48 protein-coding genes (2 of these 48 cut by a window edge) are annotated in these 57,671 nt (G+C 69.0%); 29 read left to right on the top strand and 19 right to left on the bottom strand.

The features are described 5' to 3' along the window. Positions 1–59 carry the beginning of a hotdog fold thioesterase gene (locus ACIQCY_RS12155; protein ID WP_400484143.1) on the bottom strand. It extends 430 nt beyond the left edge of the window, so only the first 59 of its 489 coding nucleotides appear in the window; the start codon lies at positions 57–59; its stop codon lies beyond the left edge, outside the window. A gap of 19 nt (positions 60–78) precedes the next feature. Here ACIQCY_RS12155 and polA point away from each other — a divergent pair, with 19 nt between their 5' ends. After that, positions 79–2,892, top strand: coding sequence for a DNA polymerase I (gene polA / locus ACIQCY_RS12150; RefSeq protein WP_400484142.1), 2,814 nt, complete (start codon positions 79–81; stop codon positions 2,890–2,892). Here the strand turns inward: polA and ACIQCY_RS12145 are convergent. Next, on the bottom strand, positions 2,889–4,682 hold the full coding sequence (locus ACIQCY_RS12145) for a DUF222 domain-containing protein (RefSeq protein WP_400484141.1): 1,794 nt from the start codon (positions 4,680–4,682) through the stop codon (positions 2,889–2,891). The genes polA and ACIQCY_RS12145 overlap by 4 nt on opposite strands. 190 nt (positions 4,683–4,872) lie before the next feature. Between ACIQCY_RS12145 and ACIQCY_RS12140 the strand changes: the two genes are divergently transcribed. Together ACIQCY_RS12140 and rpsA are read left to right on the top strand one after the other, a co-directional pair. Then, the gene (locus ACIQCY_RS12140; protein WP_400484140.1) at positions 4,873–6,174 is read left to right on the top strand and encodes a GNAT family N-acetyltransferase; all 1,302 of its coding nucleotides are present in this window, start codon (positions 4,873–4,875) and stop codon (positions 6,172–6,174) included. A gap of 260 nt (positions 6,175–6,434) precedes the next feature. Beyond that, complete coding sequence (gene rpsA, locus ACIQCY_RS12135; protein ID WP_400484139.1) at positions 6,435–7,907, top strand: 30S ribosomal protein S1; 1,473 nt, start codon at positions 6,435–6,437, stop codon at positions 7,905–7,907. A gap of 150 nt (positions 7,908–8,057) precedes the next feature. Here rpsA and ACIQCY_RS12130 read toward each other — a convergent pair whose 3' ends face one another. From ACIQCY_RS12130 to ACIQCY_RS12120, 3 genes are read right to left on the bottom strand one after another with little or no spacing between them, the layout of a single operon-like run. Next, complete coding sequence (locus ACIQCY_RS12130; protein ID WP_400484138.1) at positions 8,058–9,197, bottom strand: class I SAM-dependent methyltransferase; 1,140 nt, start codon at positions 9,195–9,197, stop codon at positions 8,058–8,060. A gap of 37 nt (positions 9,198–9,234) precedes the next feature. Further along, positions 9,235–9,645, bottom strand: a complete 411-nt coding sequence (locus ACIQCY_RS12125; protein WP_400484137.1) for a hypothetical protein — start codon at positions 9,643–9,645, stop codon at positions 9,235–9,237. A gap of 10 nt (positions 9,646–9,655) precedes the next feature. Then, the gene (locus ACIQCY_RS12120; protein ID WP_400484136.1) at positions 9,656–10,357 is read right to left on the bottom strand and encodes a GAF and ANTAR domain-containing protein; all 702 of its coding nucleotides are present in this window, start codon (positions 10,355–10,357) and stop codon (positions 9,656–9,658) included. Positions 10,358–10,598: 241 nt separating this feature from the next. On the opposite strand from ACIQCY_RS12120, the gene ACIQCY_RS12115 reads away from it, so the two are divergent. Next, positions 10,599–10,937: a hypothetical protein gene (locus ACIQCY_RS12115; RefSeq protein WP_400484135.1), complete on the top strand. Its 339-nt coding sequence runs from the start codon at positions 10,599–10,601 to the stop codon at positions 10,935–10,937. Positions 10,938–10,992: 55 nt separating this feature from the next. On the opposite strand, the gene ACIQCY_RS12110 is transcribed toward ACIQCY_RS12115, so the two are convergent. Beyond that, a complete protein-coding gene (locus tag ACIQCY_RS12110; protein WP_400484134.1) occupies positions 10,993–12,660 on the bottom strand; it encodes a RecQ family ATP-dependent DNA helicase in 1,668 nt (555 codons plus the stop codon). A 123-nt stretch (positions 12,661–12,783) separates the two neighbouring features. Between ACIQCY_RS12110 and coaE the strand changes: the two genes are divergently transcribed. The 5 genes from coaE (at position 12,784) to ACIQCY_RS12085 (ending at position 19,822) form a co-directional block, all read left to right on the top strand. Next, positions 12,784–13,776 (top strand): dephospho-CoA kinase, encoded by a 993-nt coding sequence (gene coaE, locus ACIQCY_RS12105; RefSeq protein WP_400484133.1) that lies wholly within the window; start codon positions 12,784–12,786, stop codon positions 13,774–13,776. Between the two features lie 81 nt (positions 13,777–13,857). Further along, the gene (gene uvrB / locus ACIQCY_RS12100; RefSeq protein ID WP_400484132.1) at positions 13,858–15,933 is read left to right on the top strand and encodes an excinuclease ABC subunit UvrB; all 2,076 of its coding nucleotides are present in this window, start codon (positions 13,858–13,860) and stop codon (positions 15,931–15,933) included. 455 nt (positions 15,934–16,388) lie between these two features. Continuing rightward, positions 16,389–17,471 carry a TerC family protein gene (locus tag ACIQCY_RS12095; protein ID WP_400484131.1) on the top strand — a complete coding sequence of 361 codons (1,083 nt, stop codon included), beginning with the start codon at positions 16,389–16,391 and terminating at the stop codon, positions 17,469–17,471. A 171-nt stretch (positions 17,472–17,642) separates the two neighbouring features. After that, positions 17,643–18,125 (top strand): hypothetical protein, encoded by a 483-nt coding sequence (locus ACIQCY_RS12090; protein WP_400484130.1) that lies wholly within the window; start codon positions 17,643–17,645, stop codon positions 18,123–18,125. Further along, entirely contained in the window at positions 18,122–19,822 is a 1,701-nt protein-coding gene (locus tag ACIQCY_RS12085; RefSeq protein ID WP_400484129.1) for a DUF5671 domain-containing protein, read from the top strand. Before ACIQCY_RS12090 ends, ACIQCY_RS12085 begins: the two co-directional genes overlap by 4 nt. A gap of 31 nt (positions 19,823–19,853) precedes the next feature. On the opposite strand, the gene ACIQCY_RS12080 is transcribed toward ACIQCY_RS12085, so the two are convergent. From ACIQCY_RS12080 to ACIQCY_RS12065, 4 genes are all read right to left on the bottom strand, one after another. After that, on the bottom strand, positions 19,854–21,131 hold the full coding sequence (locus tag ACIQCY_RS12080) for an alpha/beta fold hydrolase (RefSeq protein WP_400484196.1): 1,278 nt from the start codon (positions 21,129–21,131) through the stop codon (positions 19,854–19,856). Between the two features lie 95 nt (positions 21,132–21,226). Then, positions 21,227–21,703 carry a GNAT family N-acetyltransferase gene (locus ACIQCY_RS12075; RefSeq protein ID WP_400484128.1) on the bottom strand — a complete coding sequence of 159 codons (477 nt, stop codon included), beginning with the start codon at positions 21,701–21,703 and terminating at the stop codon, positions 21,227–21,229. Positions 21,704–21,770: 67 nt separating this feature from the next. Then, positions 21,771–24,314: a DEAD/DEAH box helicase gene (locus tag ACIQCY_RS12070; protein WP_400484127.1), complete on the bottom strand. Its 2,544-nt coding sequence runs from the start codon at positions 24,312–24,314 to the stop codon at positions 21,771–21,773. Between the two features lie 47 nt (positions 24,315–24,361). After that, positions 24,362–25,006: an MBL fold metallo-hydrolase gene (locus tag ACIQCY_RS12065; RefSeq protein ID WP_400484126.1), complete on the bottom strand. Its 645-nt coding sequence runs from the start codon at positions 25,004–25,006 to the stop codon at positions 24,362–24,364. A gap of 303 nt (positions 25,007–25,309) precedes the next feature. On the opposite strand from ACIQCY_RS12065, the gene ACIQCY_RS12060 reads away from it, so the two are divergent. From ACIQCY_RS12060 to secG, 15 genes are all read left to right on the top strand, one after another. Further along, entirely contained in the window at positions 25,310–26,443 is a 1,134-nt protein-coding gene (locus tag ACIQCY_RS12060; protein ID WP_400484125.1) for a glutamate--cysteine ligase, read from the top strand. A gap of 42 nt (positions 26,444–26,485) precedes the next feature. Continuing rightward, positions 26,486–26,614 carry a hypothetical protein gene (locus tag ACIQCY_RS12055; RefSeq protein WP_400484124.1) on the top strand — a complete coding sequence of 43 codons (129 nt, stop codon included), beginning with the start codon at positions 26,486–26,488 and terminating at the stop codon, positions 26,612–26,614. Between the two features lie 195 nt (positions 26,615–26,809). Beyond that, on the top strand, positions 26,810–27,187 hold the full coding sequence (locus tag ACIQCY_RS12050; protein WP_400484123.1) for a GntR family transcriptional regulator: 378 nt from the start codon (positions 26,810–26,812) through the stop codon (positions 27,185–27,187). A gap of 85 nt (positions 27,188–27,272) precedes the next feature. Next, the gene (gene uvrA, locus ACIQCY_RS12045; RefSeq protein WP_400484122.1) at positions 27,273–30,185 is read left to right on the top strand and encodes an excinuclease ABC subunit UvrA; all 2,913 of its coding nucleotides are present in this window, start codon (positions 27,273–27,275) and stop codon (positions 30,183–30,185) included. 108 nt (positions 30,186–30,293) lie between these two features. Continuing rightward, positions 30,294–30,950, top strand: a complete 657-nt coding sequence (locus ACIQCY_RS12040; protein ID WP_400484195.1) for an HAD hydrolase-like protein — start codon at positions 30,294–30,296, stop codon at positions 30,948–30,950. Next, positions 30,937–31,605, top strand: coding sequence for a lysophospholipid acyltransferase family protein (locus ACIQCY_RS12035; RefSeq protein ID WP_400484121.1), 669 nt, complete (start codon positions 30,937–30,939; stop codon positions 31,603–31,605). Before ACIQCY_RS12040 ends, ACIQCY_RS12035 begins: the two co-directional genes overlap by 14 nt. Positions 31,606–31,714: 109 nt before the next feature. After that, positions 31,715–33,757 (top strand): excinuclease ABC subunit UvrC, encoded by a 2,043-nt coding sequence (gene uvrC, locus ACIQCY_RS12030; protein WP_400484120.1) that lies wholly within the window; start codon positions 31,715–31,717, stop codon positions 33,755–33,757. A 100-nt stretch (positions 33,758–33,857) separates the two neighbouring features. Continuing rightward, on the top strand, positions 33,858–34,757 hold the full coding sequence (rapZ, locus tag ACIQCY_RS12025) for an RNase adapter RapZ (RefSeq protein WP_400484119.1): 900 nt from the start codon (positions 33,858–33,860) through the stop codon (positions 34,755–34,757). Next, the gene (gene yvcK / locus ACIQCY_RS12020) at positions 34,757–35,782 is read left to right on the top strand and encodes a uridine diphosphate-N-acetylglucosamine-binding protein YvcK (RefSeq protein ID WP_400484118.1); all 1,026 of its coding nucleotides are present in this window, start codon (positions 34,757–34,759) and stop codon (positions 35,780–35,782) included. The genes rapZ and yvcK overlap by 1 nt, the downstream gene beginning before the upstream one ends. 10 nt (positions 35,783–35,792) lie before the next feature. Then, the gene (whiA, locus tag ACIQCY_RS12015; RefSeq protein ID WP_400484117.1) at positions 35,793–36,773 is read left to right on the top strand and encodes a DNA-binding protein WhiA; all 981 of its coding nucleotides are present in this window, start codon (positions 35,793–35,795) and stop codon (positions 36,771–36,773) included. Between the two features lie 118 nt (positions 36,774–36,891). Then, positions 36,892–37,521: a superoxide dismutase gene (locus tag ACIQCY_RS12010; protein ID WP_400484116.1), complete on the top strand. Its 630-nt coding sequence runs from the start codon at positions 36,892–36,894 to the stop codon at positions 37,519–37,521. A gap of 341 nt (positions 37,522–37,862) precedes the next feature. Continuing rightward, a complete protein-coding gene (gene gap / locus ACIQCY_RS12005) occupies positions 37,863–38,873 on the top strand; it encodes a type I glyceraldehyde-3-phosphate dehydrogenase (RefSeq protein WP_400484115.1) in 1,011 nt (336 codons plus the stop codon). 10 nt (positions 38,874–38,883) lie between these two features. Continuing rightward, positions 38,884–40,134: a phosphoglycerate kinase gene (locus tag ACIQCY_RS12000; protein ID WP_400484114.1), complete on the top strand. Its 1,251-nt coding sequence runs from the start codon at positions 38,884–38,886 to the stop codon at positions 40,132–40,134. Positions 40,135–40,251: 117 nt separating this feature from the next. Continuing rightward, positions 40,252–41,067: a triose-phosphate isomerase gene (gene tpiA / locus ACIQCY_RS11995; protein ID WP_400484113.1), complete on the top strand. Its 816-nt coding sequence runs from the start codon at positions 40,252–40,254 to the stop codon at positions 41,065–41,067. A gap of 52 nt (positions 41,068–41,119) precedes the next feature. Next, positions 41,120–41,371 (top strand): preprotein translocase subunit SecG, encoded by a 252-nt coding sequence (gene secG / locus ACIQCY_RS11990; RefSeq protein WP_400484112.1) that lies wholly within the window; start codon positions 41,120–41,122, stop codon positions 41,369–41,371. A gap of 85 nt (positions 41,372–41,456) precedes the next feature. On the opposite strand, the gene pgl is transcribed toward secG, so the two are convergent. The 6 genes from pgl to tkt form a co-directional block, all read right to left on the bottom strand. Further along, complete coding sequence (pgl, locus tag ACIQCY_RS11985) at positions 41,457–42,272, bottom strand: 6-phosphogluconolactonase (RefSeq protein ID WP_400484111.1); 816 nt, start codon at positions 42,270–42,272, stop codon at positions 41,457–41,459. Continuing rightward, the gene (locus ACIQCY_RS11980) at positions 42,262–43,206 is read right to left on the bottom strand and encodes a glucose-6-phosphate dehydrogenase assembly protein OpcA (protein WP_400484110.1); all 945 of its coding nucleotides are present in this window, start codon (positions 43,204–43,206) and stop codon (positions 42,262–42,264) included. The genes pgl and ACIQCY_RS11980 overlap by 11 nt, the downstream gene beginning before the upstream one ends. Continuing rightward, positions 43,203–44,747, bottom strand: coding sequence for a glucose-6-phosphate dehydrogenase (gene zwf / locus ACIQCY_RS11975; RefSeq protein WP_400484109.1), 1,545 nt, complete (start codon positions 44,745–44,747; stop codon positions 43,203–43,205). Before zwf ends, ACIQCY_RS11980 begins: the two co-directional genes overlap by 4 nt. Positions 44,748–44,749: 2 nt before the next feature. Continuing rightward, complete coding sequence (locus ACIQCY_RS11970; RefSeq protein ID WP_400484108.1) at positions 44,750–46,399, bottom strand: glucose-6-phosphate isomerase; 1,650 nt, start codon at positions 46,397–46,399, stop codon at positions 44,750–44,752. 5 nt (positions 46,400–46,404) lie between these two features. Next, on the bottom strand, positions 46,405–47,514 hold the full coding sequence (tal, locus tag ACIQCY_RS11965) for a transaldolase (RefSeq protein WP_400484107.1): 1,110 nt from the start codon (positions 47,512–47,514) through the stop codon (positions 46,405–46,407). Between the two features lie 71 nt (positions 47,515–47,585). After that, on the bottom strand, positions 47,586–49,805 hold the full coding sequence (gene tkt, locus ACIQCY_RS11960; RefSeq protein WP_400484194.1) for a transketolase: 2,220 nt from the start codon (positions 49,803–49,805) through the stop codon (positions 47,586–47,588). 380 nt (positions 49,806–50,185) lie between these two features. Between tkt and ACIQCY_RS11955 the strand changes: the two genes are divergently transcribed. After that, on the top strand, positions 50,186–51,130 hold the full coding sequence (locus ACIQCY_RS11955; protein ID WP_400484106.1) for a heme o synthase: 945 nt from the start codon (positions 50,186–50,188) through the stop codon (positions 51,128–51,130). A 92-nt stretch (positions 51,131–51,222) separates the two neighbouring features. After that, positions 51,223–52,122, top strand: a complete 900-nt coding sequence (locus ACIQCY_RS11950; RefSeq protein ID WP_400484105.1) for a dihydrodipicolinate synthase family protein — start codon at positions 51,223–51,225, stop codon at positions 52,120–52,122. A 63-nt stretch (positions 52,123–52,185) separates the two neighbouring features. Here the strand turns inward: ACIQCY_RS11950 and ACIQCY_RS11945 are convergent, their stop codons facing one another. From ACIQCY_RS11945 to ACIQCY_RS11935, 3 genes are read right to left on the bottom strand one after another with little or no spacing between them, the layout of a single operon-like run. Continuing rightward, positions 52,186–53,157 carry a heme A synthase gene (locus ACIQCY_RS11945; RefSeq protein WP_400484104.1) on the bottom strand — a complete coding sequence of 324 codons (972 nt, stop codon included), beginning with the start codon at positions 53,155–53,157 and terminating at the stop codon, positions 52,186–52,188. Between the two features lie 5 nt (positions 53,158–53,162). Beyond that, positions 53,163–53,966, bottom strand: coding sequence for an ABC transporter permease (locus ACIQCY_RS11940; protein ID WP_400484103.1), 804 nt, complete (start codon positions 53,964–53,966; stop codon positions 53,163–53,165). Then, positions 53,963–54,913: an ABC transporter ATP-binding protein gene (locus tag ACIQCY_RS11935; RefSeq protein WP_400484102.1), complete on the bottom strand. Its 951-nt coding sequence runs from the start codon at positions 54,911–54,913 to the stop codon at positions 53,963–53,965. The genes ACIQCY_RS11940 and ACIQCY_RS11935 overlap by 4 nt, the downstream gene beginning before the upstream one ends. 128 nt (positions 54,914–55,041) lie before the next feature. Here ACIQCY_RS11935 and ACIQCY_RS11930 point away from each other — a divergent pair, with 128 nt between their 5' ends. The 3 genes in view from ACIQCY_RS11930 to sufD are tightly spaced (at most 26 nt apart) and all read left to right on the top strand, a layout consistent with a single transcriptional unit that may run on beyond the window. Next, entirely contained in the window at positions 55,042–55,974 is a 933-nt protein-coding gene (locus ACIQCY_RS11930; protein WP_400484101.1) for a helix-turn-helix transcriptional regulator, read from the top strand. Further along, positions 55,974–57,446, top strand: a complete 1,473-nt coding sequence (gene sufB / locus ACIQCY_RS11925; RefSeq protein ID WP_400484100.1) for a Fe-S cluster assembly protein SufB — start codon at positions 55,974–55,976, stop codon at positions 57,444–57,446. Before ACIQCY_RS11930 ends, sufB begins: the two co-directional genes overlap by 1 nt. A 26-nt stretch (positions 57,447–57,472) precedes the next feature. Continuing rightward, a protein-coding gene (sufD, locus tag ACIQCY_RS11920; RefSeq protein WP_400484193.1) for a Fe-S cluster assembly protein SufD crosses the window boundary here: on the top strand, positions 57,473–57,671 show its beginning. Its footprint extends 1,094 nt past the window's final position; the window shows 199 of its 1,293 coding nt (coding positions 1–199); it begins with the start codon at positions 57,473–57,475; the stop codon falls past the right edge of the window.

The raw sequence follows: 57,671 nt of genomic DNA, 5'->3' as shown, positions 1-57,671 counted from the left end.
GCGAGCCGCTCCTCGGAGGGTTCCTGGACGGCGTCGGGCTGGGTGCGGTTGTCTGTCATGGCAACTAGGCTGGCACCTGTGAGTGAAACAACCAAACCTGCTGCAACCCTGACCATGGCGCCGCCCGCCGAGAGCACCGCCGACGGCACCGCCGAGGGCGCCGAGGCCCCCGCCGGGGGACAGGCACCGGCCCGCCGCAGTGACGGCTCACGCAACAGGCTCCTCGTCATCGACGGGCATTCGATGGCCTTCCGGGCCTTCTACGCGCTGCCCCCCGAGAACTTCTCCACCGATACCGGCCAGCACACCAACGCGGTCTACGGCTTCACCGCGATGCTCATCAACCTCATCAAGGACCAGAAGCCGAGCCACGTCGCGGTGGCCTTCGACCTCGACACCCCCACCTTCCGCTCCGAGGAGTACACGGAGTACAAGGGCGGCCGTTCCAAGACACCCGAGGAGTTCCACGGCCAGGTGGACCTGATCATCAAGGTCATGGAGGCCATGCGCATCCCCACCATCTCGCTGGACGGCTACGAGGCGGACGACATCCTGGCCACGCTCGCGTACCAGGCGGCGGCGTCGGACTGGGACGTGCAGGTGGTCAGTGGCGACCGCGACGCCTTCCAGCTCGTGAACGATCGCGTGACCGTGCTGTATCCGAAGCAGGGCGTGACCAACATCCCGCAGATGGATGCGCAGGCCATCGAGGAGAAGTACTTCGTCCCGCCACACCAGTACTCGGACCTCGCGGCGCTCGTCGGCGAGAGTGCCGACAACCTGCCGGGCGTCCCGGGCGTAGGCCCGAAGACGGCGGCGAAGTGGATCAAGCAGTACGGCGGCCTCGAGGGCATCCTGGAGAACCTCGACAAGATCGGCGGCAAGGTCGGTGACTCCCTTCGGGCCCACATCGAGGACGTGAAGCGGAACCGTCGGCTGAATCGCCTCCTCACCGATCTGGACCTCCCGGTGGACCTCGACGCGATGGTCTCCCAGCACCCGGACCGCCCGGCCGTCGAGGACCTCTTCGACTCGCTGCAGTTCAACACTCTGCGCAAGCGACTGTTCGATCTCTTCGGCGAGGAGGAGACCGAGGACGAGGGCGATGAGCAGAGTGCACCGTCGCACGTCGTGCTCGAGGACGCGGCCGCGCTCACGCGGTGGTTCAGGGCGACGAACCAGGCGCAGGCGTCGGTGGCCCTGGCTACCGAGACGACGGCGGGAGCCACCGATGTCGTCGGGATCGCCGTCGTCACCAGCCTCCACGCGGCGTTCATCGAGCTCGAGCCCCTCGACGCGGAGGCCGAGAAGGTCCTCGGGGACTGGCTGGCGGATACCGACGCGCCGAAGATCGTCCACGACTTCAAGGCGGTGTTCAAACTCCTGTCCGCCCGGGGCTTCCTGCTGGCCGGCGAGATCGATGACACCGCCATCTCGGGCTACCTCATCCAGCCCGACCGCCGCAGCTATGACCTCGCCGACCTCGCCCAGTACCACCTGCGCCTGTCCATCACGGCGTCCGCCAATGATTCGTCCGGGCAGCAGGCACTCGACCTCGGCGGCAACGATGTGGCATCGCCCGCCGTCGTGGCGGCCTACGCGGCACTGCGCCTCAGCGAGCACTTCGCCGGCCAGCTCGTGGAGCGGGGCGCCAACCAGTTGCTCGGGGGGCTGGAACTGCCGCTCGCCGAAGTGCTCGCCCGCATGGAGCTCACGGGCGTGGCCGTCTCGGTGGACGGCCTGGACAGGCTCCTCGACGACTTCTCGAAGACGATCAGCACGGCCGGGTCCGAGGCGTACCGGATCATCGGCAAGGAGATCAACCTCGGCTCGCCCAAGCAGTTGCAGACCGTGCTGTTCGACGAACTCGAACTGCCGAAGACGAAGAAGATCAAGACGGGCTATTCCACCGACGCGGATGCGCTCACCGACCTCATCACCAAGACCGGACACCCCTTCCTCGAGCAACTCCTCGCATACCGCGATGCCACCAAGCTGCGCCAGACCGTCGAGGGGCTCCGGAAGGCCGTCGGCGACGACGGACGCATCCACACGACGTACCTGCAGACGGTCGCCGCGACCGGCCGCCTGTCCTCGACGAACCCGAACCTGCAGAACATCCCCGTCCGCTCGGACGAGGGCAGGCGCATCCGCGAGGTGTTCGTCGTCGGACAGGGCCGGAACGGCGAGAAGTACGAGAGCTTGATGACCGCCGACTACTCCCAGATCGAGATGCGCATCATGGCGCACCTGTCCGGCGACGAAGGGCTCATCTCGGCGTTCCAGGAGGGCGAGGACCTCCACCGCTTCGTCGGCTCGCACATCTTCGGTGTCGCGCCGGAAGAAGTCACGAACGCGATGCGCTCGAAGGTCAAGGCGATGTCCTACGGGCTGGTCTACGGCCTCAGCTCGTTCGGGCTCTCGAAGCAGCTCAACATCTCGGTCGATGAGGCACGCACCCTCATGCGCGACTATTTCGAGCGTTTCGGGGCCGTCCGCGACTACCTGCGCGGGATCGTGGAGCAAGCCCGGAAAGACGGCTTCACCTCGACCATCGAGGGGCGACGGCGCTACCTGCCGGACCTCTCCAGCGACAACCGGCAGCTGCGGGAGATGGCCGAGCGGGCTGCCCTCAACGCACCGATCCAGGGCTCGGCTGCGGACATCATCAAGAAGGCGATGCTCGGCGTCGACGATGCGCTCACGCGTCGCGGACTGGCATCGCGCATGCTGCTGCAGGTTCACGACGAACTGGTCCTCGAAGTGGCCGAGGGCGAATCCGACGAGGTCGAGGCCCTGGTCCGGGAGCAGATGGGCAGTGCGGCCGATCTCTCGGTGCCGCTTGATGTCTCGGTCGGTACGGGAGCCAGCTGGCACGACGCCGCCCACTAAGGGTGCCGCCGTTGTGCGGAGTGTGTTCCGGTGAAGGTTGGTGTCGGTGGTCGGGGCCGGTTGTGGGGTGCTTCGTTGTGGGCTGGTTGGTCGTGGGGTGGTTGGTTGTGGGGTAGTTGGTTGTGGATGGTTCGTCCGGTCTGCCAGTAGGTGTTGGTTCGGGTGGTGCCGGCCCGGCCGGGGTGTCCGGGTGCGTGGAACCAGGGGATGCCTTGTCGGGGTTCGACGGTCCAGGTGCCCTGGTGGATGAGGTGGTGGTGTCGTGAGCACAGCAGGACGCCGTTGCCGATGCTGGTCGAGCCGCCCCGGGACCAGGGGTCCGTGTGGTGGGCTTCGCACCAGCTGGCCGGGATGGAGCAGTCCGGGAAGGCACACCCCTTGTCCCTGGCTACCAGTGCCCGGCGCAGGTGCGCCGGGAAGAGGCGTTGGGCGCGTCCGACGTCGAGGACCTGCCCGGCACCGCCCAGGACCACCGGGATGATGTCCGCGTCGCAGGCCAGTTTCCGGATGGTCCTGGCGCTGGGTTGTTCGGAGAAGACGGCGTGTCCTGGCCGGTGGGTGTCCCCGGCGAGGTCCTTGTAGTCGATCGTCACCATCACCTGGGGTCGGTGGCCGCCGGTGGCGGGAAGAGCCGCCGAGGACAGGGCGATCCGGCAGGCCGCGACGAGTCCCTCGAGCAGCGCCTGCGCCCTCGTGGCCCCGCCCGAACCGCTCAGAAGACCCGCACCCACACCCGGACCCGCGCCGGATGCTGATGCTGATGCTGATGCTGATGCTGATGCTGATTCTGATTCTTCGACTGTCGCTGGTCCCGTCCGGGCAGCACCGGTGGCGCCGGGGCTTGTGGCAGCGTTGGGCGCACCGGTGGCGCCGGTCTGGTTGGGGGTGGCGCCGGTTTGGTTGGGGTTGACGCGGGGGTTGGCGGTGGTGTTCATGACGGTGGCGAGGTGTTCGAACTGTTCGTCGGTCGCGCCGATCTCCAGGACGTGCAGTCCGTGGCGGCGGCCCTTGAGGAAGACTCCCTGCCGTGCGCGGAGCACGGTGTCCGTGGGTTCCTGCCCGTCCTGATCGAGCACTGCTTCCCAGCGGTGCGCCAGGACCCGCAGGATGTCCTCGTCGGACTCCACGGCCTGCCGGGTGAGGTGGCCCTCCATCGATTCGGCCTGCTCCGGGGTCGCGAAGGAATGCACCCGCTGCAGGGCCTGGGAGATGATCGTCGCGGCCCGACCGCTGACCAGGCACGCCTCCATGGCCGCCCCCAGGGTCCCGAGCCGGGCAGGGATGACGGCGCCGGTCGGGGACATCCCGGGGAGCAGCACCTCGGCAAGACCCAGCCGCCGTCTGGCCTCGGTACGACTGATACCCAGGGTCGCGCGCAGAAAGTCCGCGCAATCCCTGGCCCCACCCCCTGCCCGCCCAGCCACCACCGCCCCAGCCACCGCCGACCCAGCCACCGGGGACCCGTCCGACGCCGACCCCCCAGGACCCGGGGACATAGCACCGGTGCCCGAAGAAACGTCCGAGGGAACGTCGTCCGAGGACGCGGTGGCACGGGATGCATGATCTTCGGCCGCCAGGTCGTGTTCCTGGGCCAGGCGGGCGGCCAGGACCTGCAGACGGTCCACGATCCGGGAGGCCCGCTCGACCTCAACGATGACCTGCACCGCTTCCTGCCTCGACAGCACCCGGTGGTGGCCGCCCACGTCCCGGGCACACTCGGCCAGGGCAGCGCACGCCGCGTCCACCGCACGGGGTGCCGGTGCGAAGCGCTCGATCGGGGCGATGGCCATACCCCGATTTTATCGAACACGTGTACTAACCACGAGGGAGACAGGGCATTGTGGAGGACAAGACGACCCCCGTCGTCCACATACGAACCCGGCAGGAAACCACCCGAAGCGCCGGCGTCGCGCCCCTCCGGCGGCCGCGCCCTGATGGCGACCCTGGTCCCCGCCGGACAGCCCCGGCTAGTGTGGTGAGGTGAGCGACAACACCGCACCGGACCTGCACACCGAGATCTTCACCCCTGGCGTCGACGAGGACGCCACGGCGGACGGCCGCTTCACGAAGTGGCTCGATGCCGAGGGCATCGGATTCCACGAGGGGACGTTCGATCCCGAGGACATCCCGAAGTTCCTCGAGGCGTACCAGACGGACCAGCGCGTCCTGTGGGGCGTCCACGACCGCGCCCAGCCCGCCGAAGCCCTCGGCGCAGACCACCCGGTGGCCACCTACGGCACCATGGTGCATCCGCTCAACGTCGGGGCCGGGCAGATCGACGCCCACCAGATCACGGCGGTCACCGTACGGTCGAGCCACCGGCGCAACGGCATCCTGCGCTCCATGATGACGAGGGATCTCGCCGAGGCCGCGGCACGAGGGCTTCCGCTGGCCATCCTGACTGCGTCGGAGGCCACGATCTACGGGCGCTTCGGGTTCGGCTGCGCCACGTTCACGCAGGCCATCGAGGTGGATGTCAGGGAGCGGTTCGAGGTGACGGCACCGAGAACGGGAACCACGACCCTCGTCGCCCGGGAGCACGCCGTGCGCCTCGCCCAGGAGATCTTCGCCGGTTTCCACGCCGTGACCTTCGGCTCGGTCGACCGGCAGTACGCCTACCCGCGCCGCGCTTCGGGCGAGTGGGGCAGGGAACGCCCTGTCGAGGACCGCGGAGTGCGGATGGCGGTGCACTACGACGCCGCAGGAACACCGGCGGGGTATGTGTCCTACCGCTTCGCGGGCTGGGAGACCACGCCCTACACCATGAAGATCGTGGACCTCGTGGCGACCACACCCTCTGCCTACCTCGAACTCTGGCGCTACCTCGGATCGCTCGACCTCGTGCAGGTGGTCACCTGGGACGAGGCGCGGCGGGACGATGCACTGCCCTGGTCGCTCCGCGACCGGCGCTGCTACAGCGTCAAGGGCACCGACGACGTCCTCTGGGTCCGCCTGCTCGACGTGCCGGCCGCGCTCCGTCGACGGTCCTACCGGGGCAGCGGGAGCATCGTCCTGGAAGTGCTGGACACCCTCGGGATCGCAGGCGGCTCCTACGCCCTGACCGTCGTCGACGGCGTGGCGCAGGTCGAGCACGTGGACGCTGCGGCCGCACCGGACGTGACGCTCACCGTGAACTCGCTCGGGTCGCTCTACCTCGGGGGAGTCCAGGCTTCCACGCTCGCCGCGGCCGGTGGACTGACGGCCCACGCGGACGACGCCGTCGAGCTGCTCGACACGCTGTTCGGGCTCCCGCGGGAACCGTACTGCATCACGCATTTCTGAGCGCCACGGACCATGTTACGAGGGGACCACCTGCTTTGACGGTGTTGGACCCCGGGGCTAGACTAGACAGGCGCGTAGTGCGCTTTGGGGGGTTCCGGTGCAGACCGGCGGCCCCCAGGGTGCGGTACCACTCCTGAATCTTCCGAGGTTCTTTCCATTTCGTCCACATCCGGACATCGGAAACCGCTCCCGGCCCAGCTGGAATCGCGGTGTCCGTCATGACCGGAGCAAGTAATCATCCACAACGGAGCCCCAACTACATGACCATCACCACCACCGAGAAGCAAGGTGCCCCCGTCGTCGCCATCAACGACATCGGCACCGCTGAGGACTTCCTCGCAGCGATCGACGCCACCATCAAGTACTTCAACGACGGAGATCTCGTCGAGGGTACGGTCGTCAAGGTCGACCGCGACGAGGTCCTGCTCGACATCGGTTACAAGACCGAGGGTGTCATTCCTTCCCGCGAGCTTTCCATCAAGCACGACGTCGATCCCGGAGACGTCGTCTCCGTGGGCGATCAGGTCGAGGCTCTGGTTCTCACCAAGGAAGACAAAGAAGGCCGACTGATCCTCTCCAAGAAGCGTGCTCAGTACGAGCGCGCCTGGGGCGACATCGAGAAGGTCAAGGAAGAAGACGGCGTCGTCACCGGTACCGTCATCGAGGTCGTCAAGGGTGGCCTCATCCTGGACATCGGCCTGCGCGGGTTCCTGCCTGCGTCCCTCGTCGAGATGCGTCGCGTCCGCGACCTGGCTCCGTACATCGGCCAGCAGATCGAAGCGAAGATCATCGAGCTCGACAAGAACCGCAACAACGTCGTGCTGTCGCGTCGTGCGTGGCTCGAGCAGACCCAGTCCGAGGTGCGCTCCACGTTCCTCAACAAGCTCGAGAAGGGCCAGGTCCGTCCGGGCGTCGTCTCCTCGATCGTCAACTTCGGTGCGTTCGTGGACCTCGGCGGCGTCGACGGCCTCGTGCACGTCTCGGAGCTCTCCTGGAAGCACATCGACCACCCCTCCGAGGTCGTCGAGGTCGGACAGGAAGTCACCGTGGAGGTCCTCGAGGTCGATCTCGACCGCGAGCGTGTCTCCCTGTCGCTGAAGGCCACCCAGGAAGATCCCTGGCAGACCTTCGCCCGTACGCACGCCCTGGGCCAGGTTGTCCCCGGCAAGGTCACGAAGCTCGTTCCCTTCGGCGCGTTCGTCCGCGTCGAGGACGGCATCGAAGGCCTCGTGCACATCTCGGAGCTCGCTGTCCGCCACGTGGAACTGGCCGAGCAGGTCGTCTCCGTGGGTGACGAGCTCTTCGTCAAGGTCATCGACATCGACCTCGAGCGCCGTCGCATCTCCCTCAGCCTCAAGCAGGCCAACGAGGGCGTCGACGCCGACAGCACCGAGTTCGATCCGGCTCTGTACGGTATGGCTGCCGAGTACGACGAAGAGGGCAACTACAAGTACCCCGAGGGCTTCGACCCCGAGTCGAACGAATGGCTCGAGGGCTACGAGACGCAGCGCGCTGCGTGGGAGGCCCAGTACGCGGAGGCCCAGTCCCGCTGGGAGTCCCACAAGAAGCAGGTCGTGCAGCACGCGTCCGACGACGCCGCGGCAGCGAACGAGCCCGTCGAGTCGAACTCCACGAGCTACTCCTCGGAGCCCGTCGCCGCCGATACCGGATCCGGCACGCTTGCCTCCGATGAGGCACTCGCAGCACTCCGGGAGAAGCTGACCGGAGCGTAAGCTACCGCGTCCCAGCTGAACCGCAGAAGGCCCCCGTCCACCGGACGGGGGCCTTCTTGTTCGATCCGCGAAGGATCCGATCGGAGACGGATCTGATCGAAGACGGAGCGCCGGCAGGGCGGCGCTCTTCGACTCGGATCGGCGCTGCGCCTACCGCCGCGTGGACCGCGTGACGGTGAAGCGGGGGGAGCGATCGAGCTGCACCGTCGGCCCGATGGTCCGTTCGAGCACCGACCGGTAGCGGAGGTGGCTGTTCCAGACCGTCCAGAGCTCCCCGCCGGGCTCGAGGACGCGCGCGCAGGCGTCGAACAGCCGGTGGGCGATACCGGCGTGGACGGTGCTGCCCATGTGGAACGGCGGATTGAGGACGATCACGCCGGCCGAGCGATCGGGAAGGCCCGACAGGGCGTCGTCCCTGCCCACCCTGATCCGGTCCGCGACGCCGTTCGCGTGTGCCGTCGCGGCCGTGGAGGCGACGGCCGACGCGGACTGGTCGGTCGCGTACACCCTCCGCCGCGGATCGCTGAGCGTGAGGTACGCGGAGATCGTGCCGTTGCCGCACCCCAGGTCGATGATTTCGCGTCCCCCGTCGGAACGCGCCTCAGCCATCCCCCGGAGGTGGGGGAGCAGCATCCGCGTTCCGGGATCCAGGGAAGTGCCGCCGAAGGTGGCACCGTAGGCGCGCAGTTCGAGCGGTCGGTCGAGCCCGACGTCGTACCTGGCGCTCCGCGGGAAGGCAGGGACGGTGCCCATGCGCGGATTGCCCGCGATGAGCACGCGTGACTTCTGCCGGGCAAGGCCCGCGGTGACGTCGGCGAAGTAGCGTCCGAGCACCTCGTTCATCGACAGGGACATGTGCTTGACCCTGCCCGCGGCCAGCACCCGGACGTCCGGCCGCCCGTACGAGGCGATGGTCCAGGCGATCTCGTCGAGTTCGTCGAGGGATCGGGGTAGTCGCAGCAGGACGGTGGTGACGCCGTCGAGCAGGTTGGGATCGAGGGGGACGGACCGGTAGGCGCCGTCGAGCCCCTGCTCGGCGGCATTCGCGGCGAGTGCCTGCTCGTGGACGAGACCATCCTGGAAGGCGCGGATGTCCTGCCGGCCCGAGAGGTGTGCGGCGCCGAGCGTGAGCGCGCCGTAGGAGTCGTTGACGGTCGCGACGGCGCCGGCAGAACGGAGACGCTCCGCTGCCGTATCGAGGAGCAGCCGGTCGGCAGCATCCACGGCGACCAGTTCCGGTGCCTCGACGTCGGGACGGCGGCGCAGGAGGTCGAGGGAGAACGGGCTCATCCCATCCATCCTAGGTGGCGCTGCGGTTCGACGGCGGTCAGGGAGGGGTGATGCCGGAGCCGGATTCGTTGCCGTCCGGGTCGGTGTCCGCGCCCGGCCCGCGGTCGAAGAGCCAGTCGAGTGCGGTTGTATCCGGACTGCCCGCCGCTTCCCGGGGCATCACCGCTTTCTCCGGCTCCTCGTCCTCCCCGGCGGGATCCGTGCTGTAGGGGGCCCGCGGAGGCGGAGGCAGCCGGTCGATCAGCTCGTTCGCAGCGTGCGCCAGGAGGTCGCGCTGGAGCGGTGGGAGCGTGAAGGACCCGTGGAGGTACGCTTCGACTTCGTACTCGCCCGCATCGCCGCCCAGGCCGAAGTAGTGCAGCCACAATTCACTGGCATCGATCTGGGCATGGCGGATCGCCCGAAGGAGGTTGACCCGCTGATATTCGTGATCTGGACGGTTCTCCACGGGCAACGCCTTAGTGCGAGCTACCGGCAGTGCCGTCGAGGACGGAGTGGGCGATGAGCCGCAGGTCGGTCTTGGTGGCGGACGCCTCCGACAGCATCCGCCGCATCGCCTGCTCGCCGTCCAGCCCGTGCCGCTCCATGAGGATTCCCCGTGCGGTGTGGATGAGGTCGCGGGTTCCGAGTGCTTCCTGCAGGGCGCGGGTCGCCGCCGCGGGCGCACTGTCCGGCTGCGCGCTGCCCAGAAGTGTCGCCGCCGGAGAGGCGAGGAGGGCAAGCTGCTTCCTGTCCTGCCCGGAGAAGGCGGAGGGAAGCGGCGAGTAGACCTTCAGGGCACCGATGCTCCTGCCGTTGTGGACCAGCGCGGTGCTGAGGGTCGAGCGCAACGGGAGGCCCGCGACGGCCTTCTGCCACAGGGGCCAGCGGTCGTCCGTCCGGACGTCGTCGACCTGCACGCTCGACTCGGCTGCCCAGGCCGTCAGGCACGGGCCCTGGCCCAGCTCGTACTGCAGCGCATCCGCGGTGGCGACGACGTCGTCGGTGTAGCCGGTGCTCCGCTTGCGTCCCTGTTCGTCGATGAGGGAGACACCCGCTCCGAGCGAGCCCGGGATCGATTTCTTCACGGCCTCCGCCAAATCCTCGACTGCGCGCCCGGCCGTCATCTCCGTCAGCAGGAGGCCCTTGAGTCTGGCGAAGACGAAAGTCAATTCTTCCATCGGTGAAGTCACAGTTCCAGCCTCGGCAACAGGGTCGTTTCGATCGCGTACGAAGTATCAGGATACACACGGCGTTCCGCCCCCTGCTGGCCCTGTCGCACTGCCGCCAGAGGGTGTAGGGGAGCCGCGGCGGCCGCCGCTGTCACGGCTCGGCGCTGCCCAAGACCTGCTTGCCCGCGAGTGTACGACGTGCCTAGGGTGGAATTACTAAGCACGCTTCCCAATGAGCCAAGGAGTTGACGTGACCGGATCATCAGGCCATGACGCACTGCCGTTGCCCGACTACGACCACATTCCGCTGGGCACGCTGCCCACGCGCATCACAGGCCTCGACGAGGGTGGCCTGCGGGCGCTCCTCGACTACGAGGAAGCGCACGGCGACCGCCTTCCGGTGAAGCTCGTCCTGCAGCAGCGGCTGGAGGCGGTCCAGGGCGGCGCCGAACTCTCCGAAGGCGCAGGCACCTCGATGCCCGAGGTGAGCAGCACCGCGGGAGGTTCACCCGTGAGCCCCGCGACGTCGGGTCCGCCGATCAACCCGCCGTCCCAGGGCGACCCCACCAACCCCGCCCAGCCGCGCTAGCCCTTCGAAGGCGGTCGCCTCATCAGGGCGGCTGCAGCCGTGCCGTCCGCATCACCTACGCGGACGGCACGGCTTCGAGCAGTTCATTCTCCTCGACGAGTTCGATGGACAGCGTCTTGTAGCCGACCGCATCGAACAGCACGGTGATGATGCCCTCCTCGTAGCCCATGACGGTCCCTCGGCCCCATTGCGGATGCTCCACCTCGCTGTCGACGTCGAAGGGAAGGTCGCCGGCGTCGGCGACCGTCACCCCGGCCGGTTCCGGAGCGCCGGTCGTGGATCCCTCGCGTGCACAGTTGTCGCAGTTCCCGCAGGGCTCCTGCAGCTCCTCCCCGAAGTACGAGAGCAGGAACTGCCGCCGGCAGCCCTTCGTCTCGGCGTAGCGCCGGGCCATCTCGATGCGCGACTCGTCGATCCGCTCCCGGTTCTCCGCCTGTTCCACGGCCTTGGCGACGGCCTCGTCGGCGGACATCTTCCTGGCCCGATAGCCCTTCACTCCATCCCCGACGGCCCCTGATGCCTCGAGGAGGTTGAGCAGGCCGGTCAGCCTCCGTGGCGGGAGGCCCGAGAGCTCCTTGAGCTTCTTGGCCTTGACCGGCTTGGCCTGGGCGGCGATGAGCAGGAACAGATTCCGCAGCCGCGCGCGATCGGCGGATTTCGCGGCGAAGAACCGGCGCAGGGACAGATCCTCGGGCCGGTAGTGCAGGATCGCCCGGGACGCAAGCCCGTCGCGTCCGCCCCGGCCGATCTCCTGGTAATAGCTGTCGAGCGAATCGGAGATGTCCGCGTGGACGACGAAGCGCACGTCCGGCTTGTCGATACCCATGCCGAAGGCGGTCGTGGCGACGACGACGTCGATGGTCCCGGCGAGGAAGCCCTCGTGCACGGCCTCGCGCTCCTTCTTCCGGCGTCCGGCATGGTAGGCGTCTGCTCTCATGCCGTGTTCCTGCAGTTCGGCTGCAAGCGCGTCGGCGGACTTCTTCGTCGCGACGTACACGAGGCCCGGCCCGGAGAGCCCGAGGACCTGGTCACGGACTGCCCGCTCCTTCTCGGCTCCCTCCACGTGGTGGACGACGTCCAGGGAGAGGTTCGGGCGGTCGAAACCTCCGACGATCACCATCGGCTCCGCCAGGTGGAGTCTTTCGACGATCTCCTTCTGCACGGGGTGCGACGCTGTGGCCGTGAGCGCGACGACAGGGACCTTCAGGTCCCTGAGGAGGTGGCCCAGCTGCAGGTAGTCGGGCCGGAAATCGTGGCCCCAGGAGGAGACGCAGTGCGCCTCGTCGACCACGACGAGCGAGACGTCGAGCGAGCGGAGGCGGGCGGCGACCTCGTCGCGGGCGATCTGCTCGGGAGCAAGGAAGAGGAACTTGGCGCGCGTGGATTCGTCGCCGTCGTCCGCGGCGTCCCAGGCGGCGTCGAGTTCGCTCTTCTTCATGCTGGAGTTGATCACGTGGGCGCGGGTGGCGCCCGCGCTCTCATTGATGGACTCCGCCTGGTCGTGCTGGAGGGCGATCAGGGGTGAGATGACGACGGCGACGCCGGGCAGGGCCATGGCGGGCACCTGGTAGATGGCCGACTTGCCGGAGCCGGTCGGCATGACGCAGAGGATGCTGTGGCCCTCCAGTACAGCCTTCATCGCCCTCTTCTGGTCGGCGCGCAGATCCTCCCAGCCGAAGGTGGAAGCGGCGGTGTCCTGAAGATCCTGCAGAGTGATGGTCACGGTTCTCCTCCACGAAAGGTAAGTACACTTAGCGTATTGAGGGGCGCCGACATTTCTCAGGGCCACCCGGTGCGGATCCGGTTCCTTGACAGCCCCGGGCGGGGTCCGGGCTAGGGTTGGTCCATGCTGCGCATCGGACTGACAGGAGGCATCGCCGCCGGGAAATCCGCCGTGTCACGTCAGCTCGGGGACCTCGGCGCCGTCGTCGTCGACGCCGACCTCCTGGCGCGCCGGGCCGTCGAGCCGGGTTCGCCGGGCCTCGACGAGGTGGTCGCCGCTTTCGGCCCCGAGGTTCTCGGAGCAGACGGCTCGCTCGACCGGCCCGCGCTCGGCCGGCTCGTCTTCGCTGACGGCTCCGCCCGGGAGCGGCTCAACGCCATCATCCATCCGCGCGTGCGCGCGGAGGCCTCCCGGCTGATCGGCGAAGCGCCCGACGACGCCGTCGTGGTCGAGGACATCCCCCTCCTCGTCGAGACGGGCCAGGCATCCCGGTTCCACCTCGTCGTCGTCGTCGACGCTCCGGACGAGGTGCGCATCGAGCGGATGATCGGGCAGCGCGGCATGGAGCGCGGCGACGCCGAGCGACGCATCGCGGCGCAGGCACCACGGCCGGTGCGCCTGCGGGAAGCGGACGCCGTCCTCCTCAACGACCGCGGACTCGGCGATCTCCACGCCGCGACGGCGGCACTGTGGGACGGGCGCATCGTGCCGTTCCGGGACAACCTCGCGGCAGGCCGGCCGGCCGCGCGCCGCCTCGGGCGCGCTCCGGCAGGACTGGCCGGCACGAGCGGACTCGGGCGGCGGCTGCAGGCGAAACTCACCGCGGCGCTCCCGGCCGGGGCCGTCGTCGAGCCCGAGGGTGGAACCGGAGAAGCGCCGGACACGGTGTCCCGCGGCACGTCCGCGTACGACGACGCCGTGTCGGCGGTGGTGCGCGTCGGCGTGCCGAGCGCCGTCGGTCCCGGTACCGCGTCGATGGCCGTGGCAGGGGCGGGGTTCCCCCGGACCGGCAGTTCGCGTGAGCAGAGCGGGGACGGCATCTGCGCCGTGCACCGAGCAGCGGATCCCGCGCTCGACGTCACGGTCCTGGTGCGCACCCTTCCCGACCCCGCGTGAGGGGCCCGGGCAGGTGCAGGGGGCTTTCAGCCGCCAGCAAATCCGGGGAGAAGTGTCACCGGCAGGGTCTACCGTTGAAGCATGAGTCTTGCGCAGGATATCAAGCGTGTCGTGGCCCCGTTCGAGGTCATCAGCGAATACCAGCCGGCGGGTGACCAGCCCACGGCCATCAAGGAACTGGCCGAGCGCATCAACGCGGGGGAGAAGGACGTCGTCCTCCTCGGCGCCACCGGAACCGGGAAGAGCGCGACCACGGCCTGGCTCATCGAGCAGGTGCAGCGCCCCACGCTGGTCATGGTGCAGAACAAGACCCTCGCTGCGCAGCTCGCCAACGAATTCAGGGAGCTCCTGCCGAACAACGCCGTCGAGTACTTCGTCTCGTACTACGACTACTACCAGCCCGAGGCCTACGTCCCGCAGACGGACACCTTCATCGAGAAGGACTCCTCGATCAACGAGGAGGTGGAGCGCCTCCGGCACTCCGCCACGAACGCCCTGCTGACCCGCCGCGACGTGATCGTCGTGGCCACCGTCTCCTGCATCTACGGCCTCGGCACGCCCGAGGAGTACATCAACAAGATGGTCACGCTGCACCGCGGAGACCAGATGAACCGCGACGAGTTGCTGCGCCAGTTCGTCGGCATGCAGTACACGCGCAACGACATCGACTTCCACCGTGGCACCTTCCGGGTCCGGGGTGACACCGTCGAGATCATCCCCATGTACGAGGAGCATGCACTCCGTATCGAGTTCTTCGGCGACGAGGTCGAGAACATCTACACGCTCGACCCCCTGACCGGCAATGTCATCCGCGAGGAGGAGGAGATGTACGTCTTCCCCGCCTCGCACTACGTGGCGGGCGAGGACCGCATGACGCGTGCCATCAAGGAGATCGAGGACGAACTCCAGCAGCGGCTCACGGAACTCGAATCCCAGAACAAGCTCGTCGAGGCGCAGCGCCTGCGGATGCGCGTGACGTACGACCTCGAGATGATGCAGCAGATGGGATTCTGCAACGGCATCGAGAACTATTCACGTCATATCGACGGACGGGGACCGGCCACGGCCCCGCACTGCCTCCTCGACTACTTCCCGGACGACTTCCTGCTGGTCGTCGACGAGTCGCACGTGACCATCCCGCAGATCGGGGCGATGTACGAGGGCGACATGTCGCGCAAGCGGACCCTCGTGGACCACGGCTTCCGGCTCCCGTCGGCGATGGACAACCGGCCGCTGAAGTGGGACGAGTTCCTGGAACGCATCGGGCAGACGGTCTACCTGTCCGCCACGCCGGGCAAGTACGAGCTGGGCAAGGCCGACGGCTACGTGCAGCAGATCATCCGCCCGACCGGCCTCATCGATCCCGAGATCGTCGTGAAGCCGACCAAGGGCCAGATCGACGACCTCCTCGGCGAGATCCGCAAGCGCGTGGAGATCAACGAGCGTGTGCTCGTCACGACCCTCACCAAGCGCATGGCCGAGGACCTCACCGGATACCTGCTCGAGCACGGCGTGAAGGTCGAGTACCTGCACTCGGACGTGGACACCCTGCGGCGCGTGGAGCTGTTGCGCGAATTGCGGATGGGCACGTTCGACGTGCTGGTGGGCATCAACCTCCTCCGCGAGGGACTGGACCTGCCCGAGGTGTCGCTCGTCAGTATTCTCGACGCCGACAAGGAGGGTTTCCTCCGCAGCGCCACCTCCCTGATCCAGACCATCGGTCGCGCGGCCCGCAACGTCTCCGGGCAGGTCCACATGTATGCCGACCGCATCACGGACTCCATGGCACGGGCGATTGACGAGACCAACCGGCGGCGCGCCATCCAGGTGGCCCACAACCTCGAGCACGGCATCGATCCCACGCCGCTGCGGAAGCGGATCGCGGACATCACGGACACGATCAACCGCGAGGACGCCGATACGCGCGCCCTGCTCGAGGAGGCCGGCAAGAACCGCAAGCCGAAGAAGGGCGCGGGCAACCACTCCGGTCTGGCGTCCGTGCCCGCCGAAGACCTCACGGACCTGATCCAGCAACTCACCGACCAGATGCATGCCGCTGCGGCCGAGCTGCAGTTCGAACTGGCCGGGCGCCTGCGCGACGAGGTGGGCGACCTGAAGAAGGAACTTCGGCAGATGCAGTCGGCAGGCCACGCCTGAGAACGCGCCTTCCGATGCGCCGGAGAAGTGCCTGAGCAAGCGCTGGAGCAGCGGTCGGGTCGAGGTCGGCACAGCGGTCGGGTCGAGGTCGATACGTCGAGGTCGGCACAGGGTCGGGCCGAGGTCGATACGTCGAGGTCGGCACAGGGTCGGGCCGAGGTCGATACGTCGAGGTCGATAGAGGGGCGGGCCGAGATCGATGCAGGGCCGGACCCGCGGTCGTATGAGATGCGAAGGCAGAACGTCAAGGGTTCCGGCGGACGGTCACCGAAGGGTGGCTATTCGTCGGCTTCGCTGCTGCCCGGGTAGCATTGACCGGACGTAGGGGAGTATCCCAAGCGCTACGGACGTCAACACGCGGGGCATCGATGCTCCGCCGGGCGTAGCGGTCGATCGGCGACGAGCCGCGGCGGAGAGACTTACGGCAATTCACCGCATCCTCCGGAAGGTACTCCATGCCCGCGTTACCCCTCTGGTTTGAGATCGGCACGTTCGTCGTGCTCGGGATCATCCTGCTGTTCGATCTGCTGCTCGTGGTCAAGCGACCGCACGAGCCCTCCATGAAGGAGGCCGGACTGTGGGTCGCCTTCTACGTGGGCCTGGCGCTCGTGTTCGCGGCACTGATGTTCACCTTCACGGGGCCGGAGTACGGAGGCCAGTTCGTCGCAGGCTGGATCACCGAATACAGCCTCAGCATCGACAACCTCTTCGTCTTCATCATCATCATGGCGCGCTTCTCGGTACCGCGTAAGTACCAGCAGGAAGTGCTGATGGTGGGCATCATCATCGCGCTGATCCTGCGTGGCATCTTCATCGCCCTCGGTGCCGCCGTGATCGAGAACTTCAGCTGGATCTTCTACATCTTCGGTGCCTTCCTCCTCTACACGGCCTACAAGCAGGCCACCGATTCCGGCGAGGACGAGGAGCACGCGGGCGACAACAAGCTCATCGGCAAGCTCAAGTCCGTCCTTCCGATGTCGGAGTCCTATGACGGCAACAAGGTGCGCACCGTCGTCAACGGCAAGAAGGTCTTCACGCCGATGCTCATCGTCTTCGTGACGATCGGCCTGACCGACCTGCTCTTCGCCGTCGACTCGATCCCGGCCATCTTCGGACTGACGCAGAGTGCGTTCATCGTCTTCACGGCGAACATCTTCGCCCTCATGGGCCTGCGCCAGCTGTACTTCCTGCTGGGCGGCCTGATGACCCGCCTCATCTACCTCAAGCACGCGCTCTCGGTGATCCTCGCCTTCATCGGCGTGAAGCTCATCCTCCACGCCATGCACGTCAACGAACTGCCGTTCATCAACGGCGGCGAGCACATCGAGTGGGCTCCGGAGATCCCGACGTTCGTGTCGCTGGCCGTGATCGTCGCGACCATCGTCATCGCCGTGATCGCCAGCCTGATCCGCTCCAGGGTCATCGACAACGCCGCGGCGGAGTCCGATGCCAAGGGCGAGATCGCCGACGACCCGGTGGTCGACGAGGAGCTCGACCAGGCCGCCGGCGAGGCCGGCGCGAAGGACTACCGCCGCTAGCTCCACGGCCCGGACCGCCGGCGCAGTCCACCACCGGGACACAGGGGAGCGCGCTCCTGCGGATTGCGCGGGCGGCGGGTCCGCACCCTCGGGACGGAGGCTGCGCCGGGTTCCGAGGACCGCGGAGGACCGAGCGAAACTGGCCCTGGGACTCCAGCCCGAGGCGGCCGGATGCGCCATACTTACCGCATGAACGCCCTGGCGAAAAAGAGCGACCGCCTCCTCCTTGCCATCCTGTCGGGGATCGCGGTGCTGGTGATCATCGCCCTCGCCGTGGTATTCACCCGTGGTGAGCCCGCTGCGCTGGACGAGTCGAGTCCCGCGGGCATCGTTCAGCGATACAGTGCCGCCGTCGTCGACGGAGACACCGACGCGGCCGCCGCCTACCTGACGACGGCGGCAGGGGAGGAATGCCGGGCGCTCGTCGACCGGGCTCCTCTTCCCTCGCGCGTCGTCCTGATCTCCACGGACGAACGGGAGGACTCGGCCCTGGTGCGGGTCTCGCTGGTCACCTCGAATCCGGGTGGCCCGTTCGGGCCCTCGGAGTACGAGACGGAGGACCGCTTCTCCCTGCAGAAGGTCGGCGGGCAGTGGAAGATCGACCAGGCGCCCTATCAGCTTCTGGTCTGCTCGGATACGCGGGTGGGTCCGTGAGCCAGCCCGGTGCGTCTGCTGCCCCCACGGTAGGTCCGGAGCAGCTCGCACTCCGGCGCCTGATCCTCTACGGTCTGCTGTTCGCGCTGGTGGTGGTCGCCGCCGTCGGGCTCAGCGGGTTGCTGGACCGCCTGCTCGCCAGGGACGCTGTCCTGGTCTCCGCCGATGTGACAGAGCTGGCCCGCGCGCTTGCCTTCACGTTGATCGGTGGTCCGCTCGCCGCACTCCTGTGGTGGGTGGTCTGGAGACGCCTCGGGAACGGCGCCGAGCGCAGGTCGGACGGATGGGGGCTCTACCTGTCTGCGGTCTACACCGTGTCCCTGATCGTCTTCGTGACCTCGCTCCTTTCCACGGTGACGTCCCTGATCGGTCGGTTCGGGGCGACCTGGTGGTCATCCCTGTCCACCGGTCTGGTCTGGCTGCTGGTGTGGGTCTGGCACCGCTGGATGTGGCGCCATCCGGCGAAGTCCCCGACCAGCCTCGAGGACGTTCCGGCCGTCATCGGATCGGTCTACGGGCTGGTGCTGGGCGGCTCCTTCGCGATCGCCGCCCTCGGCGGACTGCTCGACGTCGCGCTCAGTGGGTACACCAGCCTGATCCCTCGTACTGAGTCCTGGTGGCAGCCCGTTCTTCGGGCCCTTGTGTGGGCGATCGGCGGAACGCTCGTCTGGTGGTGGCACTGGTACCCGGGCGGGGGACGCAGGCTGACCACCCCCCTCGCGTCCATCGCGCTGGTCGGGGTGGGCATCTTCACCGCCGGCGTCGTGGCGCTCGGGGCGGCGGGAACCGCACTCTTCGTCCTCCTGAGGACAGTGTTCGACAGCACCGGCCACGTGGGCGAGGTGCTGGCCCCCCTCGGTCCAGCCGTTGCAACTGTCGTGATCGGCGCTCTCGTCTGGCGATACCACCGGGTGGTCGCGGACCGTCATCCCCTCGGCGTACGACGTGCGGGCATCCTGGTGACCTCGGGCGTCGCCCTGGCGGCAGCCGCTTCGGGGATCGGCGTCATCATCAACGCCACCCTTGCGATCACCGTCTCCCCGCTGGTCGGCAGCGGGTCCCGTACGCTCCTCCTTGCCGGCCTCAGCGCACTCGCGGTGGGAGGCCCCGTCTGGTGGCGTACCTGGAAGCCGACCAGGCCTCCCCGGAGCGCCGCGTCGATCCCGCCGGGCAGGCGCGTCTACCTCGTCGCCTTCTTCGGCATCAGTGCCGTCGTCTCTGTCATCGCACTGCTGGTCATCGGCTACAGGCTCTTCGAGTTCGTTCTGGGCGATGTGTCGGGCAGTAGCTTCGTGGACCGGATCAGGGGACCGCTCGGACTGCTGGTCGCGGCGGCCCTGGTCGCGGGCTACCACTTCGCCCTGTGGCGGCGCGAACGGGTGCTGCTGGCGGCGGTGTCCCGGGACAGGCCGGTCGCCGTCGAGCAGGTCACACTCGTGGCCGGCCCTGCGTACGACGGCCTGTCGCGTGCCGTCGCAGAGGCGACAGGTGCCAGGGTCACGTCCTGGCGACGGGCCGACACCGGCACGGACGCGACGGTGCCGGGGCCGATCGCCCCGGATGACGTGGTGCGGCGTGTGGTCGAGGCACTGGCGGGAGTCACGTCCCGACATGTGCTGATCGTCGTCGCGCCGGCCGGCGGGAAGGACATCGGGATCGACGTGATCCCCTTCGAACAGGGCGGCAGGACGCGCTAGGGAAGGACCCGCCGGACGTCCTGACGAGCTCCTACGCCTCAGCTCCGCGCCGGGTCATCGAGAGGAGCCGTTCGAAGATGGCCTCGCCGTCGTCCGCGATCCCGTCATGGTGGAACTCGTCCGTCTCCCACACCTGGAGGTTCCGTACGGCGGCCGCCGTCGTCAGGGAGAGACCCCTGTCCACGTAGATGTCGTGGCGGTACACCGCTGCCGCGGCCCGGACGGTGTTCGTCGCGAGGACGTCGGGGTCGTACAGCGGCCCCCAATCCGCCTTGGCGGCGAGGACCTCGGCGACCGCCCGGAGCGGCCGCAGCGCCGGATCCTCCTCGAAATACCAGGGGTAGATCATCTCGCCGGTGAGGAGGACGTCCGGCGCGTCGTCACGGAACTGCGGATATTCGGCGAGGATGCGCTGGGCCGCCCACGAGGAGTCGAAGCCCTGGCAGTAGATCGATTCGTGCAGGAGTGCGTACAGCGGGTGCGATGCCCTGCTGACGATGCCGTGGACCTGTTCGAGGAAGGCCGCCGAGAGGCGCTGCCCGTCCGCCGTGTCGGTGAAGGCGTCTTCCAGGAGGTAGTGGAGGCCGTGGACCCTCGTGTTCCCGCCGAGGAACGAGCCGACGATCTGGAAGCGCCGGGCGGTGAGCCGCTCGCCGCTGGGCAGCCGTTCCTCGACGTCGTCGAGGTGCCGGGCGATGCGCGTCACCAGGTCCCGGTCCTCCGGATACCAGGAGAAGTACTCGTCGTTGCGCTCCTGCACCCGGGCGAACGTCGCGCGGTACACCTCGTCCGGCCGTCCCGACAGGGGAGCCAGTCCGCCCGTGATCAGGGCGCGGTCGACACCTTCCGGCGCGTAGGACAGGTAGGTGAGCGTACAGAAGCCGCCGTAGCTCTGGCCGAAGACCGTCCAGGGCGGGCTGCCGAGGCGTCGCCGGATCAGTTCCGCGTCGGCCACGATCGAGTCGGCCCGGAAATGCGCCAGGTAGTCCGCCTGGGCCTCGGGCGTCGGCAGCACTGCGAGCGTCGCCGCATCCGCCGGCGTCGAGAGCCCGGTGCCGCGCTGGTCCAGCATCAGGATGCGGAACTTCCGTGCGGCGGCCTTCATCCAGCCCGACAGGTGCGTGGTGCGGACGCCCCGTCCCCCCGGCCCGCCCTGCAGGAAGAGGAGCCAGGGGAGCCGGGCGGCATCCTCCTCGCCGTGCTCGAGCGAGGTGTACTCCCGGGCGAAGACCTCGATGAGCACGGAGTCCGGGTCCGCATGGTCGAGCGGCACGCTGAACCGGTGGGCGGTGGCACGCAGGCCGCGCATGACGGCGGTCCTGCCGACGGTGTGGTCCGCGGGATCGCCAGAAGGGACAGCGGCCGGCGCGGCGTCGAGGGCTTCCCGGCCTTCCGTCGGGACGCTCACGGGGCGGCGACCTCGGTGAGGGCAGTGCCAGTCAGCCGGAATGTGCTCCACTCCGATTGCGGCCGCGCGCCGAGGCTCTCGTAGAAGCGGATGGACGGCTCGTTCCAGTTGAGCACCGACCACTCCACGCGGGCGTAGCCGCGCTCCACGGCGATCCTCGCGAGGTTGGACAGGAGCGCCTTCCCGTAGCCCGCCCCCCGTGCCTCGGGGCGCACGTAGAGGTCCTCGAGGTAGATCCCGTTGACGCCCTCCCAGGTGGAGTAGTTGAGGAACCAGAGGGCGAAGCCCTGGACCCTGCCCTGCGCTTCCGCGACGTGCGCGTAGACGGTGGGCCGCTCGCCGAACAGGGCATTCTCGAGCGAGCCCACCGTGTTCTTGACGGCGTCAGGCTCCCGCTCGTAGATGGCGAGGTCGTGGATGAGTTGGAGGAGAACCGGAACGTCCGCCGGCCGTGCTTCCCGAATTTTAGACATGGCCCAAGCCTAGCCAAGCGGCCGACGCTCGGAGTCCCCCTGCCGGGAGCCGGAACCGCGGTCCCGCTCAGCCGGCGGCCGGAGCCCCGACGCCGAGGATCCGAACCACGGGACTGCCGGCCTCGTCGGAGGCCGCGAGGTCGATCTCGGCGTTGATGCCCCAGTCGCCGTTCCCTTCCGGGTCCTTGAGGATCTGCCGCACCTTCCAGGCTCCCGGAAGCTTCGTGATCAGCAGGAGGTTCGGGCCGCGCGCCTCGGGGCCGTCGTCGATGTCCTCGTAGTCCCCGAAATACCCGTCCAGCGCATCCGCCCAGCGGTCGGCGGTCCAGCCCGACTCGGCGTCGAGCGCACCGAGCGCCTCGTCCTGCTCATCGGCGAAGAGCTTCACGCGCTGGAACATCTCGTTGCGCACCATCACCCGGAAGGCGCGCTCGTTGGACGTCACGGAGGGCGGCTCCTCCGGCAGGTCGACGGCGTCCACGGCCGCACCGGGAATGATCCCGGCGGCGAGCTGCGTCCACTCGTCGAGGAGGCTGCTGTCCACCTGGCGCACGAGTTCCCCGAGCCATTCCAGGATGTCGCTGAGGTCCTCCCGGAGGGCCTCGGTCGGTACGGTGTGCCGGAGCGCCTTGTAGCAGTCCGCGAGGTAGCGCAGGAGGATGCCTTCGGAGCGGGTGAGGGCGTAGAACGCGACGTACTCGCCGAAGCTCATCGCCCGCTCGTACATGTCCCGCACCACGGATTTGGGCGCGAGCTCGAAGTCGCCGAGCCACGGCGCGGACGCCCGGTAGACGTCGAAGGCCTGCTGCAGCAGCTCCTCCAGCGGCTTCGGGTAGGTGACCTCCTCGAGGCGGGCCATCCGGGCGTCGTAGTCGATGCCCTCGGCCTTCATGGCGGCTACGGCCTCGCCGCGGGCCTTCTTCTCCTGCGCGTTCAGGACCTGGCGGGGCTTCTCGAGCGTGGCCTCGATGATGGAGACGACGTCGAGCGCATACCCCGGCGCCTCCGGATCGAGGAGCTCCAGGCTCGCCAGGGCGAACGGCGAGAGCGGCTGGTTGAGGGCGAAGTTCGCCTGCAGGTGCACCTTGAGCCGGACCTGCCGACCGTCCGGTTCCGGTTCGGGCAACCTCTCCACGATGCCGGCCGTCACGAGTTCGCGGTAGATGCCGATGGCACGGCGCATCAGCCGGAGCTGGGACGCCCGCGTCTCATGGTTCTCCGTCAGGAGCCGCTTGGCGGCCGTGAACGGGTCACCGGGCCGCTCGAGGAGGTTCAGCAGCATCGAATGGCTGACGGAGAACGACGACGTCAGGGGATCGGGGATGCTCTCGACGAGCCTCTCGTACGTCGGCTTCCCCCAGGAGACGAAGCCCTGCTGCGGCTTCTTCCGCACCACCTGGCGCAGCTTCTTCTGGTCGTCGCCGAACTTGGACACGGCCTTCGCCATGGCCTTGGCGTTCTCCACGACGTGCTCGGGGGCCTGCACGACGACGGTGCCGGCGGTGTCGTACCCGGCGCGGCCGGCGCGGCCCGAGATCTGGTGGAACTCGCGGGCGTTGAGCAGGCGCGTGCGCACGCCGTCGTACTTGCTGAGGGCGGTCAGGAGCACGGTGCGGATGGGCACGTTGATGCCGACTCCGAGGGTGTCCGTGCCGCAGATGACCTTGAGCAGTCCGGCCTGCGCGAGTTGCTCGACGAGCCGGCGGTACTTCGGGAGCATGCCGGCGTGGTGCACGCCGATGCCGTGGCGCACCAGCCGGTTGAGCGTCTTCCCGAAGCCCGCGGAGAACCGGAACGTCGCGATCAGCTCCGCGATGCGGTCCTTCTCCTCCCGCGTGCAGATGTTGACGCTCATCAGGTTCTGCGCGCGTTCGATGGCCTCGGCCTGGCTGAAGTGGACGACGTAGACGGGTGCCTGCCGCGTGGAGAGCAGCTCCTCGAGGGACTCCTGCACGGGCGTCTCGACGTAGTAGTAGTGCAGCGGGATGGGGCGTTCGACCGAGGTGACGGTGGCCGTCGCCCGGCCCGTGCGTTCGGTGAGGTCCTTCTCGAAGCGCGTGACGTCCCCGAGGGTGGCGGACATCAGGAGGAACTGCGCCTGCGGAAGCTCGAGCAGCGGCACCTGCCACGCCCAGCCGCGCTGCGGATCGGAGTAGAAGTGGAACTCGTCCATGACCACGGTGTCCACGTCGGCCTGGGCGCCCTCCCGCAGGGCCAGGTTGGCGAGGATCTCGGCGGTGCAGCAGATGATCGGCGCATCCTGGTTCACGCCGGAGTCCCCGGTGATCATGCCGACGTTCTCCGGCCCGAAGATCTCGCAGAGCGCGAAGAACTTCTCGGACACGAGGGCCTTGATGGGCGCGGTGTAGTAGCTCGTGCGGCCCTCGGCGAAGGACTTCAGGTGGGCGGCGATCGCGACGAGGGACTTTCCCGAGCCGGTGGGCGTGGCGAGGATGACGTTGTTGCCCGAGACGAGCTCCATCGCCGCTTCGTCCTGCGCCGGATACAGCGCCAGGCCGCGCGCCGTGGCCCAGCCCGTGAAGGCCTCGTAGACCGCGTCCGCGGTAAGTCGGCCGTCGTCGTGCCGGGGGAGGTGCTCTTGGATCGTCATGGTCCGTTCAGCCTACCGGGGCGGGGTCGCGGTCCCCGCCGGACCTCCTACCAGCCGCGCTGCTTCCACTCGGCCAGCGCGCCGCGCTCCGCGCCGAGCGTCGTGCCCTGGCCGTGGCCCGGATGCACGAGGGTGTCGTCCGGCAGGTAGTCGAAGATGCGGGTCACGACGTCGTCGTACAGGGACGCGAAGCGGTCCGGATCGCCCTGCGTGTTGCCGAGGCCGCCGGGGAACAGGGAGTCGCCCGTGAAGAGGTGCGCGGGCCCGTGCGGGTCGCGGTAGAGGAGTGCGATGGAACCCGGCGTGTGCCCGCGCAGGTGGATCGCCTCGAGGTCGAAACCCTCGAAGGACCCGACGTCGTGGTGGGCCAGCGGGACATCCGTCGGTACGGCGATGTCCGCGACGTCGTCCTCGCCGGCGGCCGTGCGGGCCTTCGTCGCCTCCTTGATCTCCGCGAGCGCCCGCACGTGGTCCCAGTGCGAGTGCGTCGTGACGATCAGCGCCACCCGGGCCTCGGCGTCCGTGTCCTCCTGCGCGTCGGCGAGGAGGTCGAGGATGGCGGGGGCGTCGTCGGCGGCGTCGATGAGGACCTGGGCGCCACTTGACCTCGAGGTGAGCAGGTACACGTTGTTGTCCATGTCCGATACAGGGATGGAGCGGACGGTCACCTCTGCGAGGTCAGCAAGCATCATGCCGCAAGCCTACGAGAACTGTGCCGCGATCTCGACGGTGTTCGCCCCGGTCCTCCCGGGAGACGGTGTCCCACTCCACGAAGACCACGTGCAGGCAGGACGGCGCGCAGGGACGGGTCGAAGTAGTGCTTGCAGGGACGAGCTCAGCAGGCTTACTCTGCGGTGAGCACGGTGGGTGAGCAGACGACCCCAGGTTCTACGCTCAGGAGCGGGTGTGCTTGTCCTTCACCACAGCGATTCTCCGCCCGTCGAAGGCTTCGTGCCGGGCGCGGGGATACCGCCCGCTGCTGCAGGACGACGACGATGCGCCGGGTAGGTGTCGAAGAGGAGTTCCTGATCGTCGACGGCGCCGACGGGCAGCCCGTGGCGCTGGGTGACGTACTCGAACGCCTGGAGGGCGACGACGGTCTGAGCAGTGAGATGAAGCAGGAGCAGATCGAGACCTGCACGCTTCCGCGGATCGCCCTCGACGACCTGGCCCGCGACATCACCGCGCGGCGCAGGAGTGCGGACGCCACTGCCCGGCTGGTCGGAGCCCGTTCCGTGGCGCTGGCGACGTCACCGCTCCCCGTGAAGACCACGACGACGCCCGGCCCGCGTTTCGAGCGGATGGTCCAGCGGTTCGGCCTCACCGCGGTCGAGCAGCTGACCTGCGGCTGCCATGTGCATGTGGAGGTGGCCTCGGACGAAGAAGGCGTTGCCGTCCTCGACCGGATCCGTGTCTGGCTCCCGGTGATCGCGGCGCTCACGGCCAATTCCCCGTTCTGGAACGGCGCGGACACGGGCTATGCGAGCTACCGCTCCCAGGCCTGGAATCGGTGGCCGACCGCCGGGCCCTGCGAGATCTTCGGCTCCGCGGGGGCCTACCACGCGCAGGTCGACCAGATCATCCGGTCCGGCGTCCCCCTGGACGAGGGACAGATCTACTTCGACGCGCGGCTCAGCCACCGCCATCCCACGGTCGAGATCCGGGTGGGCGATGTCTGCCTGTACGCCGATGATGCCGTTCTCCTGGCCGCGCTGGTCCGGAGCCTTGTGGAGACAGCCGCACGACAGTGGCGCGCCGGCGTGGAACCCGTACCGGCCTCCGCCGTGCAACTCCGGCTCGCGGGCTGGCAGGCCGGCCGGTTCGGCGTGTCCGGGCGGTTGCTGGACCCGCTGACGGGCGAGCCCCGCGACGCTTTCGACATGGTCATGGCCCTGCTGGACCATATCCGGCCGGTGCTGGAGGACCAGGGAGAACTGGGCACCGTGGAGTTCCTGCTGTTCCAGGTCCTGGCCAGGGGAACCGGCGCGGTCCGCCAGCGCAGCACCTACGCCAGGGCGGACACCCTGAGCGGGGTCGTCGCGGACGCGGTGGACGCCAGTAGCCTGCCGGCCACCGTCCTGCAGGACCGGAACCAGGCGTTCCTGCTCAGCAGCAGGCAGGATTCGTGACCATCGATAGCGGGAGGACCACCGGACCAGGATGAGGCGCCCGTGCCGGACGCGTTGGCCGAACACCAGGACCTCGACCGATACCGGTACACGCAGCCTGCGCACCGGCAGGGCCGGGGCGTCACGCTCGGGCTCATGACCACCATCCCCGTCGCCACAGCACTGCTCTGACCGAGGACAGTCGCCACGCCGGGCCGGTACCGGCCTCGAACAGGGTTCGTCGATGATCTCGCTGCTGCTGGTCCTCGGATCCGTCACCGCGGTTCTCTCGCCCCGGCAGCGCAGACCAGGTGATCGGACGGCTCCCCGACGGTAGGGTTCACAGGGAGACCGCGGCACGCGCGGGGGACCGACGGAGGGCAGGGCGTGGAGCAGGACATCCCGCGGTGGCTGCAGGTGGAATCGACAGGCTCCGTGCCACCCTTCGAGCAGATCAAGCAGGCCATCCTCGCCGCCGCCAACTCGGGCAAGGCGGCCGTCGGTACCCGGCTGCCTCCGGTCCGTGCGCTCGCGGCGCATCTCGGCATCGCCGCCAACACCGTCGCCCGCGCGTATCGCGAACTGGAACAGGCCGGCGTCGTGGAGACGAGGGGGCGGGCGGGGACGATCATCACGGCCGGAGGCGACGCCTCGCGGCAGAAGGTGGCCGCAGCGGCCGACGAATTCGCCGCCGTCGTGTCCTCCGCCGGGGTGCCGGAGGCCGACGCCGTCGCCATGGTGCGGGCGGCATTGCGCCGAGCGTGAACGGCGCCGCACGGCCCGCCAGAACGGCGCGGAGCAGGGGCTATTCGAATATGCATTCGAACGGCATTTCTCATACAGTTGTCTGGTGTCTATAGCAAATTCTCTTGAGCAGCACGCCCGCAATCCGGAGCCCGCTCCCCAGGACCTGTCCCGGCTGATCGTCAAGGGCGCACGCGAACACAATCTGCGGAACGTCGACCTCGACCTCCCGCGCGACGCCATGATCGTCTTCACCGGGCTCTCCGGCTCGGGCAAGTCCTCCCTCGCGTTCGACACCATCTTCGCGGAGGGGCAGCGGCGCTACGTCGAATCGCTCTCCGCCTACGCCCGCCAGTTCCTCGGGCAGGTGGACAAGCCGGACGTCGACTTCATCGAAGGCCTCTCGCCGGCGGTCTCGATCGACCAGAAGTCGACAAGCAAGAATCCGCGCTCCACCGTGGGCACCATCACCGAGATCTACGACTACATGCGGCTCCTGTGGGCGCGTGTCGGTCGCCCCCACTGCCCCGTCTGCGGTGAGCCCGTGGCCAAGCAGACCCCGCAGCAGATCGTGGACCAGCTGCTCGAGCTCGACGAGGGCACGCGCTTCCAGATCCTCGCGCCCGTCGTGCGGGCTCGCAAGGGCGAATTTGTGGACCTCTTCCAGGAGCTGACCGCCAAGGGCTACTCGCGGGCCCGGGTGGACGGCAAGCTCATCCAGCTCAGCGATCCGCCCAAGCTGGGCAAGCAGTACAAACACACGATCGAGGTCATCATCGACCGCCTCGTGGTCAAGGGCGGCATCCAGCAGCGCCTCACCGACTCCGTCGAGACGGCCCTCAAGCTCGCGGACGGTCGCGTACTCGCCGAGTTCGTCGACCTTCCGGAGGACGACGAGAAGCGCCTCCACGCGTTCTCCGAGCACCTCGCGTGCCCCAACGAGCACCCGCTGGCCATCGACGAGATCGAGCCGCGCTCGTTCTCCTTCAACAACCCCTTCGGCGCGTGCCCGGCCTGCACCGGTATCGGCACCAAGCTCGAGGTCGACGAGGAGCTCGTGGTCCCCAACCCGGACCTGAGCCTGGCCGAGGGCGCCATTGCGCCGTGGTCGCTGGGCACCGCGACGCTGGAGTACTGGACCCGCCTGCTCGAGGGCCTGGCGGCCGAGCTGAACTTCGACATCACCACGCCGTGGCGCAAGCTCCCGGACCGTGCGCGCGAGGCCGCCCTGTACGGCAAGGACCACAAGGTCGTGGTGCAGTACAAGAACCGGTTCGGCCGGGAACGCAAGTACAGCACGGGCTTCGAGGGCGCCATCCAGTACATCCAGCGCAAGCACGCGGAGACCGAGTCCGACAATGCGCGGGACCGCTACGAGGAGTACATGCGGGAGATCCCGTGCCCCACGTGCGGTGGTGCGCGGCTGAACCCGGCGTCGCTCTCGGTGCTGATCAACGGCCGCTCCATCGCCGAGGTCTCCGCCATGCCGATGCGCGACTGCGCCGAGTTCCTCGACAACCTCGTCCTGACCGGCCGCGAGGCGCAGATCGCCAACCAGGTGCTGAAGGAGATCCAGGCCCGCCTGACCTTCCTGCTCGATGTCGGGCTGGAGTACCTCAACCTCGAGCGCGCGTCCGGCACCCTGTCCGGCGGCGAGGCGCAGCGCATCCGGCTCGCCACGCAGATCGGCTCCGGCCTCGTCGGCGTGCTCTACGTCCTCGACGAGCCGTCGATCGGCCTGCACCAGCGCGACAACCGCCGCCTCATCGAGACGCTCACCCGGCTCCGGAACCTCGGCAACACGCTCATCGTCGTCGAGCACGACGAGGACACCATCGCCGAGGCCGACTGGATCGTCGACATCGGGCCGGGCGCCGGCGAGCACGGTGGCGAGGTGGTCCACTCGGGCCTGCTCGAGGACCTGCTCACCAACGAGAGGTCCCTCACCGGCGACTACCTCTCCGGCCGGCGGAAGATCGAGATCCCGGCGAAGCGCCGCAAGATCGACCGGTCGCGCCAGCTGAAGGTCATCGGCGCCCGGGAACACAACCTGACGAACGTCGACGCGACCATCCCGCTCGGGGTCATGACGGCCGTGACCGGGGTGAGCGGATCCGGCAAGTCGACCCTCGTCAACGACATCCTCTACAAGGTCCTGGCGAACAAGCTCAACGGCGCCAAGCAGGTGGCCGGGCGGCACAAGCGGATCGACGGCCTGGAGCACCTGGACAAGGTCATCCACGTGGACCAGAGCCCCATCGGCCGCACGCCCCGATCCAACCCCGCCACCTACACGGGCGTCTTCGACAACATCCGCAAGCTGTTCGCCGAGACCACCGAGGCGAAGGTCCGCGGATACCTGCCGGGCCGCTTCTCCTTCAACGTCAAGGGCGGCCGCTGCGAGGCGTGCTCCGGCGACGGCACACTGAAGATCGAGATGAACTTCCTGCCGGACGTCTACGTCCCGTGCGAGGTGTGCCACGGTGCGCGGTACAACCGGGAGACGCTCGAGGTGCACTACAAGGGCAAGACCATCGCGGACGTGCTCGACATGCCGATCGAGGAGGGAGCCGAGTTCTTCGCAGCCTTCAGCCCCATCGCGCGGCACCTGAACACGCTCGTGGAGGTCGGGCTCGGCTACGTCCGGCTCGGGCAGCCGGCCACGACCCTCTCGGGCGGCGAGGCGCAGCGCGTGAAGCTAGCGAGCGAACTGCAGAAGCGGTCCAACGGGCGCAGCATCTACGTGCTCGACGAGCCCACCACCGGCCTGCACTTCGAGGACATCCGCAAGCTCCTGATCGTCCTGCAGGGCCTCGTGGACAAGGGCAACACGGTGATCACCATCGAGCACAACCTGGACGTCATCAAGAGCGCCGACTGGGTCATCGACCTCGGGCCCGACGGCGGGTCCGGCGGCGGCCAGATCATCGCGACCGGCACCCCTGAGCAGGTGGCGACCAACGAGCGCAGCTACACGGGCACCTTCCTCAAGGAGATCTTCGACAAGGCCGCCGTCTAGCAATCCGCGCACCCGCGCGAGCAGGCCGGAGACGCTCCGAATATTCGCGGGAGGGCATGCATGATGCATGCCCTCCCGGTGCTATGGCAAGCTTGCCCGGTGGCAGATATGCGTGCGCTGATACTCTTCGACCTCGACGGAACGCTCGTCGACCCGGCGGGAGCCATCACCGGCGGCATCAGCGCCGCCCTCGTCAGCCACGGGTTCCCGGTACCGTCCGGCCCCCTGCTGAACGCCATGGTGGGGCCCTCCCTCGTGCAGTCCCTGACCTCGCTCGGCGGCGTACCAGCCTCCCGGGTGCAGGACGTCATGGCGACCTACCGGGCCGGCTACGTGGCGACGGGCATGGCGCAGAGCCGCCCCTACCCGGGCATGGCCCGCTGCGTCGGGGCACTCGCCGACACGGGAGCCGTGGTCGCGGTCGCCACCCAGAAGCCCGAGTGGCTCGCCGAGGAACTCCTCGCCGTGCAGGGGCTCCGGCACCTCTTCGCGTCGGTCCACGGCTCCCCCCGGGACGAGGCCACGGCCGTGGGCGGCAAGGAGCCGATCATCCGTGCGGCCCTCGAGCACCACGGGTACGACGCGGGGAGGGCCGTGATGGTCGGTGACCGCCGGCACGACGTCGAGGGCGCGACCGCCAACGGGATCGACTGCATCGGTGTCTCGTGGGGGTTCGCCGGGCCCGGCGAGTTGGAGGCCGCCGGTGCGGCCGCCGTCGTGCACTCCGCCGACGACCTGCTGGAGGTGCTCCGTGGGCGTCTATGACCTGACCCGCAGCACCACGCGCGGACTCATCGCCGGGCTCTGCCGGCCCACCGTCGAGGGACTGGCGAACGTACCGAAGGACGGGCCCTTCATCGTCGCGGCGAACCACCTCTCCTTCCTCGACAGCGTGCTGGTGCAGGCGCTCATGCCGCGGCCGGTCGCGTTCTTCGCCAAGGCGGAGTACTTCACGGGCACCGGGGTCAAGGGCGCCCTCATGAAGTCCTTCTTCGAGGGCGTCGGGTCCATCCCCGTGGAACGCGGTCAGCAGGCCGCCAGCGTGCAGGCCCTCAAGACGCTCCTGGACCTGCTGGAACAGGGCGACGGCGTGGGCATCTACCCGGAGGGGACCCGCTCGCGCGACGGCCGCCTGTACCGGGGGAGGACCGGCGTCGGCTGGCTCGCCCTCACCACGGGCGCGCCCGTGGTGCCCGTCGGCCTGCTCGGCACCGATGCCCTGCAGCCCGCGGGGAAGAAGGGCATCCGGCCCCAGCACTTCACCATGCGCATCGGAGAGCCGCTGGTCTTCGCGAAGACCGGCCCCGGGCACCCGCTCCCGGCACGGCGCAGCGCGACGGATGCCATCATGGACAGCATCGCCGCCCTGTCCGGGCAGGAGCGGGTGCCCCACTACAACCAGAGCCCCGCCTCCGAGTAGCGGCGGCCACGGCGCTCCCTGCGATGCCGGACCGGGGGCGCATCAGCGGTCAGCGGAAAGGATCGCCGCGTGTCGAGCCGTGTCACCGCCCAGCCCTAGGATTGATGACGTGGCAAACCCCGTGACATACCGTCCGAAGACAGGCGAGATCCCGACCGACCCGGGCGTCTACCGTTTCCGCGACGAGCACGGCCGGGTCATCTACGTGGGCAAGGCCAAGAACCTCAGGTCGCGGCTCAACTCCTACTTCGCCAATCCGCAGGGCCTGCTCGCCAAGACCCGCACCATGGTCTTCACGGCCGCCGGCGTCGAATGGACGGTCGTCGGCAGCGAGCTCGAGGCGCTCCAGCTCGAATACACGTGGATCAAGGAATTCAACCCCCGCTTCAACGTGATGTTCCGCGACGACAAGTCGTACCCGTACCTCGCCGTGACCATGGGGGAGAAGTACCCGCGCGTGCAGGTCATGCGCGGCGACAAGAAGAAGGACACGCGCTACTTCGGGCCCTTCTACCCCGCGAAGGCCATCCGCGAGACCGTCGACACGATGATCCGCGTCTTCCCCGTGCGGACCTGCAGCGCCGGCGTGTTCAAGCGTGCGGAGCGGACCGGCAGGCCCTGCCTCCTCGGGTACATCGACAAGTGCTCCGCACCCTGCGTCGGGCGCATCAGCCCGGAGGACCACAAGGCCCTGGCCGGGGAGTTCTGCGACTTCATGTCCGGCGAGGCGAAGAAGTTCATCTCCGGCCTCGAGCGGAAGATGGCGGCCGCCGTCGCCGAGCTCGACTACGAGAGCGCCGCGCGCCTGCGCGACGACATCGCGGCCCTCCGCAGGGTGTTCGAGCGCAATACCGTCGTCCTCAGCGAGGACACCGACGCCGACATCTTCGCCCTGAAGGAGGACGAGCTCGAGGCCGCGGCGCAGGTGTTCCACGTCAGGGGAGGCCGGATCAGGGGCCAGCGCGGCTGGGTCGTGGAGAAGGTCGAGGACATGGACACGCCGGACCTCGTGGAGCACCTGCTCCAGCAGGTCTACGGCGAGGGCGACAGCAGCAACGAGCAGATCCCGCGCGAGGTCCTCGTGCCGGTGCTGCCCAGCAACTCCGACCAGATGCTCGAGTGGCTCCGCGGACTCCGGGGCGCGCGCGTGGACGTGCGGGTACCGCAGCGCGGCGACAAGGCGACCCTTCTGGGCACCGTCGAGCAGAACGCCGCGGACGCCCTGCGCCTCCACAAGAGCCGGCGGGCAGGGGACATCACCACCCGCTCGGCGGCGCTGCAGGAACTCCAGGAGGCCCTCGACCTGCCCCAGCCGCTCATGCGCATCGAATGCTTCGACATCTCGCACGTCCAAGGCACCAATGTGGTGGCGTCGATGGTCGTGGTCGAGGACGGCCTTCCGCGGAAGTCCGAGTACCGCAAGTTCTCCATCACGGGCGACGCCGCCCGGGACGACACCGCGTCCATGTACGTTGTCATCCACCGCCGCTTCCGCAACTACCTCGCGGGCAAGGCGGGGGAGCAACGCGATGCCGCCGCTCCCGATCCGGACGTCGAGCCGGTCGACGACGAGGCCTCGGTCCTCGAGCATCCCGCGGTGGACGAGCAGGGCGAACCGCTTCGGGACACGACGACGGCGATCACCCGCAACCGGTTCGCGTACCCGCCCAGCCTCGTCGTCGTCGACGGTGGTCCACCCCAGGTGGCTGCCGCCTCCCGCGCCCTGGCGGACCTCGGGATCGACGACATCTTCGTGATCGGCCTCGCCAAGCGGCTCGAGGAGGTGTGGATCCAGGACAGCGAGTTCCCCGTCATCCTGCCGAGGGCCTCGGAGGGGCTGTTCATGCTGCAGCGCATCCGGGACGAGGCGCACCGCTTCGCGATCACGTTCCACCGGCAGAAGCGCGGCAAGTCGATGACCGCCTCCGCGCTCGATGAGGTACCCGGGCTCGGACCGGCCAGGCGCAAGGCCCTGCTCAAGCACTTCGGCTCGGTCAAGAAGATCCGCGCGGCGTCGGTCGAGGAGCTCGTCGAGGTACCCGGCGTCGGTCCGGCCCTCGCCGAGACCATCCGGGCCTCGCTCGCCGCGGCCACCGACGAGGCGGCCGCTCCGGCCGTGAACATGGCCACGGGCGAGATCATGGAAGATTAGCTAGGCTGAAGGCGCGGTCGCAGGCGCGCCGCTAAGACCGCACATACCAGGGCAGACCGGGATCCCGGGTGCCCCGTCGAGCCGGAACGGATGCACCACGATGACTGAGGCCACGAGCCTGACTCCGGTCAAACCCACCGAATCCGAGCTGCTGGTGGTGACCGGCATGTCGGGCGCCGGGCGCAGTACGGCAGCGAACGCCCTGGAGGACCACGGCTGGTACGTCGTGGAGAACCTCCCGCCGCAGATGCTCACCACCCTGACCGAGCTCGTCGCCCGGACGCCGCAGTCCATCCCGAAGCTCGCCGTCGTCATCGACGTGCGCGGCAAGGAGCTCTTCAGCGACATCAAGGCCTCCCTGGACGGGCTCCGTTCGGCCGGGGTGAACTACCGCGTGCTCTTCCTGGATGCGGACGACGACGTGCTGGTCCGCCGTTTCGAGCAGGGCCGCCGCCCGCATCCCCTCCAGGGGGACGGCCGGATCCTCGACGGCATCGCCGAGGAGCGCGAGGTCCTGAAGGAACTGAAGCACTCCTCGGACGTCGTGGTCGACACGACGAACCTCAACGTGCACGCCCTGGCCACCAGTGTCACGGAGCTCTTCTCCGAGTCCGGGCCGATCGTCCTCCGGCTCAACGTCATGAGCTTCGGCTTCAAGTACGGCCTCCCCGTGGACGCCAACTACGTGGCCGACGTCCGCTTCATCCCGAACCCGCACTGGGTGCCCGTCCTGCGTCCGCAGACGGGCCTCGACGCGCCGGTTCGCGACTACGTCCTCGGCGCGCAGGGCGCGGGCGACTTCATCGACCGGTACGTGCATGCGCTCGTTCCCGTCCTGGACGGGTACCGCCGCGAGAACAAGCACTACGCCACCATCGCCGTCGGCTGCACGGGTGGCAAGCACCGCTCGGTGGCGGTCACCGAGGAGATCGCGCAGCGGCTGGCGCAGCTTCCCGGCGTGCAGGTCACCGCACACCACCGCGACCTCGGACGTGAGTAGTGGCGCTGTTCTCCGGGCCGTTGCCCCTCGTCCCTCCCGCTGCGCGCAGGCACGGTGAGGGACAGGGCGCCGGGCCCTCCGTCGTCGCCCTCGGTGGCGGTCACGGACTCTCCGCCTCGCTGTCCGCGCTGCGCCTCCTGACGCAGCAGCTGACGGCCGTGGTGACGGTGGCGGACGACGGCGGTTCCTCCGGCCGGCTCCGGCACGAACTCGGGGTGCTTCCTCCCGGAGACCTCCGCATGGCGCTCTCCGCCCTCTGCGACGACACCGACTGGGGCCGCACCTGGCGCGACGTCATGCAGCACCGCTTCACGTCCCGGGACGGGGTGGCCGGATCGCTCGACGACCACGCCATGGGCAACCTGCTGATCGTCACGCTCTGGGAACTGCTGGGCGATCCGGTGGCAGGGCTGCAGTGGGCCGGCGCCCTGCTCGGAGCGCGCGGCAGGGTCCTTCCGATGGCCGGCGTGCCCCTGACCATCGAGGGCGATGTCCTCAGCGAGGTGCAGGGATCGCTGCGCGTCAGGACCGTCACAGGGCAGGCCAAGCTCGCGGTCGCCGCCGAGACCGGCAACGTCAGCAGCGTACGGCTCCTCCCGCCCGCAGCCCCCGCCTGCGCGGATGCATTGGAGGCCGTCGAACTGGCCGACTGGGTCATCCTGGGCCCGGGCTCCTGGTACACCTCCGTGCTGCCGCACCTGCTGCTCCCCGAACTCCGGGACGCCCTGTGCCGCACGTCCGCCAAACGCTGCCTCACCATGAACCTGAGCAACGACACCAAGGAGACCCAGGGGATGAGCGCGATCGACCACCTGAACGTCATCTCGCGGTACGCGCCCGAATTCACCGTCGACGTCGTGATCGCGGATCCGGCCGTGGTAGCCGATCGCTCCGAGTTCGAGGAAGCCGTCGCAGGGATGGGCGGACGCGCGGTCTTCGGTACAGTGGGAGTTTCGACCGGTAAGCCCGTCCATGATCCGTTACGGCTGGCGACGTCCTACAACGACATGTTTGGGGAGAACTAGGAGTGTATCTGTGGCCCTGACCGCCGACGTCAAAGAGGAGCTGTCGCACCTCGACGTCAAGAAGTCCTCGGTCCGCAAGGCCGAGGTGTCCGCGCTGCTGAGGTTCGCCGGTGGACTCCACATCATCTCCGGCAGGATCGTCATCGAGGCCGAAGTGGACCTCGCGTCGACGGCCCGACGACTGCGCGCGGCCATCGCCGAGGTGTACGGCCACAACAGCGAGATCATCGTCGTCACGGGCGGGGGCCTGAAGCGCGGCAACCGCTACGTGGTCCGCGTCGTGCGCGACGGCGAGTCCCTGGCCCGCCAGACCGGGCTGCTCGACGGCCGCGGGCGCCCCGTCCGGGGCCTGCCGTCCGCCGTCGTCAACGGTTCGACGGCGGACGCCGAGGCCGTCTGGCGCGGCGCCTTCCTAGCACACGGGTCCCTGACGGAACCCGGGCGATCCTCGTCCCTGGAGGTCACCTGCCCCGGACCGGAGTCGGCCCTCGCGCTGGTCGGCGCCGCACGCCGGCTCGATATCGCCGCGAAGGCGCGGGAGGTGCGGGGTGTCGACCGCGTCGTCATCCGCGACGGCGACACCATCGCGGCCCTCCTCACCCGCATGGGGGCCCATGACGCGCTGATGGTGTGGGAGGAGCGGCGGATGCGCAAGGAGGTCCGTGCGACGGCGAACCGCCTCGCCAACTTCGACGATGCCAACCTGCGCCGCTCCGCCCAGGCCGCCGTCGCAGCCGGCGCCCGCGTGGAGCGCGCGCTCGAGATCCTCGGCGAGACCGTCCCCGAGCACCTGCGGTACGCCGGGGAACTGCGCGTGGCCCACAAGCAGGCCAGCCTCGACGAACTCGGCCGCCTCGCCGACCCGCCCATGACGAAGGACGCCATCGCCGGACGCATCCGGAGGCTCCTCGCGATGGCGGACAAGAGGGCCTCCGACATCGGCATCCCGGGGACCGACGCGAATGTGACCCCGGACATGCTCGACGAGTGATTGAGTGCATAGGATGGAACAACAAGCCCGCTTCTGATCAAGCGGGGCGCCTGCCGTCCGGACTCCCCGTGGAGCTGCCGACCGCGCAGGTACCTGAGATCACTACATGGAGGACTACGTGAGCGAATACGTACTGCCGGATCTTGACTACGACTACGCGGCCCTGGAGCCGCACATCTCGGGCCGGATCATGGAGCTGCACCACTCCAAGCACCAGGCCACCTACGTCAAGGGCGCCAATGACGCCCTCGCGCAGCTCGCCGAGGCCCGCGCCACAGGCCAGTTCGGGACCATCCCGAAGCTCTCCAAGGACCTCGCGTTCCACGTCGGCGGCGTGATCAACCACAGCATCTTCTGGAAGAACATGTCCCCCGAGGGAGGCGACAAGCCCGAGGGTGAACTCGCCGCGGCCCTGGATGACGCGTTCGGGTCCTTCGACGCGTTCCGCGCCCACTTCACCGCCGCCGCGACGTCCCTGCAGGGCTCGGGCTGGGCGGTGCTGGCGTACGAGCCGCTGGGGAAAAACATCGTGATCGAGCAGCTCTACGACCAGCAGGGCAACGTGCCCGTGGGTACCGTGCCGCTGTTGATGCTGGACATGTGGGAGCACGCGTTCTACCTGGACTACGTCAACGTCAAGCCCGACTACGTCAAGGCGTGGTGGAACCTGGTGAACTGGGCCGACGTCCAGACCCGCTTCCAGGCCGCCCGCACCGGGGCCTCCACCCTCATCACCCCCGGCCTCTGACAACCGGCCCCTGACACCCGGCCCTAACACCCGGCCCCTGACAGCCCGGCCCCTGACAACCGGACCCCGAAGGGCCGCCGACGGGCATGGGCAGGCACCACGCCCGCCCGATCCCGGCGAACACCGTCATGAGTGCGCGCGGAACGCCGCGCTGAGTAAGGTTGGAGCCGTGCAGGGAGAGATCCCGGCACGGCTCCCATGACGGGACACCGCTCCGCAGGGAGCCAGCAGGACCCGATCCACGTCGGCACGATGGTGTGCCCGGTACAGATTTATCCGTCGCCGGCGTCACCCGAGAAGGGTCAGCACGGCGGCACCACCTATGAAGGAGATGGAAACCAGTGACTACTCGTGTTGGAATCAATGGCTTCGGCCGCATCGGTCGCAACTACTTCCGCGCGGCCCTCGAGCAGGGCGCTGACCTCGAGATCGTTGCCGTCAACGACCTGACGAGCCCCGAGGCCCTCGCCCACCTGCTCAAGTACGACTCCGTCACCGGCCGCCTCAAGGCCTCCGTCGAGGTCGACGGCGGCGACCTCGTGGTCGGCGGCAAGCGCGTCAAGGTGCTCGCCGAGCGCGACCCCGCGAACCTCCCCTGGAAGGACCTCGGCGTCGACATCGTCATCGAGTCCACCGGGTTCTTCACCAAGGCGTCCGACGCGCAGAAGCACATCGACGCCGGAGCCAGGAAGGTCCTGATCTCCGCTCCCGCATCCGACGAGGACCTCACCGTGGTGCTCGGCGTGAACGACGGCGACTACGACCCCGAGAACCACCACATCATCTCCAACGCGTCCTGCACCACGAACTGCCTCGGCCCCCTCGCCAAGGTGCTGAACGACTCCTTCGGCATCGAGCGCGGCCTCATGACGACCATCCACGCGTACACCGCGGACCAGAACCTCCAGGACGGGCCGCACAAGGACCTCCGCCGCGCACGGGCCGCAGCGATCAACATGGTCCCCACCTCCACGGGTGCGGCCAAGGCCATCGGCCTCGTCCTGCCGGAGCTCAAGGGCAAGCTCGACGGCTACGCCATCCGCGTTCCCGTCCCCACCGGTTCGGCCACCGACCTGACCGTCACCCTGGGCCGCGAGGTCACCGCCGAGGAGGTCAACGCCGCCTACAAGGCTGCCGCTGCTGACGGCTCACTCAAGGGCTACCTCTCCTACACGGAGGACCCCATCGTCTCATCGGACATCGTGACGGATCCGGCGTCGTGCATCTTCGACTCCGGCCTGACGAAGGTCCTCGGCAACCAGGTCAAGGTCGTGGGCTGGTACGACAACGAGTGGGGCTACTCGAACCGCCTGGTCGACCTGACCGAAATCGTCGCTGCCAAGCTCTCCTAGGCGATCGCCCGTGGCTTACGCATCGCTCGACGACCTCCTCGCCGAAGGGGTCCGGGGACGCCGCGTCCTCGTCCGCTCGGACCTCAACGTTCCCCTCGAGGGCGAGGTCCCGGAGCTCAGGGTCACCGACGACGGCCGCGTGCGCGCGTCCCTGCCCGTTCTGCGCAAGCTGAGCGAGGCAGGGGCAGCCGTCATCGTGCTCGCCCACCTCGGCCGTCCCAAGGGCGCCCCCGAGGAGAAGTACTCCCTCAAGCCGGCCGTCGATGCCCTCCGCGGGCTCGCGGACTTCCCGGTGAGCCTCGCGCCGGACACCACGGGGGAGGGTGCCCGCAGTGCGGCCGCAGCGCTCTCCGAGGGCGAGGTGCTCGTCCTCGAGAACGTGCGCTTCGATGCGCGCGAGACCAGCAAGGACGACGCCGAGCGTGCAGCGTTCGCCCGTGAGCTGGCCGCCCTGGTCGGCACCGACGGCGCCTACGTGGACGACGCCTTCGGCGCCGTCCACCGCAAGCACGCGAGCGTCTACGACGTCGCATCGCTGCTGCCCGCCTACCAGGGAGACCTGGTCAAGGCGGAGCTCGTGGTCCTCGAGAAGCTGACGAAGGACCCCCAGCGGCCCTTCGTCGTCGTGCTCGGCGGATCCAAGGTGTCCGACAAGCTCGCCGTCATCGAGAACCTGATCGGCACCGCCGACCGGATCCTCGTGGGCGGTGGCATGGTCTTCACGTTCCTCGCAGCCCAGGGCCACAAGGTCGGCGCGAGCCTGCTGGAGGAGGACCAGCTCGACACCGTCCGCGGCTACCTCGAGCGAGGTCCCCGGGACGGGACGCAGTTCGTCCTGCCGACGGACATCGTCGTGGCGGAGAAGTTCGCCGCGGACGCCGGTTCCAGCGTGGTCGCGGCCGACGCCATCGAGTCGGGCACGTACGGAGGGTCCGGCATCGGGCTCGACATCGGTCCCGTCACGGGCGAGGACTTCGCCGCGAACATCGCCGAGGCGAAGACGGTGTTCTGGAACGGGCCGATGGGCGTCTTCGAGTTCGAAGCGTTCGCCGGGGGAACGCGGGCCGTCGCACAGGCCCTCGTCGACGCCCAGGCGAACGGTGCCCTGACGGTGGTCGGCGGCGGCGATTCCGCAGCCGCCGTGCGCGGCCTCGGCTTCGCCGACGACCAGTTCGGCCACATCTCGACCGGTGGAGGCGCGAGCCTCGAGTACCTCGAGGGCAAGGAACTGCCCGGCCTGACGGCGCTCGCCCGCGACTAGCGGACAGCACCGGCACGACCAGCCGCCCCTTCCCGGGGCACAGGAATGGCGGGATCCGCACGGTCTGCGCGCCGTGCGGATCCCGCCGTCATGAAACGAACAGAAGAGAGTACGACGATGACCACCTCGACCAACGGCGCCTTCGACCGCCGGCCGCTCATCGCGGGCAACTGGAAGATGAACCTGGACCACATGCAGGGCATCACCTTCCTGCAGAAGCTCGCCTGGACCCTCGACGACGCGGGCCACGACTTCTCGCGCGTCGAGGTGTCGGTCTTCCCGCCCTTCACCGACCTGCGCGGCGTCCAGACCCTCGTGAAGGGTGACAACCTGGAGGTCGTCTACGGCGGGCAGGACCTCTCGCCGGAGGACTCCGGCGCGTACACGGGCGACATCTCCGGGCAGTTCCTGAGCAAGCTCGACTGCACCTACGTGCTGGTGGGCCACTCGGAGCGCCGCACCATCCACTCCGAGTCGGACGAGCTGCTCAACCGCAAGGTACAGGCCGCCTACCGGCACGGACTCGTCCCGGTCCTCTGCGTCGGCGAGGGCCTCGAGGTCCGCCAGGCAGGTACGCATGTCGCGCACACCCTCGAGCAGCTCCGCCAGGGGGTCGCCGGACTGTCGCCGGAGCAGGCGGCGACGCTCGTGGTCGCCTACGAGCCCGTCTGGGCGATCGGCACGGGCGAGGTCGCCGGCCCCGAGGACGCGCAGGAGATGTGCGCCGCTCTCCGCGCCGAGCTCGGCTCGCTGTTCGACGCCGAGACCGCCTCGAAGACGCGCCTCCTGTACGGCGGCTCCGTGAAGGCGGCCAACGCTGCGAGCATCCTGAAGGAGCGGGACGTCGACGGCGTCCTGGTCGGCGGTGCGAGCCTCGACGTAGCCGAGTTTGCTAGTATTGTCAGGTTCGAACAGCATCTGGTGACAGACTAGTTCCGTGCGCCTGCCGCTCCACCGAGCGGCTACCGAGCCTTGAAAGGGCCCCGTGGAAATCCTTCGTATCATCCTGCTCGTCCTGCTCGGGATCACCAGCCTCCTGCTGACCCTGCTGATCCTGCTCCACAAGGGTCGTGGCGGCGGCATGTCGGACATGTTCGGTGGCGGCATGACCTCGAGCATGGGATCCTCCGGAGTGGCCGAGCGCAACCTCAACCGCTTCACGGTGGCCCTCGGACTCGCATGGGGAGTCGTCATCATCTCGCTGGGACTCATCCAGCGGTTCGCCGGCGAGTCGTAGGGCGCCGGCCCGTTCCAGCCTTCTACGAAGAATGCCCCCGCTTCCAGCAGGAAGCGGGGGCATTCTCCGTAGCAGGGCCCGGAGGTCAGGCGGGCACGTCGTCCTCGTGGTCGATCAGGCGACCCGGCAGCTTCTGGGCGGCGTCCTGGTCGACCAGCCACAGGGTCTTGCGCACCCCGCGCACGCCGGCAGCCGGGACCTGGACGTGCCCGGCTCCCGCCAGGGCGAGGCCGACGGCGCCCGCCTTGTCGCTGCCGCTGACGGAGAGCCAGACCTCCTGGGCGGTGTTGATCGCCTCGAGGGTCAGGGAGATGCGCTGCGGGGGAGGCTTGGGTGCGTCGGCGACGCCCACCGTCGTCGCGCCCTTGGTGCGGATGCCCGCCATCTCCGGGAAGAGCGACGCGATGTGCGCGTCGGGTCCGACGCCCAGCAGGAGCACGTCGAAGCGCGGGAGGCGCGGATCCTGCTGCGCCGTCTCCCCGTCCGCCGCCAGTTCCGACCGTGCTGCCGCCGCGAGCTGTTCGGCGTAGTCCAGCGCGGCCGCGTCCTCGTCGGGGAACTCGTCCTTCGACCCGAACTCGTGGATCTTCACGGGGTCCACGGCGATGCGGTCGAGGAGGGCGGCACGCGCCTGGACGGCGTTCCGGTCCGGATCCTCGGCGCGTAGGAAGCGCTCGTCGCCCCACCAGAAATGGACGTTCGCCCAGTCGACGGCCGTGTGGGCCGGGGACTCGACGACAGCCTGCAGTACCGCGGTCCCGACGGATCCGCCGGTGAGGACGACCGTCGCCGTTCCCCGATCGCTCTGCACGTCGACGAGGCGGGTGATCAGTCGGGCGGCCACCGCAGCCGCGAGGGAGGTCTGGGAGGGATGGATGCTGACTTTCGGTTCAGCGCTCACTCGTCTGCACACTCCTTAGGTTGGTTCGGGCGAGACCCTCGGTGATGACCTCGCCGAATACTTCGTCCGGATCGAGCCGCCTCAGCTCCTCCGCAAGGCAATCGCGGAGCCCCCTGCGAGGAAGGGAGATGTGCTGGACGGGCTGGTGCGGCTGGTACAGCTCCGCGACGTCGTGGCCGGGACGGTGCAGCTCGATGTCGCCACCGCTCCTGGTCAGGCGCACGCGCTTGAGGCCCGTCCCTGCCGGTCCCGCAACGATCGTGACGGGAGCATCCAGCGCCTTCGTCAGCCAGGCGGCGAGCAGGACCGTGCTGGGGGAGTCGGACGCACCCTCGACCGTCACCGCGGTGATGGGCTCGTCGCCCTCCAGCTGGTCCAGCACGGCCGCGAGCTGGATCCGCCAGTTGGTCAGGCGGGTCCAGGCGAGGTCGGTGTCACCGGCGGCATAGGTGCTGCTGATGTTGAACAGTGCGGCCGTCGGGTCCGCCTCGTTCGCGGAGTCGGTGATCCTGCGGTGGGCGATGCTGCCGATCGACGTCCGGCATGCTGCCTGCGGGACGCCGTGCGGCCACCAGGCCACGATCGGCGCGTCCGGCAACAGGAGCGCGGACACGAGGGACTCGTTCTCGTGCGCGAGCTCGCCGTACCCGCGGAGCACGACCACCTCCGAGGCCCCGGCGTCGCCGCCGACGCGGATCTGGCCGTCGAGCCGGGTGGGCTCGTCCGGTGATTCCTCGGCGAGGACGATGATGCGGCACGGGTGCTCACGGCTCGCCTGGTTCGCCGCGTCGATCGCCTGCTCCTCGTAGCCGGACTTCGTGATGACGACGAGCGTCAGCACGCGCCCGAGCGCGACGACTCCGCCGCGGTCGCGCATCGCCATCAGTTCCTTCGACACCTTCGAGGTGGTGGTGTCGGGCAGGTTCACGATCATGGCCTTCTCCAGGTACGTCCGTCGGCTGCGAGCAGCTCGTCAGCGGATGCGGGTCCCCAGCTCCCCGGTACATAGGGTTCGGGCTGGCCGTCGAGGGACTCCCAGTACTTCTCGAACGGGTCGAGGATCTTCCAGGACAGTTCAACTTCCGCGTGCCTCGGGAAGAGCGGCGGCTCGCCGAGCAGGACGTCGAGGATGAGCCGCTCGTAGGCCTCGGGGCTGGACTCCGTGAAGGAGTGGCCGTAGCCGAAGTCCATGGTCACGTCGCGGACCTCGGTCTGCGTGCCGGGCACCTTCGAGCCGAAGCGGATGGTCACGCCCTCGTCGGGCTGGACGCGGATGACGACGGCGTTCTGCCCGAAGTCCTCCTCGTGGTGATCCCGGAACAGCAGGTTGGGGGCGCGCTTGAAGACGACGGCTATCTCCGTGACCCTGCGGCCGAGCCGCTTCCCCGCCCGCAGGTAGAACGGCACACCGGACCAGCGGCGCGTGTTGATGTCCAGGCGCAGCGCGGCGAAGCTCTCCGTCGTGGAATCCGCAGGGATGCCGTCTTCCTCCAGGAAGCCGTTCACGCGCTCACCGCCCTGCCACCCGGCCCCGTACTGGCCGCGTGCCGACCGTCCGGAGAGGTCCTCCGGCAGGGACACCGCCGCGAGGACCTTCTCCTTCTCGGAGCGGAGGTGGTTCGCGTCGAACGAGATGGGTTCCTCCATCGCCGTCAGGGCCAGCAGCTGCAGCAGGTGGTTCTGGATGACGTCGCGCGCAGCGCCCACGCCGTCGTAATATCCTGCCCTGCTGCCGATCCCGATGTCCTCGGCCATGGTGATCTGGACGTGGTCGACGTAGTTGGCGTTCCAGAGGGGTTCGAAGAGCTGGTTCGCGAAGCGCAGCGCCAGGATGTTCTGGACGGTCTCCTTGCCGAGGTAGTGATCGATCCGGAAGACCGCGTCGGGAGGGAAGACCTCCTCGACGATGCCGTTCAGCTCGCGCGCGGATTCGAGGTCGTGGCCGAAAGGCTTCTCGATGACCACCCGGCGCCACTGGCCGTCGTCGGGCTGCGCCAGGCCGTGCTCGGAGAGCTTCTGGCACACCGCCTCGAACGCGTTGGGTGGAATGGAGAGGTAGAACGCGTGGTTGCCGCGGGTTCCCCTGCTCTGGTCCAGTTCCTCGAGGCATTCCCTGAGGTTCTTGAACGCCTCGTCGTCGTCGAAGGCACCGGTGACGAAACGGATGCCCGCGGAGAGCTGCTCCCACACCGTCTCGTTGAAGGGTGTCCGTGCATACTGCGTCACCGACTCCCTGACCTGTTCCACAAAGTCCGCATGGCTCCACTCGCGGCGGCCGAAGCCGACCAGGCCGAAGCTCGGGGGCAGCAGCCCCCGGTTCGCGAGGTCGTAGATGGCAGGCATGAGTTTCTTCCGGGCGAGATCGCCCGTCACGCCGAACAGGACGAGCGACGAGGGCCCGGCGATCCGGCTGAGCCGCCTGTCACGCGGGTCCCGCAGTGGATTGGCGGCTTTCGCCGTCGTGCTTCCAGGCATACTCACCCGTTCCCGGAAAGACCCTGGCCGGAGGAGGCGAGGGTGGAGATGACGGTTCGCAGCTGTGCCACGCCGGCCGCCCGGTCCGTGAGGTGCAGGCGGAGGACAGGGCGTCCATGGTCCGCGAGCACCTGGGCGTCGCCGGCCGCCTGTGCGGAGATGAGCTCCCCGAACGTGAAGGGCCGGTCGGGGATGGCGAGGTCCACGCTGCCGGCACCGGTGAGCTGCAGGTAGGCGCCGATGGGCGAACCGCCCTTGTGGTACTGGCCCGTGGAGTGCAGGAAGCGCGGGCCCCAGCCGAAGGTGACCGGACGGCCGGTGGCCGCGGCGAGCGGCGAGCGGATCTCCTCGAGGGCCGCCTGGCGGTGGCGATCGAGGTAGGCCTGCACCGAGAGGTAGCCGTTCGCCGGGAGCGCGGCGAGGAGGGCCTCGAGGGCTTCGGCGACCGTGCTGGACGAACCGAGGAGGGAGGCGTCGCCCCGTACTTCGATGGCTTCGTCGACGAAGGCGGCGGGGGCCGGCTCGGGCTGTGCGTCCAGCAGGCCGCGGGCGGCCTTCTTGGCCGCCTCGACGTCCGGCTGGTCGAACGGGTTGATGCCCAGCAGGCGTCCGGCGACCGCGACGGCGTACTCCCAGACGAACAGCTGGCTCCCGAGGGTGCCGCTCACGGTCACGCGCGTACCGTCCGTGACCTCGTCGCTCGGTGCCTCGTCGAACGGCGCGAGGAGGACGGGCAGGACGTCGTCCGCCACCTCCGCCAGCTCCGGCGCGTCGAGCGAGGCGACGACGGGCAGCAGGCCGGTTCCCAGCTTGCCGGTGGATTCCGCGATGAGCTGTTCCGCCCAGTCGGCGAACCCGGGCAGGCCCGAGCCCGCGTCGGCGAACACGATCTTGTCGCGCAGCGGGGCTGTTCCGCCGAGGACGGCCCCGAGCTGCAGGCCCACGTTGTCGTCGACGTCGTCTCCGAGGAATTCCGCGCTGTCCTCGGCGTCGTCGAGCAGGGTCCCGATATCCGCTCCGGCGAGGCCGGACGGAACGAGGCCGAACGCCGTCAGTGCGGAGTACCGGCCGCCGACCTCCGGGTTCGCGTTGAAGACCTTCCGGTAGCCGGCCTTCCGCGACGCCTCGTCCAGCGGTGAGCCGGGGTCGGTGACGATGATGATGCGTGACGCCGCATCGATGCCGGCGTCGGTGAAGGCCTGCTCGAACAGTCGGCGCTGCGAGTCCGTCTCCACGGTGGAGCCGGACTTCGACGAGACGACGATCGCGGTGCGCTGCAGGTCCTCCTCGAGGGCTGCGCGGACCTGTTCGGGGTCCGTGGCGTCGAGGACCACGAGCGGAACGCCGGCCGCCTTCGTGATGACCTCGGGTGCGAGCGACGATCCGCCCATGCCGCAGAGCACGATCCGGTCGACACCTTCCGCCTGGAGATCGGCCCGGAGCCCGGCGATCTCCGGCAGCAGTGCGCGGGAGCCTTCGAAGAGGTCGATCCAGCCGAGGCGGATCGAAGCCTCCGATTCGGCGTCGCTACCCCACAGCGTGGCGTCCTTCGCCAGGAGGCGGGACGCGAAACGGTCCTGCACGAGGGCGGGTACGGCCGATTCGATGGCGGCGAGGGCCGCGCCGGACGCGGTGAGAGCGAATGAGCCCATGGGGATCAGCCCTTCGCTGCGTCGAGTGCGGTCTGGACGGTCTCGAGCAGCTCGGACCAGCTGGCGACGAACTTGTCGAGGCCCTCGGTCTCGAGCTGCTCGACCACCTCGTCGTAGGAGATGCCGATGGCGTCGAGCCGGTTGAGGACCTCGTTGGACTCCTCGTAGGTGCCCGTGATGGTGTCGCCCTCGACGACGCCGTGGTCGGCCATCGCCTCGAGCGTCTTCTCCGGCATGGTGTTCACGACGTCCGCTGCGACGAGGCCTGCGACGTAGAGGGTGTCCGGGAGGTTCGGGTCCTTGACGCCCGTGGATGCCCAGAGGGGACGCTGCGCGTTGCCGCCGGCGGACTTCAGGACCTGCCAGCGCTCCGAGGAGAACTGCTCCTGGAAGACCTGGTATGCCAGGCGCGCGTTGGCGAGGCCCGCCTTGCCCTTGAGCGCGGTCGCCTCGTCGGTCCCAATGGCGTCGAGGCGTGCGTCGATCTCGGCGTCGACGCGGGAGACGAAGAAGGATGCGACGGAGTGGATCCTGGCGAGGTCGTGTCCGTTCTCCTTCGCCTGCTCGAGGCCCACCATGAAGGCGTTGATGACGGCGCGGTAGCGCTCGAGGGAGAAGATCAGGGTGACGTTGACGCTGATACCGGCCGCCAGGGTCGAGGAGATGGCCTCCAGCCCCTCGACGGTCGCCGGGATCTTGATGAGCACGTTGGTGCGCTGCACCTTGGCGTGGAGGCGCTTGGCCTCCGCGACCGTTCCCGCGGTGTCGCGGGACAGGCGGGGGTCCACCTCGATGGAGACGCGGCCGTCGGCGCCGTTGGTGCGCTCGGCCTCCTCCGCGAAGATGTCGCAGGCCTGCGCGACGTCGTGGGTGGTGATGTCGAAGACGGCCTGGTCGACGTCGGCGCCGGCCTCCGCCAGCGCGCCGACCTGCGAGGCGTAGGACTCGCCCTTCTTCAGCGCTGCGGCGAAGATGCTCGGGTTGGTCGTGACGCCCACGACGTTCAGGTCCTCGATGAGGTGCTTGAAGGCGCCCGAGTTGATGCGCTCCCGCGAGAGGTCGTCGAGCCAGATGGATACGCCGGCGGCCGAGAGGTCAGCTGTGGGTGTTGTCATGATGTGCTCCTTTTCCGCTTCCGCGGAATGTGTGCTGGGAATTCTGCTGGAGGTGCGGGACGAGTGGGGGGCTACTGCTGGTCGCCGGTCTCGGTGGCCTGGTGGCCCGAGGCCATGGCCGCCGTGCCGTTGGGTGCCAGCGGGTCGGCGGCGACGGCCTCGAGGGAGTCCTTGGCGGCCGCGACGACGGCGTCGGTCGTGATGCCGAATTCGCGGTAGAGCGTCTTGTAGTCCGCCGAGGCACCGAAGTGCTCGAGCGAGACGCTGCGGCCGGCGTCGCCGACGATCCCGTGCCAGCTCTGCGAGACGCCGGCCTCGACGGAGACGCGGGCGCGGACGGTGCGCGGCAGCACGCTCTCGCGGTAGGAGGCGTCCTGGGCGTTGAACCACTCCAGGCACGGCATCGACACGACGCGCGCCGAGATGCCCTGCGCCTCGAGGGCCTCGCGCGCCTCGACGGCGAGCTGGACCTCGGAACCGGTGCCGATCAGGATGACGTCGGGGGAACCGTTCGTCGCCTCCGCGAGCACGTAGCCGCCCTTCGCGACGCCCTCGGCCGAGCCGAAGGTACCGCCCTCTGCTGCACCCTCGCCCCGCTCGTAGGTCGGGATGTTCTGGCGCGTCAGCACGATACCGGCCGGGTTCTCGGTGTTCTCGAGGATGGTGCGCCACGCGACGGCGACCTCGTTCGCGTCACCGGGGCGGACGACGTCGAGCCCCGGGATGGTGCGCAGCGAGGAAAGCTGCTCGACCGGCTGGTGCGTGGGACCGTCCTCGCCGAGGCCGATCGAGTCGTGCGTCCAGACGTAGATGGCCGGGACGCCCATGAGGGCGCCGAGGCGCACGGCGGGGCGCTGGTAGTCGCTGAAGATGAGGAAGGTGCCGGAGAAGGCCCGCGTGCTGCTGTGCATCACGATGCCGTTGACGATCGCCGCTGCGGCGTGCTCGCGGATGCCGAAGTGGAGTACGCGCCCGTACTGGTTGCCGGACCAGGACTTGGTCTGGCGGCTCTCGGGGATGAACGACGGCGATCCCTCGATGGTGGTGTTGTTCGACTCCGCGAGGTCGGCGCTGCCTCCCCACAGTTCGGGGAGGACCGGACCGATGGCGGTGAGCACCTTGCCGGACGCGGCACGCGTGGACATGTCCTTGCCCGCCTCGAACGAGGGAAGGCTCGCTTCCCAGCCCTCGGGCAGCGTGCGGGCCTGGATGCGCTCGAGCAGTGCTGCCTCGTCGGCGTGGCCGGCCTTCCAGGCGTCGAAGCCCTCCTGCCAGGCACTGTGCGCCTCGGAGCCGCGCTGCACCACGCCGCGTGCGTGCTCCAGGACCTCCGGGTCGACGTCGAAGTGCTTGTCCGGATCGAAGCCGAGGGCTTCCTTGAGTGCTGCCACCTCGTCCTTGCCGAGGGCCGAGCCGTGGATCTTGCCCGTGTTCTGCTTGTTCGGGGCAGGGAACCCGATGATGGTGCGCAGCGAGACGATGCTCGGCTTCGAGGTCTCGTTCTTCGCCGCGACGAGGGCGGAGTAGAGCTCGGCGACGTCCTCGACGTACTCGCCGGTCTTCGTCCAGTCCACGCGCTGGGTGTGCCAGCCGTAGGCCTCGTAGCGCTTGAGGACGTCCTCCGTGAAGGCGATGTCCGTGTCGTCCTCGATCGAGATGTGGTTCTCGTCGTAGAGCACCACGAGGTTGCCCAACTGCTGGTGGCCCGCGAGGGAGGACGCCTCGGACGTCACGCCCTCCTGGAGGTCGCCGTCGGAGGCGATGACCCAGATGGTGTGGTCGAAGGGGCTGGTACCGGCCGGCGCGTCGGCGTCGAACATCCCGCGCTGGCGGCGCTGGCCGTAGGCGAAGCCGACCGAGGTCGCGAGGCCCTGGCCGAGGGGGCCCGTGGTGATCTCGACGCCCTTGGTGTGGCGGTACTCGGGGTGGCCGGGGGTCAGCGAGCCCCACGTGCGCAGGGCCTTCAGGTCATCGAGCTCGAGGCCGTAACCCGACAGGAAGAGCTGGATGTAGAGCGTCAGCGAGGTGTGGCCGGGGGAGAGGACGAAGCGGTCGCGCCCGGTCCACTCGGGATCCGTCGGGTCGTGCCGCATCAGCTTCTGGAACAGGAGGTACGCCGCCGGGGCCAGGCTCATGGCCGTTCCCGGGTGTCCGTTGCCCACCTTCTCCACGGCGTCCGCCGCGAGGATTCGGACCGTGTCGACCGCCTTCTGGTCGAGTTCGGTCCAGGTCAGTTCCTGCTCTTGCGTCTGTGGCACGTTTCCGGGCCCCTCTCTGTGCGGAACGGCCATCGACGGGGTAGTGCCTGCAGGCACGCCGTCGGGCTGGCCGTTCACCATTGAATACTGCGAAGTTCGGCTCCGACCGCGGACAGCATCGAACCCGGGCGACTTGTTCCGGGCATGTTTCCACAGCGGGCTTTCGAACCCACACTATCCCTTCCGGCTTCCGATGCGGCTTGGGAGTCGAAGAATGTCGTAACTCACATCCGGGGGTTGTGCGGCAGCCGGGACGAGCCCTTGGAAGCGGCCCGGCAGGCGGCCCCTGGCCGGTACGAACGGCACACCCCGGCAAGCACCGGGTCCGCATGGCCGGGCCCCGATTTCTACAGAGCGTAAAAGGGTATGATGGACATTGTCTTTTACTCCGGAAGAAACGAAAGTGTTGCCTTGTGAAGACCCAGCAGGTTCCTGCTCCGGCACGTTCCCCGCAGGCCCGTCAGGGTTTCGGCCGCAAAGCGAAGGCCTACCTCGCCCTGACGAAGCCCCGCGTGATCGAACTCCTCCTGGTGACCACTCTTCCCACCATGATCTTCGCGCAGGGCGGGTTCCCCCCGCTCGGCCTCATCCTCGCCACCATGATCGGCGGCGCCCTCGCAGCGGGTAGCGCCGGGGCCTTCAACTGCTACATCGACCGCGACATCGACAAGCTGATGCACCGTACGGAGAACCGCCCGCTCGTCACGGGTGAAGTGACACCGCGCGAGGCCCTCGTGTTCTCCTGGATCCTCGGCGTCGTGGCGATCGCCGTGCTGTGGTTCGGCGCGAACCCGCTGGCGGGGATGCTGGGCGTCGCCGCGATCTTCCTCTACGTCGTCGTGTACACGCTGGTGCTCAAGCGCCGCACGTCGCAGAACATCGTCTGGGGTGGCGCCGCGGGCTGCATGCCGGTCCTGATCGCCTGGGCGGCGGTCACCGGGTCGGTCGAGTGGCCCGCCGTCGTCCTGTTCCTCATCATCTTCCTGTGGACGCCCCCGCACTACTGGCCGCTGTCCATGAAGTACAGCGACGACTACCGTGCAGCCAGCGTCCCGATGCTCGGTGCGATCGCCGGGGCCCGCGTGGTGTCCGTGCAGGTGGTGCTCTACGCCTGGGCGATGGTGGCCTGCTCGCTCCTGCTGATCCCCGCCGGCGCGGGCTGGGTCTACTCGGCCGCCGCGCTCGTGGGTGGCGCGTGGTTCATCCGCGAGTCCCACCGGCTGTACTCGCTGGCCCAGCAGGGGGAGCTGAGCAGCAAGGCCGCGATGAAGGTCTTCCACGGCTCCATCAGCTACCTCACCGTGCTCTTCCTGGCCCTGGCCATCGATCCCTTCGTCGGCTCGGCCGTCCTGCCCTAAGCCGGCGGCACCGGCCCGCGGGCGGATCCGGACGACGTCCGGGATGAGCGGCGCGGCCCGGTCCGCACGCCGCACCCCCTAGGCTGGCTGTCATGGACTTCACCGGCCTGATCGCCTACCCCGTCACCCCCTTCGCCGCCGACGGCACGGTAGCCGTCGGAGCCCTGACCGGCCTCGTCGACGGACTCGCGGCCTCCCGCGTCGATGCGATCACCGTGCTCGGGTCCTCGGGCAGCTTCGCCTACCTCGACCGCTCCGAACGCTCGTTGGTGGCACGCACCGCCATCGGGGCCGTCGGCGGGCGGCTGCCGGTCGCGGTGGGCATCAGTTCCGTGGGTACCCGCGAGGTGCTCGACGCCGCCGTCGACGCCCAGGAGGCGGGCGCAGCGGGACTCGTGCTCTCCCCGGTCTCCTACGTGCCCCTCACCGACGACGAGGTCCTGGCTCAGGTCCGGGCGGTGTGCGCCGCCACGGACCTGCCGGTCTGCCTCTACAACAACCCGGGCACCACCCAGTTCGACTACTCGCTGCAGGTGGTCGCGGAACTCGCCGCGCTCCCGCAGGTCGTCGCGTTCAAGGACACCGCCGCCGACGCCGCCACGTTCAATGCGCGGCATGCCGAACTCGCTCCGCTCGTCCCTGGCTCATTCAGCCACGGCGTGAGCGGTGATCTGCTCATGATGACGGGTGAGGTCGCGGCCGACGCGTGGCACAGCGGGCCGGCTGCGCTGCTGCCGGACTACTACGCACGCCTGCGGGCCGCCGTCCTGGGGAAGGATCAGCGGGAGATCGACCGCGTCCGCCACGTCCTCGGGCCCCTCGTGGACCACGCGGCCGGCCTGCGGAAGATCAGCGGGCTGCACCTCCTGGCGCGCGCCTGCGGCGTCGCGGCGGGAGACCCGCGCCCTCCGCTGCTGCCGAGCCCGGGATCCGAACTGCGCGAGCTCGGGCGGCTCCTCGACGTCCTCGAGTCCGAGTTCGACGACCGCTGACCCTGCATCGGATTCGGCGTCCTCCGGCCGAGGTCGAGGCCGACGTCGGCCTGGTCCTCGGCCCTAGGAGACGGCCTGGCGCACCCTGGCCCCGGAGTGCGTCCCCGGTAGGGCCTTCCGCGTCGTGCCGGTGTACTGCGCGTGGATGACCGCCGCCACGAGCAGCGACGCCCCGAGCATGTGCAGTGCCACGAGGGCGATCGGCAGGTGCAGGAAGTGCTGCGTGTAGCCGATGGCTCCCTGCACCAGCACGACGGCGGCAAGGATCGCGAGTGCCTTGCGCAGCTTCGCGTGGACCGGCGAGCGGTACGCGACGACCACGGCGAGGGACACCGTGGCGACGAGCAGGTAGACGGGGAGCGCGTGCAGGCGCGTCACGAGGTCCGGGTCGAGCCCGTTGCGTGCGGCGCCATGGTCACCCGCATGGGGACCGGAGCCGGTCACGATCACACCCAGGACGACGGCGATCGAGGTCAGGACGGTCGCCGTGGCGAGCAGCTGGCGCAGGAGGGGTGAGGCGGCCGGGGACCGCTCCGCGCGGTACTGCTCCGCCGAGAGCCGGGCACGATTGACGAGCACGGTCGCCAGGGCGACCAGGATCATCGAGACGAGGAAGTGGAGGCCCACGATCCAGGGATTCAGTCCCGTCCAGACGGTGATGCCGCCGATCACGGCCTGGGCCGGGATGCCCAGGAAGAGGCCGATCGACAGGCGGAAGAGGTCCCGGCGCTCCCGGCGCATACCCAGCACGGAGACGATCATGGCGACGGCGATCAGCACGAGCACGAAGGTCAGGAGCCTGTTCCCGAACTCGATGACGCCGTGGAAGCCCATCTCGGGCGTGGTGACGATGGAGTCCGGCGTGCAGCGCGGCCACTCCGGGCAGCCCAGGCCGGAGGCGGTGAGCCTCACGGCACCACCCGTCACCACGATGGCGATCTGCGACACGAGCGAGGCGATCGCCAGTCGGCGGACGACCGGCGTCGTGGTCCGGGGGAGCCGTCCGGTGATGCGGGAGAGCGCAGGGAGGGTCATGGTTGTCAGCTCCATTTGAACCAGCGGATGGCCGCCAGGCTAGCGAGGGCGGCCCAGGCAAGGAGCACGAGGCACGCGATGGGGTCGAGGATTCCGCCCACCAGGGCGCTCCGCAGTCCGTCGCCGAGGGCGGCGGACGGGAGCACGGAGACGAACGGCTCGGCGGCAGCGGGGAGGCTCGTCGCCGGGATGATCACGCCGCCGGCTGCGGCGAGCAGGATCCAGACGAGGTTGGTGACGGCCAGCGTGGCCTCCGGGCGGAGGGTGCCTGCCACGAGCAGTCCGAGCGCGGTGAAGGCAGCGGAACCGACGAGCAGCAGGAGCGCCGCCGGCAGGATCCCCCCGGCCTGCGGCGACCACCCCATCAGCAGGGCGGCGCCACCGATGACGACGAGTTGGACGGCGAGGACGGCGGCGACGGCGACGGCCTTGCCGAGGATCAGGCCCGACCGCCCGAGCGGCGTCGTCGACAGGAAGCGCAGCACTCCGTACCGGCGGTCGAAGCCCGTGGCGATGCCCTGGCCCGTGAAGGCGGTGGACATGGTGCACAGGGCCAGGACACCCGGGGCCGCGATGTCGATCCGGCTGGATCCGTAGGCGTCGAGCAGCGGCGTGATGACGAGGGCCGTGAGCGCCAGGAGGGGCAGGACGATCGCCAGCACCAGCTGCTCGCCGTTGCGGAGCATGGCCATGGCCTCGTACGCGCCGTGACGGAGGACCCGGACCGGCAGCGGCGCCGCGGTCCCGCCGCTCGCTGCGGTCGTGGCCCCGGCGGGGGAGCCGGCAGGGGTTGCTGCACCGGTGGTCATCGGATGCTCCGTCCGGAGATGTCGAGGAACACGTCCTCGAGCGAGCGCGGCGCCATGGAGATGGCCGAGGGCATGACTCCGCGCCCGGCCCACCACTGGGCGAGCTGCGCCACGTCGGAGGCCGTGATCGATCCGCGGAGGACGTACTGTCCGGGATCGGTCTCGCGGTGGTGCAGATGGGGGAGGAGATCGGCCGGGAGCGTGAGGCCCGGCAGCGTCTCGAAGCGCAGTTCGCGCGTGCCGTCGGCGTCCGTGTCCGCGGTCAGCGCTGCGACGGTCCCCTCGGCGACGGTGCGGCCGCCCTCGATGATGTAGACGTAGTCGGCGAGCTTCTGCGCGTCGTCGAGGAGATGCGTGGTGAGGATGACGGCGAGGCCGTCGGCGCGCAGTTCCTCGATGAGGTCGAACACGATCGTGCGGGACTGCGGGTCGAGGCCGGCGCTCGGCTCGTCGAGGAACACGACGTCGGGGCGGCCCACGAGGGCGCACGCGAGGGCCAGCCGCTGCTTCTGCCCGCCCGAGAGCCTGCGGATGGAGACGGCACCGAACTCATCGAGCCCGAGGCGCTCGGCGAGCGCGTCCACGGGGAGGGGCGCGTGGTACATGGAGGCGACATGGCGCAGCAGGGCCAGTGGTCGGACCGACGGGGGGAGGCCACCGTCCTGCAGCATGACGCCGACGCGGGCCCGGAGGTCGGGAGTGGCCCGGTAGGGGTCCTCCCCGAGGAGGCGCACGACGCCGCCGTCGGCGCGCTGCAGACCCTGCGCGCACTCGAGCGTCGTCGTCTTGCCGGCTCCGTTCGCTCCGAGGAGCACCGTGACGGCTCCGTGGGAGGCATGCAGGCTGACGCCGTCCAGCACGCGCACCATCCGCCCGTCGAGCGAGCCGACCGGACCGAAATCCTTGATCAGGCCGTCGATCTCGAGGGCGGGGGCAGTTGTCGGCACCCCAATATTCTACGTCAGGTAGTAGTGCTCCCGGAGGCCCTGATGGGTAGCCTCGCCTAAGTGGTGGGGCGGAATACATTAGGTCATGCTTATGTTGTGTATTTTGTCGCCAACGGGAGGAATGGACTGTGACCGCATCGCCCCGTGCCGCCGGTTCCGCGGCAGTCCGTCGTGTCCCCGACGCAGAACCCGCCAGCCGGGATTCCGCCGCTGCCCGACCGGCGGACCTCACGGCCCAGATCGTCTCGCCGGATCCGGACGAGCGCACGCGTGACCGCGTGCTGTCGGCCGTGCTCGAACGGGGTCCGGTCAGCGCCGCCGAACTGGGCGACTGCCTCGGCTTCACCCCCGCTGCCATGCGCCGGCACCTCGACGCACTCTCCTCCGACGGCCTGATCGAGGTGAAGCGGGTACGCAGTTCGGCCTCCGGGGCCGGCCGTCCCGCCCGTCGGTACGTCCTGAGCCGGCGTGGGCAGACCAAGATGGGTGACGACTACCTCGACATCGCAACGGCCGCGCTGGCGCAGCTCGGCGCGGCTGCGGGCCCGGAGGCCATCGAGGACTTCGCCCGCACCCGGTTCGCGGGCATGGAGGAGCGCTACCGTCCCATCGTCGACGCGGCCGGGCCCGATCTCGAAGCACGCGCCCACGCACTCGCGGGCGCCCTGACGACCGACGGATTCGTCGGCTCCACCAAGACGGTGGGCATGCCGCAGGAACGCGCGGGCCGGAGCACGCCTGCCGTGCGTCCCGTCATGCTGAGTGTCCAGCTGTGCCAGGGCCACTGCCCCATCCAGGGGCTCGCCTCGGCGTTCCCCGCGTTCTGCGAGCAGGAGACCGGCGTCTTCGCCCGGCTCCTCGGCGTCGACGTCCGCCGCCTCTCCACCCTGGCCGGCGGCGGCCATGTCTGTACCACCCACATACCCCTGGGACGGACGACGGCGGCTTCCACCGCACCGGCCGGCCACGTTGTTCCCGGTCCCGCCTCGCCGGCGGTCCCGGAAGCACCGGCTCCCAGCAATCCAGCAACGTTATCCATCCATCAGCAAGGAAGGCCATGATGACGGATCAAGTAGACCGCAAGCCAGCCGCGTCCGCAGTGCCGGAGTCGGTGATCAGCGACATCCTGGAGAAGAACCCGGAGCTCGAGGGCATCGGCACCTACCAGTACGGCTGGGCCGACAAGAACGAGGCCAGCGACAACGCCCGCCGCGGCCTGAGCGAGGAGGTCGTCCGCGACATCTCCGCCAAGAAGAACGAGCCCGAGTGGATGCTCGACCTCCGCCTCAAGGGCCTGAAGTACTTCGACCGCAAGCCGATGCCCGCCTGGGGCGCAGATCTCTCCGGCATCGACTTCGACAACATCAAGTACTTCGTGCGCTCCACGGAGAAGCAGGCGAACACGTGGGAGGACCTCCCCGAGGACATCCGCAACACGTACGAGAAGCTCGGCATCCCCGAGGCCGAGCGTGCGCGCCTGGTGTCCGGCGTCGCCGCCCAGTACGAGTCCGAGGTGGTCTACCACCAGCTCCGCGAGGACCTCGAGCGCCAGGGCGTCATCTTCCTGGACACGGACACCGCGCTGCGCGAGCACCCGGAGATCTTCAAGGAGTACTTCGGCACGATCATCCCCGTGGGCGACAACAAGTTCGCCTCGCTGAACACGGCCGTGTGGTCCGGCGGCTCGTTCGTGTACGTGCCCAAGGGCGTCCACGTGGAGATCCCGCTGCAGGCCTACTTCCGCATCAACACGGAGAACATGGGCCAGTTCGAGCGCACGCTGATCATCGCGGACGAGGACTCGTACGTGCACTACATCGAGGGCTGCACCGCCCCGATCTACACGTCCGACTCGCTGCACTCCGCCGTCGTCGAGATCGTGGTGAAGAAGGGCGCCCGCGTCCGCTACACCACCATCCAGAACTGGTCGAACAACGTGTACAACCTCGTCACCAAGCGCGCCATCGCGCACGAGGGCGCCACGATGGAGTGGATCGACGGCAACATCGGGTCGAAGGTCACCATGAAGTACCCGGCCGTGTACCTGGTCGGCGAGCACGCCAAGGGCGAGACGCTCTCCATCGCCTTCGCCGGCGAGGGACAGCACCAGGACACCGGATCGAAGATGGTGCACATCGCACCGAACACCAAGTCCTCGATCATCTCGAAGTCCGTCGCCCGGGGCGGCGGCCGCGCCGCGTACCGCGGGCTCGTCCAGGTGCGGGACGGCGCGAAGCACTCCGCGAACACCGTGCGCTGCGATGCGCTGCTGGTCGACACCATCTCGCGTTCGGACACGTACCCGTACGTGGACATCCGCGAGGACGACGTCACCATGGGCCACGAGGCCACCGTGTCGCGCGTCAGCGAGGAGCAGCTGTTCTACCTGATGTCCCGCGGGCTCCCCGAGGACGAGGCCATGGCCATGATCGTGCGCGGCTTCATCGAGCCGATCGCGCGGGAACTGCCCATGGAGTACGCGCTCGAGCTGAACCGGCTGATCGAACTGCAGATGGAAGGGGCCGTAGGCTAGCGATGGCTGAGACCACCCACACGGAAATGTCACCCGACACCGCTCCCGAGGTCACCGATCTCGGCGACCTCGACGAGAAGGCCCGCCTGGGCGCCCCGACTGCGATCGACGGGCTCACGGAGGAGGGCGAGAGCCTTTCTCCGCGCAACACCGGCTCCGAGCAGTTCGGCCTGAAGAAGCACAGCCACGGCAACGCCCCCGTGGTGCCCGAGGCGTCGCGCGGGG

It is taken from the genome of Arthrobacter sp. NPDC092385 (assembly GCF_044755105.1).
In the GTDB taxonomy this organism is placed as follows: Bacteria; Actinomycetota; Actinomycetes; order Actinomycetales; family Micrococcaceae; genus Arthrobacter_D.
This window is presented reverse-complemented; position numbering and strand designations above follow the sequence as displayed.

Coding starts and splice junctions, on each gene's coding strand:
- ACIQCY_RS11945 (WP_400484104.1), bottom strand. CDS start 53,157: ATGACCCTCCCTGCGCTCTCCCGCATCACCGGACGGCTCCCCCGGACC.
- ACIQCY_RS12060 (WP_400484125.1), top strand. CDS start 25,310: ATGCGCCGGGTAGGTGTCGAAGAGGAGTTCCTGATCGTCGACGGCGCC.
- ACIQCY_RS12090 (WP_400484130.1), top strand. CDS start 17,643: ATGCGCCATACTTACCGCATGAACGCCCTGGCGAAAAAGAGCGACCGC.
- tkt (WP_400484194.1), bottom strand. CDS start 49,805: ATGGCCGTTCCGCACAGAGAGGGGCCCGGAAACGTGCCACAGACGCAA.
- rpsA (WP_400484139.1), top strand. CDS start 6,435: ATGACCATCACCACCACCGAGAAGCAAGGTGCCCCCGTCGTCGCCATC.
- ACIQCY_RS12080 (WP_400484196.1), bottom strand. CDS start 21,131: ATGCGCGGCCTGCGTGCCACCGCCCACCGGTTCAGCGTGCCGCTCGAC.
- ACIQCY_RS12070 (WP_400484127.1), bottom strand. CDS start 24,314: ATGACGATCCAAGAGCACCTCCCCCGGCACGACGACGGCCGACTTACC.
- sufB (WP_400484100.1), top strand. CDS start 55,974: ATGACGGATCAAGTAGACCGCAAGCCAGCCGCGTCCGCAGTGCCGGAG.
- uvrB (WP_400484132.1), top strand. CDS start 13,858: ATGAGTCTTGCGCAGGATATCAAGCGTGTCGTGGCCCCGTTCGAGGTC.
- rapZ (WP_400484119.1), top strand. CDS start 33,858: ATGACTGAGGCCACGAGCCTGACTCCGGTCAAACCCACCGAATCCGAG.
- ACIQCY_RS12040 (WP_400484195.1), top strand. CDS start 30,294: ATGCGTGCGCTGATACTCTTCGACCTCGACGGAACGCTCGTCGACCCG.
- zwf (WP_400484109.1), bottom strand. CDS start 44,747: ATGCCTGGAAGCACGACGGCGAAAGCCGCCAATCCACTGCGGGACCCG.
- ACIQCY_RS12065 (WP_400484126.1), bottom strand. CDS start 25,006: ATGATGCTTGCTGACCTCGCAGAGGTGACCGTCCGCTCCATCCCTGTA.
- coaE (WP_400484133.1), top strand. CDS start 12,784: ATGCTGCGCATCGGACTGACAGGAGGCATCGCCGCCGGGAAATCCGCC.
- ACIQCY_RS12120 (WP_400484136.1), bottom strand. CDS start 10,357: ATGGAAGAATTGACTTTCGTCTTCGCCAGACTCAAGGGCCTCCTGCTG.
- ACIQCY_RS11980 (WP_400484110.1), bottom strand. CDS start 43,206: ATGATCGTGAACCTGCCCGACACCACCACCTCGAAGGTGTCGAAGGAA.
- ACIQCY_RS12075 (WP_400484128.1), bottom strand. CDS start 21,703: ATGTCTAAAATTCGGGAAGCACGGCCGGCGGACGTTCCGGTTCTCCTC.
- ACIQCY_RS11950 (WP_400484105.1), top strand. CDS start 51,223: ATGGACTTCACCGGCCTGATCGCCTACCCCGTCACCCCCTTCGCCGCC.
- ACIQCY_RS12130 (WP_400484138.1), bottom strand. CDS start 9,197: ATGAGCCCGTTCTCCCTCGACCTCCTGCGCCGCCGTCCCGACGTCGAG.
- ACIQCY_RS12095 (WP_400484131.1), top strand. CDS start 16,389: ATGCCCGCGTTACCCCTCTGGTTTGAGATCGGCACGTTCGTCGTGCTC.
- ACIQCY_RS11970 (WP_400484108.1), bottom strand. CDS start 46,399: ATGGGCTCATTCGCTCTCACCGCGTCCGGCGCGGCCCTCGCCGCCATC.
- ACIQCY_RS11940 (WP_400484103.1), bottom strand. CDS start 53,966: ATGACCACCGGTGCAGCAACCCCTGCCGGCTCCCCCGCCGGGGCCACG.
- tal (WP_400484107.1), bottom strand. CDS start 47,514: ATGACAACACCCACAGCTGACCTCTCGGCCGCCGGCGTATCCATCTGG.
- ACIQCY_RS12145 (WP_400484141.1), bottom strand. CDS start 4,682: ATGGCCATCGCCCCGATCGAGCGCTTCGCACCGGCACCCCGTGCGGTG.
- tpiA (WP_400484113.1), top strand. CDS start 40,252: ATGACCACCTCGACCAACGGCGCCTTCGACCGCCGGCCGCTCATCGCG.